Genomic DNA, 57,671 nt, shown 5'->3' with positions numbered 1-57,671 from the left:
TTATAATCGCTTGCATTTGAGCAAGAGTGCTTCTTAGAAAAAATATCTCGAATTCAGAGAAGGGAGCTTTTGGCTTTTATAAATTGTTTAAGCATGCATTCTATCTGGTAAGAAAATGGGACAAATCTCTGTAAAGAAATCACAGTTAGCCGGCGAAATTCTCATTCCTCCGTCTAAATCCCACACTCTCCGCGCTATCTTATTTGGAGCGATGGGTAAAGGAAAATCCCTTATTAAAAATTGCCCTCCTTTTGACGGCACTTTGTCAATGATTGAAGCTTGCCGCAATTTTGGCGCGCTTATTTCTCCTTATGAAGATTATATTGAAATTGAGGGAATAGGGGGAAAAGTCACTCAAACGGAAAATATCATTGATGCGGGCAATTCCGGGATAATCCTGCGCTTTTGTACCGCTTTAAGCGCTTTAGGGGCAAAATATGCGGTCATTACTGGGGATGATTCCATTAGGAGCCAGCGGCCCATTAAACCATTGGTGGATGCTTTACAGCAGCTAGGGGTCACCATCTCCACGATGAGAGAAGATGAGTATGCTCCGGTTATTGTCAAAGGACCGATTAAAAGCGGAAAAACAGTTGTAGAAGGTTCCGACTCTCAACCTGTGTCTGCTTTATTGATAGCCTCAGCCTTTGCCGAAGGCCCTATTGAAATTTTTGTTAAAAATCCAGGGGAGAAGCCTTGGGTTGATTTGACTTTGAATTGGTTTGATTTTTTAGGGATTCCTTATACAAATCATTCTTATGAATATTATTCCGTACCAGGCAAAGCCTCCTTTAATGGTTTTACCTATCATGTTCCAGGAGATTTTAGCTCTGCTGCCTTTCCTATTGCAGCTGCTTTAGTGACAAATTCGGAACTTGTATTAAAAAATGTAAATATGAAGGATTGCCAAGGGGATAAAGAGCTGATTTATGCCCTGCAGAATATGGGGGCAAATATTGAAATTCATGAACATGACCAAACTCTCCGAGTAAGAAAAGGGGGAACCCTAAAAGGGAAAGTCATCGATATCAATAATTTCATCGATGCTGTCACAACGTTAGCTGTTTTGGGGTGTTTTGCAGAGGGAGAAACGAAGATTATTAATGCAGGCATAGCTAGAAGCAAAGAATGCGACCGCTTACATTGCATTTATAAGGAATTAAAGAAAATGGGCGCTGATATTGAAGAGCGAGAAGAAGGGTTGATTATCCGACCTTCCAAACTCAAGGGCGCTCATGTAAAAGGTTATAAAGACCATCGCATGGTCATGTCTTTGGCTGTTGCGGGTTTAGGGGCAGAAGAAGGGGAAACGTGGATTGATTCATCAGAATCCATTCAAAAAACATTTCCCACTTTTATCAAAGATTTTAGATGTTTAGGCGCGCATATCCAAGAGCATCCCTGATTCTTGTCAGAGGATTATTACAAATCGGCTAGAAAGGCAAACACGATGAGCGCTAATTCTTTTGGAAATATTTTTAAAATCACTACTTGGGGAGAATCCCACGGAAAGGCTATAGGCGTTGTTATTGACGGCTGTCCGGCTGGAATAGAGATTAGTGAGGCGGAGATCAACCAGGCGCTGGCTTTGCGTGCGCCAGGAAAAAATCCCCATACCTCGCCTAGGAAAGAATCCGATCAAGGCGAAATCTTATCCGGAGTATTTGAAGGCCGTACAACAGGGGCGCCTATTTGCATTTGCATCCGCAACCATGATGCAGACTCAAGCAAATATGAATCGATTAAAGAGCTTTTGCGGCCAGGGCATGCTAATTTCACCTACTTGGAGAAATATGGCCTGTTTGACTATAGAGGAGGAGGGCGTTCCTCGGCCAGAGAAACGGCAGCTCGTGTGGCTGCGGGTGCAGTTGCCTCAAAATTCTTAAAGTATTTTGGAATTGAGCTATACGCTTACATTAAGCAAATTCATTCAGTCAAAGCAAATATTGATTATGAAGAGAGGCATGGATTCCATTGCCGCATTTATGAAAACCCTCTTTTTTGTCCCGATGCAGAGGCTGCAAAAACCATGGTTGATTTAATTGAAAAAGCGAAAGCAGAGGGCGATTCGCTAGGGGGGGTTGTTGAGTTTTTGGCGATAGGATTGCCTACTGGACTGGGAGATCCTGTCTATCAAAAGCTTGAGGCTAACTTGGCTTACGCTATGATGAGCTTGCCTGCTACAAAGGGATTTGAAATGGGATCAGGATTTAAATCAGCAGGCATGAAAGGATCGGAACATAATGACCTTTTTATTGAAGTGGAAGGAAAAATTCAAACTAAAACAAATCATGCAGGAGGGACATTGGGAGGGATCTCAACAGGCATGCCCCTCATTGGAAGAGTGGCTTTTAAACCCACCTCTAGCATCGCTATGAAGCAAGAAACCTTGACTGCTTCCGGCAAGCCAGCGAATTTTACGCTCCCTATTGGATCCCGGCATGATCCCTGTGTTGCTATCCGAGCCGTCCCTGTCGTATCAGCTATGTTGGCGCTTGTTCTGGCAGATGCCGTATTATTAAATCGTTGCGTACGCTTATGACACTTCTATTGGAATGCAGCATTGAAGGCTCCTCTCATGCCTATCCTATTGAAATCAAAGAAGGAATGCTAAAAGAATCCACTCTTGCTCAGCGTTTGGTGAAGTGGGGAGAGCGTTTTGCCATCATTGCAGATAGTGTGGTTGCCTCTCTTTTTGGCAAACAAATGCAAGCTCTTCTTCTTGCGCAAGGGTTGGAAGCCTTTCTTTTTTCATTTCCCGCCGGTGAAAGTTCGAAATCTCGTGAAATAAAAGAGCAATTAGAAAATCAGATGTTTGAGCAGGGATTAGGAAAAGATACTTGCTTGATTGCTTTAGGAGGCGGAGTTTCCCTGGATTTGGGAGGATATCTTGCAGCCACATATTGCCGAGGCATTCCCTTGGTTATGATTCCCACCTCCTTATTAGCCATGGTGGATGCTAGCATTGGAGGGAAAAATGGAGTCAATGTGCCTTATGGGAAAAATTTAATCGGTTGCTTTAAACAACCTGAAATGGTTTGTATCGATCCCATAGTTCTGAAGACATTGCCGCAAAAAGAATTTAGAAATGGCATTGTCGAAATGATCAAGCATGGTTTCATTGCAGATGCAGCCCATATCGATTATTTAACAAAGCACGCCCAAGCATTTCAATCCTTGAGTCTTGAAATAGTAAAAAAGGCCATTTGGGATAGCTGCCGGATCAAACAGGAAATTGTCGAGCAGGATCCTCACGAAAAAGGGAAAAGACGCCTTCTAAACTTCGGCCATACAGTCGGCCATGCGCTTGAATTATTGACTGGTTTTTCTCTCCCGCATGGGGAAGCCGTTGCCATTGGAATGCTAACTGAGAGCTATGTTGCTGTTGAATTAGGCTATCTTGATAGGAAAGTCCTTGAGTTGATGCATGCGTTGCTAAAGGCTTTTTCGCTTCCCTTTATCTTGCCAACGCCTATTTATCCACAGGATATGATGCGAGCAATGGAGCTAGATAAAAAATCGCAAAAAAAATTACCACGAATTGTCCTGCTGCAAGACATCGGAGTTCCCCTCTCTTGCCATTCGGAGTATTGCGCCGCTGTAGATGAAAAAATATTCATGAATGCCTTACACTGGATGAATGATGCTTTGTGTTGTCATTAAAGGGCCTACTTACGCTGATATCAGCCGACAAATTCAGAACATTCCGCCAGGAGTGGAATTAATTGAACTGCGCATAGATTGCTTTCAGAACTGGGATGAAGAGGCTTTGAAGCGCTTGATGAGCCGGTATTCAATTCCCATGATTTTTACATTAAGAAAACCTGGCCAGGGTGGATTTTTTGCAGGCGATGAACAAGCTCGATTGGACACTATTCGCCGTCTAGCTAAGCTAAATCCGCACTACTTGGACTTGGAAAGCGATGTTGAGCCTTCTTTTGCAAAAGAAATTCGCGCTCAGCATCCGGATATAAAGCTTATCGTCTCTTACCATAACTTTAATGAAACCCCGGAAGATTTGAATTCCATTTATGAAGCAATGCGGGCAATTCCTGCCAATATGTATAAAATTGCGGCCAAGGCAAATACGCAAATTGATGCCATGCGATTGCTTGAATTGGCAAAAAAAGGAAATCAATGCATTAATACCATGAGTATGGGTAATGAAGAAGAGCCTAGCCGAATCTTAGGCCCTATTTTGGGATGCCCCATTACTTATGCCAGCCTCGATCGAGATTCAAAGACGGCGAAAGGACAGTTTTCGGCTAAAACGCTGCTAGATGTTTATCATTTTTCCAATTTGAACAAAGAAACCAAAATATTTGGCCTAATAGGCGATCCGGTCAGCCTGAGCATTGGCCATTATACCCATAATGATTTGTTTGTAAAATTGGGGATCGATGCCGTTTATGTGAAAATTCCTGTTCAGGCGGGCCAGCTGGATGGCTTTTTAAAATATGCCCATCAATTGGGATTTAGCGGGCTCAGCGTGACAATGCCGCTAAAAGAGGACGTGTTAGCCTCGATCGATCACTTAGATGCCGATGCCAATAAAATTGGAGCGGTCAATACCCTCTCCTTTGCTAATGGAGCGATTTCAGGATATAACACAGATGGCATAGGCGCTTTAAACGCCATTGAAGAGATTATGTCCGTTAAGGATAAAAGAATTATCCTATTAGGGGCAGGCGGGGCCGCCAAGGCTATCGCCTTCGAGGCTTGCCGCAGAGGAGGAAAGGTTGTCTTATTAAATAGGACTTTGCAAAGGGCCCTTGATCTATCTAGGAGGTTTGCTGATTATCCGCATGAATGCAAAGCTCTAGGGCAGATGCAAGCCTGCTATGAAGAAGGATATGATGTCCTTATCAATTGCACGTCCCATCACATGCCTATCAGTTCCGACTTCATCCTTCCCCATGCTGCGGTGATGGACATCCACACGCGCCCAAAAGAAACAGAATTCCTGCAGGAGGCGAAGCGGCGAGGCTGTCCGGTTATCTATGGGTACAAAATGTTCATCGAGCAAGCATTAGGCCAATTTGCGATATGGTTTAAAGGACAAATAGATATTCCTTATGCAAAAAGGAAACTGGAAGAGAAAATCGCGAAATTGAATTTGGCGTTGGAATAGGTCGCATAATCGGTGGTTTTTAAGAGATATCTCTAATCGACGTCAGCATGACGCTTATTGAAAATTTGGCTGGTCGGCCTTTATTTAACTGAATGTTGAGTAGATAGTCGAATCGGAAAAAGCTTTTAGGATTTTTTCCGATTCGACTAAAATTCGTAAGGGCACGTCTAATGATTAAAGAAATGCCTTCATGATTTCTTGGGCAGCAATCAGGGAGCGGGATCGAAAGACCGGCAATCCCTCATTAAAAATTTCTTTTGCGACTCTCACCCCTTCTTCCGATTTAACAAGTTCACTCAAAAAGCTTTGAACAATGTAAGGTTTTTGTATTTCGAGAACAAATGTCTTAACTTCAGGATATACATCTGAATAGCCGCAAATAAGGGCATTCGTCAGCCACTGCTCCCGAATATGCCATCTAGGATCCGCCTTAAAATTAAATTTGTTGTCTAGCTGCCTGAGCTGCTCTACAGAAGCGAAACGCAATTTTTGAATAAAATAGATCCATTGCTGAGGAATAAAGGCTTTTGTCTTTTCATAAAGAGAGTCCATATCTTTACTTTGATTCCATTGAGAAAATATGTCATCTGTTTCGGCAATTAATTTAGATTCAATAGACGGACAATTAGAAGGAAGGCCAGGGTGGTATAGCCATTCTTTCACTTTAAGCTGATCAAAAAGCGCGTGGTCTTTATGGAATAAATGAAGGAATAAATACCCTTCAAATTTCTCTGTCGTCATACTTTGAAATTTAAAATCGGCAAAATATTTTCTTAAAAATTTTAATAGTTCGTCCCGCGTGAAATGGGTTTCTAATGCTTTAAGAAAAAAATATCCTTTATAATAAGGAATGGAGGTAAAGCTTGCCCGGGGATCGCGTCCTGCCAATTCCATTTTCAATTGCGTATCTTTGGGAGGCGTTTTGCTTATGGAGCTTGTCAATTGATTCAGATAGGTTTTGGCTATCATGGACGCATAATCTTGTCCTACCAATGTTTCAGCCAAGAGAAGTTCAATCCATGTTGTCATTCCTTCATTTAACCACAGATCTTCCCATGTGCCAGCGGTGACCAGATTGCCAGAGTATGAATGAGCTAATTCATGATAGACAATATTGAAACGAGATCTATCTTTTGTTAAGGCCATTTTTGAGAAAAAGCTGAGCAAAGGATTTTCCGTCGCGGTAGCCGGAAAAGTGAGGGGGAGAAACAAAATATCATAACGCTCCCATAAATAAGGTCCTAAAATAGTTTCGATTTTCTCTACCGTCTCCTCTAATTGATTAAATTCCTCGTAAGCCTCTTCAATGACTGCCGGATGAGCATAAATTCCGGTTCTTGGGCCAACGGGTTTATAGTGGAGAGAGCCGGCACAAAAGGCCATCAGGTAAGAAGGAATGGCAAAAGGCATGTTCAATTGATAATCTCCCTGCGCATTTTTTTCCTGGGGATTATTATTCGCACTCATGACAACGCGATAGCGAGGATCTATTTGGAAATGGGCTGTATAAGTGGCGCGAACTTGCGGTGTATCTTGGCAAGGCAGCCAGCTTCTTGTGTAATTGGGTTGAGAATGAGAATACAAAAGTAAATCATCCTTGTCATTGGTATACCAATGCAAGCCGCGCGCATCGGGGGATGTTTCATACTCAATGCAAATTCTTTTGGTATTTTTTGAAATAGCAACAGTTAAATCCTGCCCTAAATAGTCCTGGGCTTCTCCTAGCGTAAAGCGAAGGGGTGCGCCATTTTCATCAGTCACATGGAGAATGGCTAGTTTTTCCGTATCAAAATGGATTGTATCTGTACCGACGAGATTCTCGATTTCAAGGAAAACTTTTCCCTTAATTTGCCTGCGGTCGAAATCAATTTTAAAATGCAAGTCCATATGTCTGACAATGGCTTCTGAAGGGCGGGAAAAAGTGTGGGGATCTTTAAATTGAACAGAAGAAAGGTTGGTTGGATTGCTTGGGGATAGCTTGTCCATGGCCATGCGGATGCTATCAGAAATTTTTAAACTTTCCATATTTGGTAAAGGACCAGAAGAGGGTGGTTGTTCACTGGGATTAAACGCAGAGTCTTTTTTTTCTGTTTCCTCTAAAGAATGATGTGTTCCAGCGAGGGATTTGTCCTGTGGGGAAGGAAAAATTAAACTCGGGTTGGGAAGGCCTATATTTCTTGTATACATCTTACCTCTTAATAAAAATGTTATTTAAAACGGGCACAATTGTCTTGATGCATTGCCTAATTTGCAGAAAGAATTGATCGCTGAAAATTGCCTATTGAAATGGGGATGGTTTAACTATAGACGGTTTTTGAATGCGCGAGAGCGAAATTTGGGGCATATCAATTGCAGAGCGCAATATAGGAGTTTTTTGATTAAGGATAAATTAAAAATTTAATTTTTAAATATTTACCAAGGAAGGCTTTTAGCTTGATGAACGGCAAAGAGCGTAAAATGCAGCTCATGCCTAATTGGCGATACGCCCTAGCATCTATGTAACGCTGTTTTTAAAAGCCCTTTCCTGTTAAGCGAAAGGGCCTTGAAGGATCAAATTGATTTAGAAGCAGAGATAGATGAACTTGAATCCATTTGCTTGTCTTTTGTTAAAAGAGAAACCGCATAAATGGCGATCATGCTGCAAATAAACCCGGGAATCATGGGAAGGAGCTCATATTTGGTCAAAAGGGGATTGAGAGTTGGCCATATCATGACAACGGTTGTACCGACCACGATGCCAGCCAAAGCTCCGTAGCGATTGATGCGCTCAGAATACAATGTCATTAAAACAAGAGGACCGAAAGCGCTTCCCAATCCAGACCAAGAATAGAGGACGGTATCTAAAATAGTTGAGCTTTTATTAAAGGCAAGCAGCAGGGCGATGAGGGAGATAATGACAACGCTTAGTTTAGAGATCCACAGAACTTTGCGATCGGATGGCAGGTGTTTATGAAAGTGCTTATATAAGTCTTCACTTAAAATAGATGCGCACACAAGAATTTGCGAATCCATTGTTGACATATTGGCTGCAATGACTGCGCATAGAATAAAGCCTGCTATGAAGGGATTGAAAAGGTCTTTGACCATTTCGACAAATATCATTTCGGGCTTTTCTAAGCCTTCGGGAAAATACGCAATACCGATTAAGCCGATGCAGGCAGCCGCTCCAAGAGCAATAAGTTGCCAAGACATGCCTAGCCATTTGGACTTATGCATTTCAGAGACGTCTCTAATCCCCATGAACTTTGTGATGATATGCGGCATGCCAAAATAACCCAAACCCCATCCTAGAGCAAGAGAGAAGATTGCTATAAAAGAATCCAAGCTGTTGTCGCTAATTAACGTTAAAGAGATTTCTCTTTGCTGGGCAATTTGTGTGATTTCATGCCAGCCTCCGATTTTGGCCAGCGCCATTAGAGGAACCAAAATAATCATGATCAAAAGGAAAATGCCCTGAAATAAATCTGTCCAAGCAACGGTTGTAAAACCGCCCAAAAAGGTATAGACGACGACGACCAACATGGCGACCGAAAGGCCGAAAAAATAATTGAGGCCAAATAAGGATTCCAACAGATATCCCATGGCGATTAGGCCGGCGGAAAGATAGTGGGTCAAGAAAATGACCATGACAATGGCGCTAAGCAAACGGATAGAGCCTGAGCGGTCTTGAAATCGCTTTTCAAAAAAAGAAGATAATGTATAGCAATCATATTTCTCGGTCATTGCTCTAAGCTTTGGAGCCACGAATTGCCAATTTAAAAACATTCCCAATAAAAGGCCCATTGCAATCCAAATATGGGGGAGCCCTAGTACAAAAATTGTCATAGGGAAAGCCATGAAAAGCCAGGCGCTCATATCGCTTGCGTGAGCGGAGAGGGCTACAAGCCAAAAACTCAGCGAACGATTTCCCATAATAAAATCGGAAGAAGATGTCTGTCTCTTATGAAAGATGAGCCCTATAACAAGCAAGAGAGTAAAATAAGCGATGAAGGCAGCGATGACTTGAATATGCATAAATGTACTCTAAAGTAAAATCTCCGGAATTTTTATTTGCAAGACAATTATCTGGCAGTTTCTTTTTAATAAATGCTTTTTGGCTAAAAAGTTAAGCTCATTTGTCAGCATGGTATGAATAATGTCTAATCCATCTTCTGAAAAATGCTTCAATACCTTTGTAAGCCAAGAAATGATTTTTTCTTCTGTTTCAAATTGCTCGATTAAGCCGCTATTGTATAGAAACACCATATCCTGGTTTTGAAGCGGTATTTCTTGCTGGGATCCTCTTATAAACTGTTGGGATTTTATAGACCAGACTAGAGGAGAAAATAATTTTTGCAAATGATAGCGCAGCAGGGAATAATCCTTTAAGAAGTGGCATTCCATGAATCTAGCATTAGGCTGTTGATCTAATGGCAAAAAGGCCTCTTGATTGAGCTCGAATAGGCTTGAAAAGCTAGGATCCTTTGCTTCTATCAATGTCAAGGAAAGATCGCTTCCGGGTATTTTTTCCGTCTTTAATAAGAGTCCCTTCTGATTATTGGCCAAACCGACTGAAATTAAGCGCATGCGCATATGCGGATTTTTAAAATCCTCTACGACTTTTTGAAGCATATAATGTTGGAGAAGCAAAGCGCATTCATATTCTCCATACATTCTTTCTCTAATCAAAGAGCTCTCGCGCAGGCGGCTGATATTCTCGACTAGGCACTCGCTCATAATATTCAACGTATTTGCCAGCTCAACAATCTCTTTTGGCCCTTTGACTTGGATATTGGCATCATAATCTCCTGCAGCAATTTCCAATGCAGCTTGATTTAATGTTCGCACGGGTTGGCTAATGTGCTCGGCGATTAGGAAAACGGTTAGGACGACTAAAAATAAAGTGACCAAATCTCCGCTAATAATCATGAATAAAGCATTGTGAAGCTTATTATCGATCGCTTCCATACCAACGTCTGCACCTAGCAGGGCGAGCACTTCGCCTTCTTTATTCAAAATAGGCGCATAGGCAGACATGAAGCGTTCATTTGTGCGGCGTGCTAGGTAAATGGGAGTGACAAATGCTTTTTTAGTGAAATAAACAAGATGCTCGTCTGTCTCGCTGAAATCATAATCTCCTGGGGCATTGACGGGCGATTGCTTAGAGTCGCTTGCATCAAGCAGGAAGATTTGCCTATACGCATTTTGAGGATCTTGACTTGTATGAATTTGATTTAAGGGATTTTCTGGTTCATTTAATAAGATGAGTTCGCCTTCTTGTACCGGCTCAATTTGGACAATATATAAATTTGCGATGGGCAGCTTCTGCTTTAACGCAACAAATTCTTGGCGATAAGATAGATAACGAGGATTGTCTTTGAGATCGGGATCTTTAAGATGCTCATCCATCCATTCAATTTCTGTCCTACTGATCGATTGGGCGGTGGCTACAACAATTGATTGAAGACGGGACTTGAAGCTGTCTAAGATTTCTCTGGACCAATTAAAGTAAAAGAATAAGGAAATTAAGATCAAAAAAGCTGTTAGAGGCGGCAAGAGTAAAAGCAACAGCCTTGAGCGGATAGTCATTTGTCAGTCTCTGCTTGTTTTAAAGGTCTAAATTGCATAGCGGAAGTATAGACTTGCAAAAAGCCGATAGCAACCGAGGGGCATTCCGAAATAATTGTATAGAGATTAGTGCGCGAAAGCGTCAATACATATGTCTCAACTGGTGTGAAAGCTCCATAAGCGCGAGGCTTGCCGTTAAAAAGAGACTCTTCCCCAAAGAAATCCCCGGGTTTTAAATGGCAGACCAGTTGCCCGTCCGTCAGCCGTATATCGACCTCTCCATCAATAATAAAGTACATGCGATTAGCTTCTTCTCCGGCAACAAAGACATAATCATTTGCATCAAAAACAACAATTCCTAATTTATCGGCAATTGTCAGCAAAAGATCTAAATCCAATGTACTAAATAGCGGTGTCCGCTTAAGAAGAAAGGCTTTATCTATTAAAGTTAAATGTTTCATGATTCAAGCAACTCGTAAGCAAAGTGGTGAAAAATTTCATCTTGACTCGACATTTGCTGTCTTAGAGATTCTCTCCAATTAGGCAAGTTTAAATGGTATTTCATTGTCGCTGCAATAATTTGATCAATTTTAGCGGAAGAATCGCCCATCTTATTTAATAACTCTGTTAAGCTCAAAGGGGTATGTCTAGACTTAATATAGGCGCGAATTTTCTCCTCATAAGGAATATCATCGACTAACGGCTGCAATAAACGGAAAATGGCGGTTTCGCAGGTCTTTTCCAGCGTTTCTACCACTTGACTGCGCACCTTAGGATTGTGGCTGCGCAAAGAGCGGGAGAGAAGTTCGACATCTTCCACCTCGCCAGCTACGCCGAGCAATTGAATAATAAAATCTAAAACAGAATGATAATCTGTGATTAAAACATCTCTTAAAATGCTAAGATCCAAATCCGGATAGTGGGACTGAATTGTATGATAGTGATAAAAGTAAAAATACGCTCTCTCTATTTCTTGCCGTATCACATCGGATAAATTCGCCCTTAGCTGGGGAAGGGATAGGCGGCCTAAAATGCGACCGGCTAGAACGCGGCAGCGATCCGGCATTTGCGTATCTTTTGTCAATGAAAGGAGGGTGGGAACAGTTCTGAGTCCCATTTTATAAATGATTTCTTCTGTTAAACGCCTTTCATTCGGCCTAAAATGCAAACTTGTTTGAATAATATCATGCACAAGGCTGGAATCGTTAACTTTACCTAATGCATGCATGCAGTTCAGTCTGACTTCATTGTCGCTAATCTGATTCAAGTGCGCAAGCAGGCGTGGAGCTTGTCGGATAGAATCAATGGCAGGAGCTAAGGCAATGGATTTAGAAGCAGCACGGGAAATCGCCAGAGAAGAATGATTTAAATAAGAAATCAAAATATCGACATCATGCGCATCTCCATCAATGCCTAGAATTTGCAATCCCATGCATAATTCTTCTTCATGATGGGAATCCAATAGCAATTTCAAATGCTGGGCAGCTAAAGTGCGGTTATAAGCGGCTGTCGTTGGTGGAAGATAGGCAAGCGATTTCTTAAGGGCCACAATGGCGGCTCCCTGAAGATGGATGTCAGGACTCTTCAGGTCGCTAAGCACTTTTTCCGGATGAAGAAGGCCTTGGCGTGCTAAATAAAGATGAACAGCGCTTTTTAATTGAATATCGAAATCTTGCTGAATCCAATTTTGCAGAGTATCTAGCACTAGGCTGTTCTTGGCAAATAAACTTTGTTCGAGCAGATGAATCAGCTTGATTTTAGCCGAGATCTGCATATGAGTCCCTTCGCTTAAGAGCTTCTTGAGGATTGCCGGATCTTCAAAGGCGAGCAGCCCCTCACAAGCAAATAATTGAGCTTCTTCATCGCCTTTGCTCAAGATGGCCAATAAGCGATTCTCCGCCGCCCTTTGCTGCTTGTCCGTCATTTTTCCAAGCCAATCTTTCACAGTTCTGCGGAACTGAACCGCATTCTGAGATAAATTAAAAAATAAGGCCTTTAAATAGCGGGATCGCAAAGCCAAAGCGATGCATAACAAGCTGGCAGCTAAAATTAAACCTAGCAATTTACTATGATTTTGAAAAAAGGACAGGAGAATAGCGCTTGTCAACATGCCCACCGGTTCAAAAAATGACTCAATCATTACCCTGATTTTGTACTTGAGCTTAGCTGGGACGGCATTCAGTAATAGGTTAAAATTACTGTCATCAATGACGTATAGCGTTCCTTCCACCACAAAAAAACCAATTAACGGGAATACGAGGCTAGCGCTAATGGACCAGCCTGTGAAGGAAATAATCAGCAAAATCGGTGTAATCATAAGCAGGCTGCTGATGCCGAAACGTCTGACTAAGCGGCTATAGAGGAAAAGTCCAAAAAAGAGATTGCTGACGCTCACAGTCGCGAGCCACTGACCTAAAAATAAAGTCAAGTGAGCTTCCGTTCCCCCTCCTAAATTGTTGTCATGCTGCGAAGCAAAATGGTTCTCAAAAGTAAACATGTAATTATATTCAGTAATGACAAGCAAAAGATAAATAATAAAATTGCTCGTCATTAATAAGAGCGTAAACGGAGAGCCTAAAATAGATTTGATCAAAAATTTAAAGGAGCTGCCTTCTTCATAAAACTGGCCTTCTGTCTCCATATCTTCATGAGCGACTAAAGGAATAATCCGAGAAATCTTCCTAACCAAAAAATAGGTCAGCGTTAACAGGACAATAATCAATAGTAAAAGGTGGTTTAAATCAAACAACCCTGAATTCATGAGAAGGCCTGTACTAGCCGCTCCTAAGAAAATAGTCGAGCTAAATAGGCTGTATAGGCGTTTGGCATCCTGAAGATGATGATATTGATCAATAAAAGTCCAATAACAAGTCATCAGAACGGCAAACAAGAAGAAGCCCGCCAATTTTAAGGCATACCAAAACCAATGAGAATTTTCTCCTATGCCGGCTAACCGGCATATAAAAACAAAGAGATAGAAACTAATGCCTAGCAAGAGAGTGGTCAAGTAGATGGGATAAGAAGAGAATTTATGAAAGGCATAGAGCAGAATGAAAGCAATAACGAACATTCCACAGGAAGCAAGCGTATAAGCTTGCGGAAGATGTTCCGCTCCTACATGAAGCAGAAATAAGGCGTCAGCAAACTTTAATCCACATGTTACTCCAAAAGCCCATAGAAATCCTAAAAATGCAAATAGAAGCGCATTGCGCTCCTCGCCAGGATAAATATGGAAAACCCTTTGTAGAATTCCCCTTGGTGTCATCATCTTTTAATTTAATTCCTCTTAACCTAAAGAAAGTAAACTCCAATTGTTAGAAACTATCGTCAAATTCATTAGCGGTTTTAAAGTATGCTATAAATTGCTAAGGATTCAGATTCAATTCTTTCTGTTAGGAGGCAATTTAGAGTAGCAGGGCTTTTCTCTCATTATTGCCCTGCTGCTTTAGATGCCTCCTATGAAGAAACAAGCTCGCCTCTCATTTTAATTTTGTAAACATACTCGCGATAAAAAATATTTTTTTATCTTTTTTGGCGCCAATATCGCAACAATTATGACAGTTAAAAGTAATTTGTTCAATAGAATATCTCGAAAATATGAAAAAAATATTGAATAAAAAGAGTTTGTTTTTTTATGAATTAAATTATTTGATAATTGAGATTATAATAGTTTGGTTGCTTAGAGAGTGTCCAGGATCTGAAATAGGATGGATTGTCTGCCAAATTGGTTGCAAGCGTAAAAAAAAATCGTTATATTAAAAAATATAGCTAAAAATTTTTCGTGCTTCTAACAAGATTGAGTGGCAAAGCAGACTTATTTGAAAGCGCGCCCGGCCTCCTCTAAGATGGATGATCAAGCGACAAGGGAACGATGCGAAGGATAGAAGTACTCGACAACGTCCATTCCAATTTTAGCTATGCAATTGCCAGCCGCTATGCCGGCCAAAGCTGGAATTAAAGTGACAGCCAAGGAATTGGTCGTAAACACTGTTCCTAATGCTAAAGCATGAGCTCCGCCGATTGCTCCCAGCGTATAATCCATCGCGCTAATATAGTGCGGCCCAAATTTGGGATTCGGAAAATAAGGATTATGGTTGTCCTTAATAAATTCATTCATTAATTCTTTAAATTCGACTCGTAAAATAATCGCGATTACAGCGGCTGGGAAAAAAACTTGAGGCGTAAAATAAGCCGCTGCACACGTGCACGCAATAAAGAAGATCTTTCCACTATGTTCAGAAACAAAAGCATGAATGGCTTCTGCCGTTTGCCTGCATTTCCTCGAAACAGCTAGCCCGGTAGAATAAAGATTCTCTCCAGCTACATGCACGCAATTTCCCACGAAATGAGAAGTATGCGTATAAGTATTATTAATAGTAGATGAAAAAGAACTCATTTTGACCTTAATAAAATTATTATAATTTCGTTAGTAATATTATTATTTATTAATTAATTAGTCAATGGAAATTGTAATAATTATTTATTAGTTTTATATTAAAAAATAATTAAGATGAATAAGCTTGAATTTTTGCTTGTCAGAAGATAAACTAGAGGTTTTATTTAAATAAAATTTTACTGGCCAAATGGGAGATCAAACTCCGGATAAGCGAATGCTTATGTCATGAAGCGATTGAAAGAAGCTGGCCGGTGAAGTAAATGATATTGAAGTGAGTCCAAAATTGGTTTTTTGATAAGCTGAAGCTTAAGCGGGAACATCGCTTTAGAGACATGCCCTCGGGCAAGTATTGACTGGATTATAGTCTTTAAAGCGACGTGCTCAACCGCAAGGGCATTCGCGTTGTCCAACCATCAATTTTTTGAGCTTACTGCGATATGAAATGCAAACGAAGGTTTAAAGATGGAAAAGGTTAAATTAGTAATTATTGGATCAGGACCTGCAGGCTATACAGCGGCTATTTATGCTGCCCGTGCCAATTTGAATCCAGTCTTATTTGAGGGATTTTTTGTTGGACCGGCAGGTGGTCAGTTGATGACAACAACAGAAGTGGAGAATTTTCCAGGCTTTCCAGAAGGCATAACAGGACCGGAGCTTGCCGAACGTTTTCGCAGCCAAGCCATCCGTTTTGGAACAAAGGTCATTAGCGAGGATGTCGAAGATGTTGACCTTGGGCGGCATCCTTTTATTGTGAAGGGAAGAAAAACGCATTATGAAACGGATGCAATCATTATAGCAACCGGGGCGATGGCAAAGCGGTTGGATATTCCAGGAGCGGGAGATGGAGAGTTTTGGCAAAAAGGAGTAACCGCTTGCGCGGTTTGCGACGGGGCGGCCCCTATTTTCCGCAATCGTCCTTTATTTGTTATTGGAGGGGGGGACTCCGCCATTGAAGAGGCGACTTTCTTGACGAAATTCGGTAGTCGCGTCTATATCGTGCACAGAAGAGATAAGCTAAGAGCCTCCAAAATTATGCAAGAAAGGGCTTTAAAAAATCCCAAAATTGAAGTGCTATGGGATTCTCAGATTATTTCTATTGAAGGGGATCAGATAGTCCGTTCTGTGCTTGTGAAGAATGCCAAAACAGGACATGAAGTAAAGTATGAGGCAGGCGGCGTTTTCTTCGCCATTGGGCATCAGCCTAATACGGCCTTTTTAAAAGGACAGCTCGACGTGCATCCAAACGGATATATTAAAGTTTTCAAAGGCACACATACGAGTGTAGAAGGCGTATTTGCGGCTGGCGATGTACAAGATTTTGAATATCGCCAAGCGATCACAGCGGCTGGAAGCGGATGTATGGCTGCTTTAGATGCTGAGAGATGGCTGTCTGAAAAAGGACTGGAATCTTGAGAATTGGTTTAGGGGGAAATTAAAAGTCATAGTCGCCTATATTTGAGATTATTTTTCTCCCTAAGAGGAAACTTGAGCAAGGCAGCCATATTAAAGCCAATATAGCTGTCTTACTCGAACGTCGCCCTAGGAAGAACTCGAATTTAGGGCAGTAGGGGTTTTAAGATACCCTCTTAGAGTGTTTACAAATCATTATGGATTATATTTGCGATTACCCCTATTTTACGGGAAGAGCGCGGACCTAAGTTATGAGCAATTTGTAAATAGTCTTAAGTTTTAAGCCCACTTGCGAAATAGTAAACCCGGGATCCGAAAATGCCTTCTAATCTAAAAGAGGAAGCCTGCAGAAAGAAATCTTTGTTAAGGCAAGAGACTCCAATTTTAGAACAGAAAGCCTCAATTCTTCTTTTAAATTTATTTGCAAGCACTGCTTTTGCCAAAAGAATTTTAATTGGCATGAGCTTTTTTCTCTTTTTAGGACCGCTTTGGGGAACAGAGTACCAACCTTGGTTGGGCACTTATTTGGAGTTTGAATGGCGCAACTCTTTACGCTACCAAACTTACCGCTACTTATCTTCCCATTCACACTTGACAAGATATGCCTCTGACGATTTCTTTTTGACGAGCAGCCTTAGTTTGACTGCCAAGCCTCAATTTGCCCTTGAAGTGGAAGCGACAGCTGCACGCACGCGCCGGCAAAGTGGAGGGATAGATCACTTAAGGGTCAATGGGCGTTATGCATGGATGGACGATATTGCTGGAGATCCTGTGACTTTTACAACTGGATTAAGCTTCATTCAATCTTTTGTGGAAAGCTTAAAAGATCCCAGTTCTTTTCATCATGGCCGCAGCGAAGCTGAGCTTTTTGCTTCGATAGGAAAGGAAACAGCTCAAGAGGATAAGTGGATTTCCCGCTGGTGGGCGATGGGAGGGATAGGAATTGCGGAAAGAGGGTCCCCGTGGCTTCGCTTTGATCTCTCTTATAGCAAACGATTAAAAGAGAAGCATGAATTGGAGCTTTTTGCCTGCACCTTATGGGGGCTTGGACATAAAGCTCTTCATCGGACGTCCTTTCATGGGTATGGCTCTATCCAGCATCAATCCATTGATTTAGGATGGCGCTATACTTACCTGATTGATTTTTTAGGCAGCGCCTCCTTGGCTTATACGACACGTATTTACGCGCGTAACTTTCCCGTTCATACCCAGCAAATCGTCTTGCAGTTGCTTTATACATTCGGCTTATAGAAAGAAAGTGCCTTAACAGGGAATAAAATTAGATCAATGAATAAACACGCTCATTTTCATCTCTAAACCTTACCTGCGATGACTCCTTCTCTTTATATCCAATTCCTCGCGAACCTATCCTCTTCCTGGCTGATTAGGGTAGTCTAGTTAAAAAGGGATAAGACATTCCATGCGTTTTGTAGAGGGAAGTGGCTAATGACCACTAGGCTTTTCAATATAAGCGGACGTTGAGAGGGCCTATGTAGAATAAAGGGATTATCTTTTCCCTTTTGTTTGGGCCACTTGACGACAATACGTCGATTGCTTGCCCATTAAACAATTTGGTTATTATACAGCTTCTTTTACCCAAATGGCAAAGGCAGTTGCATAAGTGTGGCAATGGCTGATGGAGATGTGCAGGAAAGGTAGGCAGCCAAAGAGATCTGCCAGGTGTGGCGAGATAATGGCGCAGGGTTTGCCATTGCTGTCATTTTTGATTTCGATATCTAGCCAGGTGATTCCCTGGCTAAATCCTGTTCCAAGGGCTTTTACAATCGCTTCTTTAGCCGCGAAGCGACCGGCAAAATGCAGAGCAGGCTCTTTGCGGCTTAAGCAATATTCCTGCTCTTGGGGAGTGAAGACGCGATCGATAAAGCGTTGTTTATAGCGCTCCAAATTAGCTTTAATTCGAGCGACTTCAATAATATCATTGCCTATTCCCAAAATCATGCGAATGTTACAAGGCTAGATAATTTTTATGGGTATTATCTAGATCGGATAAAGATTGGGCCAAGTCTTGTTCAGTCATTAAGCAGCCATCTTCCGAAGCATTGCAGAAAATCATCCTGCCAGAAGAGGTGTGCTTGACGGATAGAACATGGGCTTTTATTGTTTCTCCAATAAATTCAGCGCCTCCATTGACTACAACCATTGTGCCGTCGTCTAGGTAGCCCACGCCTTGTCTTGCTTCTTTTCCATAACGTTGAATTTTAATGTTAATGGTTTCGCCTGCTTGCGTAATTGGTTTCAAGGCATTTGACAGCATGTGAATATTAATAATGCGCACGCCTTCGATTGAGGATTGTTGGATACGGTTGATATCAGACGTGATAATGTTCGTATCCATAAAACGGGCGAGTCGAATGAGTTTCGTCATGGGATCTTTAATTTCGGCAAAATCAGTGTCGACGTAGCGTAAGTCTAAGGAAGGCAAACTCTCTAATTTCTTGATGACTTCCAAAGAGCGACGTGCTTTAGCTTTGCCAGCCTCATCGCCGCTTTCTGCTTGTGCATAAAGTTCTTTGATTGCAAAGCGGGGAAGAATAAGGTGATGATCCAACAGACCAGAAGAGGCTAAATCAATAATACGAGGATCCATCAAAACAGATACATCGACGAGAATATCTTTTTTCTTATGGCTTACAGCTTTAAATTCTATAAAAGGAATGCTGACGTGAATTTCTTCCGCCGCGCGCGCTGTCATGACCATGCCTAAATAAGCACAGAAAAGATAGACAAAGAAACGGATTGGCATGAATAGAGGAACTGAGGAAGCCTCTAAACCGATAATCCCTTCAAAAATAAATAAAATCGCTTGCGCCATCAGGTAGCCGAAAAATAATCCTAAAATAGCGGTATTGAAAGAGCGCAAATTAAAGCGCTTGAAAGCAAAATCAGACCCGATTAGGAATCCAGCAATCGCTAAGCCTCCTAATAAGCCAACAATTGCATTGATTAAGTTAAAGCCGCCTTCAAAATTTTGAGTTGTAAAGCTAACCGAAAATAAGATGCATATGATAAGGAATAAAACTCGCATAAATGAGAGAGAAATACTCATTTTAATTCTGTCCTCAGTGTACTTAAGGTGGTTAAGATAATCTGTTAAGGATTAATTTTACGTTTCCACCATCTTTGGGTCTGTTTGTAAAAACGCTTGTTTAATCTTAACCAAATCTTCATTTTTTGTATATAAATTAAAAAAACTTAATTTGTTAGCACTGCAAGTGCCGGCAAAAAAATGAGAGAAGGCTTGGCAATAACCTAGGGTTAAGCTACACTTTCTTTGATTATAGAAGGAGGATCATATGTTAAAAGTGAGTCATACCACTCTAGTTGTGCTGTCGGGATTAATCTGGCTTGCGATAGGCTGCTTTCTTTTACCCTTGGGACTTAATTTTATTGTCGCCTCTATTTTAAAAGAAAATTTGGCAACAATGCAACGGCCGCTTTTGGATAATTTAGTGAATCTAGCAGGGGGCTGGGATCAAGCCGCTTTAATTGTCATTGCCATTGCCTTGTGGCTGGGCTTCATGAAAGGCCGCTATGTTTTTTCAAAAACTGTTGAGAAAAGTGTTGAACGAATTTTAACCCTGCCCAATCCAGCTCCTTTGAGTCGGCTTTATACAAAAAAATATTTTATCTTGCTCGGCGTCATGGTGCTCTTAGGGTTTGTTGTCCGTTTCGCTCCTCTTGATGTACGAGGTGGAGTAGACGTGATCATCGGTACAGCGCTTATTCAAGGAGCTATGCTCTATTTTCGACGAGCCTTTTCTATTCGCAATCGCTCAAAAATTATAACTTCTGCAGAGCTTCCTGATAAAAATTAACAGTTGGATCGACTTTCGCTGGTAAGAAAACAAAGCGGATTTCATCAAAGGCCTTCGGATGCTGCTTGATAAATTCTGCAACAGCTTCCAAGGCCGCTTCCGCCGCCTCCTTTAGAGGATAGCAATAAATTCCTGTGCTGATCGATGGAAAAGCAATCGTGCGGTAAGAGTGAACATCGATTTCACTGCTGACGGATGCAGGATGGGAGACCGGATCTGCACATAAAGTTAAAGCATTGCGGTAGACTCTTTGTAGTAATTCCTTTCTTCGTTGATTTTCTTGTCCGTTGCGGCAATCTGGTCCGACGGCATGGACAATCGCCTTAATCCTATTTTCTAAATAGCCAGAGGATGTAAGGACAGCATCTCCACAGGAGAGTGGATATTTTTTCAAATTAGCCAGGATTTCCTGGCATTCATAAAGAACGGGAGAGCCTGCCTTTCCATGAATGGCTCCACAAACCCCATTTCCAGCTATAAGATAAGCATTTGCTGCATTAACAATGACGTCTGCAGATTCATTGGTAATATCGCCAGTCATCAAGGCAATTTTAGTTTGTCCAATTAATTTTTCTGCTATGCAAACATTCCTGGTTGAAGGAAGAGCATGAAGGGAAGAGGTTGTCTCCCCGGTTTGCCTCATGAACACAGGCGGAATGCGCGGCGATGGCTGACTTTGAATTTTTAAATGCTTAAGATTCAACTTGTAAATAAGTTTAAAAGGAAGCGCTAAGCAAGGCAATATAAAAAAAGATAGGACGAAGGAAGAAACTTTTAGAATATTCGATACCAAAGAGGGCTTTATTTTAACATCTGCAGTGACCGTTTGGTCAAATGGATAAAACTTGCGACTATGCAAGGAAACTTCTTGGTCTCCTAAATAAAGATAGTGGTCTGCTAAATAGCCAATTTCAAAAAATAAATGAAATAAACTGGGAGAAGCAGGTATGCTCACCTTAACAGGCGCCCAAAAAGAAACAGAAGGAGGAAAAGGAGAAGATTCAATCATAATATTAATTTAATAAATAAGTGATAATAACATCTGTTCGAATTAAATACTATAAATAAATAGTTTTGTTTGTCTCTGTATTGTTTATTTAAATTTTGATAATTTTTATGATGGATTTTAAAATTTTAAATGCTAAATTATCTCCATAGAAAGTTTTATGGGTCTAGCCTTAAACTCATAAGAGTTTAGAAATTCTCTTCTCCCTGTTCAAAAAGAAACAAATCTAGGTCATAGCGGGTTTAATATACCTTAAGAGGATTTATTGTCTCGTCTTTGATCTAGCGGATCTTTTAATGGCAAAGGTTTGTTGAAAGTTTTCAAGATGCGTTGATAGAAAAACGTATACGTTATGTTCTTATGAATTTGTCTTGTCAGGCAATCATGCAACTGAAATTTGGAGGGCGCTCGATCCTCTATTTGAGAGAAAAGCACATCAAATGGACCTTTTGAGCTGGCAATGGTTTTGCGTAGCCGATCGCTTCGCTATATTCCGGATTTGATGGATGCTTATCGCAAGTAGATTTGAAAATTCGGTTGCGTTTTCACTAGGTGCCCATCGTTTAAAATTGAACAATCTTTAGACACCGTGAATCTATCCTATTCAATGATGAGCAAATGCTAGTTGCCTGTTAAGGTTGCAAGGCTAAAGGCAAATAGGGAAAAATTATTTATGATATTGGCTGCCTTTATTAATTTCAGTGGCGCGATAAATTTGTTCGATGAGGACCAATCGTGTGATCTGGTGTGTAAAAGTCAGCGGGGAGAGGCTGATTAATTGCCCTTGCTGCTTAAGTTCAGTAGGAAGTCCTTCCGCTCCTCCGATGACAAGTGTGAGGCGGGAGCCGCTTTTTTGCCAGCTGCTTTCCAAAAAAGCGGCAAATTGTTCGCTTGTCAATAATTTTCCAGCGGGATCAAGGCAAATGAGGTGAGCTTCTTTTTGGGCCCATTCAAGTAGTTGGGCGGAGTCTTTAGCCCATTGGCATTCCACCTGTATGATCGGCCGGAGACGTTTGACATATTCATCAAAAGCGTCTTCCAGCCATTTTTCCTTTGTCTTTCCGACTGAAAGAATTTTTAACTTCAGCATAAATCTCGATTAGCGATGAGGGATTAAATTAGTAATGCTGTTTAAGCGCTTGCTGCATCCGGCGCTTTTCATCTTTTTCTTTGATATCAGCCCTCTTATCTATCGCTTTCTTTCCCTTTGCTATTGCAATACGAACTTTAACCCGTCCTTGCTTGAGATAAAGAGCTAAGGGAATGATTGTCAGTCCTTTTTCTTGGATGGCGACTTTGAGGCGTTTAATCTCTCTTTTGTGCAGGAGAAGCTTGCGGTCGCGTTTTTCTTCATGATTATGAATATTGCCAAAGCGGTAAGGAGCGATGCTGCTGCCGATCAGCCAGGTTTCGCCTTCGAGTACTTTCACATACGCATCTTGCAAAGTTGCGCCATGATCGCGGATAGATTTAATCTCGGTTCCTTGCAAAACAATGCCGGCTTCAAGGGTTTCGAGGATTTCATAATCATGGGTCGCTCGTCTATTAGAAACAAGGTCTGCCGATTTATCATTCATATTAATTAGGAAGTTTGAAAGTTAAAGGTGAATCGAATTATAAGCTTGCTTTAATTTTAACGCATGTAAGACTAAGTCGCAAGGTGATATGCGCTCAATCTTCCCTGCAGAATGACTTGTTAAGAATTCGCTACGGATTTTGGGGCCAAGGAAGGGAAAAGATCTTTTTAAGGCCAGAGAAAGCTTGAATAAGATTTTCATCTGTCGTGCTTAGAAAGACTTGCCCCAAGCCCTCAATCTGCTTAAGCAAGCGCGTTTTTCTATTTTCGTCCAGGCTCATGCCGACATCGTCGATAAGTAGAAGAGGAGTGGCTTCTCCTATTCGTTTGAGCCGTTGCCATTCAGCAAAATGAAGGGCTGTTACGCAGCTCCGCTGTTGCCCTTCGCTCGCGTAGTAGCGCGCATCGCGCTTAGAGATGGCAATGAGCAAATCATCTTTGTGCGGCCCAATCAGCGTATGCCCCATTCCAATTTCTCTTTGCCGGTTCTTGTGAAACTGTCGGATATAATAATCCTTGCTCTCTTCCAAAGATCGATGAGGAGCCTCAGGCGCTCGATAAGTCAAGTCCAAAGATTCTGTTTCACCTGTCAAGGCTTCATAGAATTGTTTCGCATGCCTGCTTAAATCTTCGATGGCTTTAAGGCGTTGCTGAACAATATAAGCGGCTGATTGGGCCATCTCTTGCTCCCAGCTTTCAATGGTCACCAGCTGATTGATCTTTAAAAGATGATTGCGATGCCGCATGGCTCTTACGTACCGAGTCAAATGGTGGACATAAAGGGGATCAATTTGGGCAAGCTGGATATCCAAAAATTGCCGGCGGAGAAGGGGGGAGCCTTTAATAAGATTGACATCGTCTGGAGTCGTAACCACGCCTGGAATAATCCCTAGCAGGCTTGATTGGTTTGGCAGCTGGGTGTGATTATAGATAATCTTCCGCTCTCCATTTTCAAAATAAATCCGTAGCTTTTGGTCAATGCCATGCTTGATAAAAGCCGCTTCCAGATAAAAAGAGGTATGGCCAGCCTGAACGATGTCTTGATAGTGATGGGAACGAAAAGAGCGGCCGACCATTAAATAATAGATCGCTTCCAATATGCTTGTTTTACCTACCGCATTGGGACCGCAAATAAAATTGAGGGAAGGGCTGAATTCAAAGCTGGCTTCCTCGTAATTGCGGAAATGATGCAAATAGAGTGTGCGTAAGTACATGGCTATTCTAAGAGGGTGTATTTAAATCCATCATAACCTCAAATATAGGTTATGAGGGGTTTAAATACACTCTCTAAGAGCTTGTCTTCAAATTCATACTGCCTATATTCAAGATTATTTCTAAACTGGTTAGAAAGAGCGGGAATCCAAATTCAGGTTATTAGCCATTTTGATGACAAGCCAACTCTTAATCTTTTTTATTGGATTTAGATAGTTTTATCGCTCAAAATAGCCTTTAATCTTCAGAAAGCCGCATGGGCATAATGACGAATAAAGGAGAAATCTGCAGCGGATGGGTTAAATGCTCGCCGTCTGTAATAATGCCGGGATTGTAAGCATCCGTCAGCCCCATTGTAACGGTCTCTCCCTTGCAATGGCGTAAAATATCGATGAAAAATCCCGGATTGAAAGCTATTTCCAGCTTGGGGCCGGAATAATTGGCTGCCATGGAGACTGTCCCTTCCCCGATATCCATTGTATTGGCAGTTAATTTGAGCTCGCCATTTGTAAAGGTAAAGCGGACAGAGTGATTATGATCAGCGGTAAAAAGCGAAATTTGGCGCAATAAAGAGGCCAATTCTTCGCGATGCAAATTGACAATGAGTTCGGACTGTTCTGGAATGACACGGTTAATATCAGGATAATCGCCAGATAAAAGCTTGGTCAAAATTCTTGTTTGATTGGCTTCCACGGCAATTTTATCTGACATTAAAGAAATTTTAGCATCGCCTTCATCTGTTAAATTCTTTAAAATTTCATCCACCGCTTTTAATGGAATAATAGACTGACTCGTAAAAGAAGGGCTAATTTCAATCGGTGCATGCGCGCGAGCCAGGCGCTTTCCGTCTGTTCCAACGAAAGTGGCCAGTCCATTGGCAATGTGCATTAAAACACCCGTTAAAACATAGCGGTTATCTTCCTTTGAAACGGCAAAGGAGGTGCGGTAGAACAAGTCTTTTAATTCGCTTTGCTTGACATGGAAAGAATGGACTTGTGATAAATCAGGTAGGGAAGGATAGTCGGTCTTACCCATTCCGTTAAGCTTAAAGCGTGAGGTGCCGGCAACAATTGTCGTGACTTCATTTGCATTCGAAGAAATTTCAACGTTAACGGCTGTTAATTCCTTAATGAGCTGGGCAAAACGCTTGGCCGGTAAAGTAGTGGCTCCTTCTTCAAGGATTTTGGCCTCTGTATGACAGCGAATGCCGACTGTCAAATCCGTAGCTGTTAAGATCAGTTCATCATTATAAGCTTCAATGAGAAAATTAGATAAAATAGGAATAGTCGGCTTCTGTGCAACGACGTTTTGAATTTTACTAATGAGGTAGTTGAGTTCCTGCGTTGAGATAACAAATTTCATAGCCTCAAATTCCTTTCCTATATTCTATATTGGTGTTCGAACATACGCGATTCAATACGTTCTGTCAAGGTAAAAACGGCTGACAGTTAAACTTAGATGTATTTAGAGGTATTATAGAGATTGGCAAATTAAATGGGGTAATCAAATCCTCTTAGCGGTTTTAAGGGATTTCCTTTTTATTTATCTCAAAATGACTCATTTATCCAAGCGAGCATGATGATTAAAAAAATCAATAGACAAATTGGTTCCCGACTGAAGTAAGACAAAAACAGGGCTTGCCCTGGTGGCTTCCAAGGGAAATAACGCCAAGCTCAAATAATCGCTCAGTAATGACAAATCGAATAAAATTTAATTCGTCTTCTTGATAAACGGGGAAAACGTATCTCCACTTCTTTCCTCGATTTTTAAGGCCAATGGGATCGCGGTCTCCTAAAGGAGCGGTAAAACCTTTTATAAAATCTTCCACATAGATCCACTCCGAAACGGCAAAGCGCCTTAGGCTTTTCTCGATTAACCGCAAATTGCGCAGATTCCACAGCGGCGATTCAATGTAAAGAGTGGGCCGGTTTAAAGAGTCCATGGCTAGGTGGGACATTTGCTCTGCAATGGGCTTTTTTAACCATAGGAGTCCTTTTTCCGTAATGCTCAAAGATAGATTGTCTTTTTTGGCTAATCCAATTTGAACCAACTTGGCTATCACTTGGGTTAGATCAGACAAATAAAGGGGTTTAAACTCTTCGATTTGTTTACCTTTGCGCTGGCAAGCAGTTAATACCGCTGCCATTTCTTTAATAAAGCCTTGCTCAACTTCACATGTTTTCTCAATTCTAGCCGCTTCTTTAATCGATTTCGGCTTCATAGACGCTTCAAGCTGCAAATACTCTTTCAATTCATGAAAAGGGGTAACCACTTCCTCCCATCGATCATTCACTTTCTCATAGCTTAGGCAGCAAGCAAAGTGATACTCTAATTGCAAAAGGCATTCTTCGAAACATTCTGGAGAAAGGGCATATTTGGCCATTATTTGAGACGCTGTTAACTTAAAGCCCGGAGCTTGGTAAACATCCTGCATGATGCTTTGAAGAATGGGGTCTTCAAATTGTAGCTCCTCCAAATATTGAAGATAGATTTTGGGTGTCTGAAAAAATTTCTCGACGATAGAATCAAAGATATTATCCGATGTGCGCGGAATGATATACCAGACCGGTAAAACATGCAGGGGCACTCTATTAAGCAAATTTTGCAGGAATTCCATGTCTGGCTGGAAATCCTCGTCAAATTTCTCCATTTGAAATTCATAATATTTTCTGACTTCTTTATCTACCACGAGAGTCAAATAATCTCGCTTAAATAATTTTGTCGCACTTAACTTGTCTAAAATGGGAATTAAATTCTCCGCACTGATATCTAAATAGTCTGCTAGCTGCTCGACAGAGATCTTAAGCGATAAATGAAGGATTTCTTTTAGAACATCTACTTCAAATACGCTTAAGTGAGAGATCAAAAGGCGATTGTCAATATCACGGCGATAAGGATAATCCGATAATGTAATCTTAGTTTTGCGTAATAAAGCAGAATTCATATAGAACCTATTTCAGGATTTTATCAATGGAAAAACAAATTAATAAAAACTTCCTAAGAAATTATCTAAAATTTCTAATAAACTGGATTTGAGATTATTTTCTTCTTAAGGGAAAAACTCAAGTTTAGGTCATTAGCGGTTTTAGAATAGCTTCTAAGAGAAAGAAGAGCTTGCGGAATCGATATGAAATGAGTCAGTAGGGATCAAATTTAATTAAAAGCAGTTTCATTGTAATTTATTTAATTGATTTTAATCAATTTTAAACAAAGATGATGAATATTCAAAAAAATGATTACAAAAAATAATTTGTTGTTTTCTTGGTATTGTCTATAATAGAAATAAAAGGAGAGAAATATGAGCAAAAGACCAAAAGATCGAGATGATGCCTGGGATCCTCTATCGACGGATGATCAAGCCTCAGAAGACCATTCCATCGAAGAGGCGGCAGATATGGTGCTAGAAAGCCTACAAGAGGGCTATCAAGCTGAATGGGAGCCTTTTGAGGGATATACGCATAAGTTGCGATCGCATATTCATGCGGATGAGCAGGCCTTTCGCCAAAAATTTGCAAAAGGATATGAATCGCTTTTGGAAGTGCTTGATAATTCCCGCAAATCTGTTTAGAGGATTTCTTAAATTGCGAATGACTTAGTTCAATTTTTAGGAAGCCATCTATAGGAAGGAGCTATATTGAATAAAATATGGCTCTCTTATCCGCTTATAAAAAAAACATCTCAAACATAGATCTTGATAAGTTTTAGGACACCCTCTTAGAGGCCGTCCACTATCTCAAATAATTCAGCATATAAATCAGACTATTTCAGATCGGGGACAGGCTCTTGGCGTGTAATGATCCAGCAGGATAAATGGGGAATAGTCTGTTGGATCTGCTCAAGCCAAGCTTGAGCTTCTTCTGCTGAGTCGAATAGCATAAGGACTTTTGCTAATCCATCGGCAATCAAGCAGTCGTCAGCGATTAAGCTGGCGCTGGCAATAGATCCGGGTTTTACAATCAGGGGAGAGAGGGTTTTAGGGTTGAAAATATGGCAGTAAGTCCGTAGCTCTCCCGTAGGCATTGTAATCGTCCAATATTGAAAATAATCTCCGCTTGTTGCAATGGCTTGATTGGTCAAGCGTAAATAAGCGATGGCATGCGCAGGGTCGGTATCTCCCAGGCGGCTAATATAAATATTCCACGGACGCTGGCTGGGATGAAGGCCTGAAGTGCGTATTTCTCCTCCCCATTCCACATAAACATTCGCAAATCCGGCTGAATTTAATCTTTCTACTAATAAATCGACGCAATATCCCTTTGCAATCCCTCCTAAATCGAGCTGGGTCTGGTCATGGTCTTTAAGAAATTGTCCATTTGCAAAGTGAATTTTATCCCAGCCTATACAAGCTTTGATAGTATTGATTTCCTGTAGGGATGGTTCTACGCCCCTTTCTAACCGGCTTTTCCAAAGCTGCTCTAATGGTTCAACGGTTGGATCAAATCTTCCCTCAGATAAGTGGACCAAGGCATCAATCCGTTCTAAAAATTGTAATAGTTGCGGAGATAAAGGAACGGTTTCATGGGCTTTTAAGGCGTTTAGCCGAGATACTTCGGAGTGGGCATTCCATTTATTATAAATGGCATCGACCTCGGCAAAGGTGGCGTGGATGATTTGTTGGATCTGGAGTTTTTGCTGCACAGTGAGAGGACCGCCAATTAAGATGCGGTAGTCAATAGTCATGGCATTTTGCGAAAAGACAGTCAAATCAGCCTTTGACTTTGGTGGCGGGGATTGGCATCCTCCTAGCAGAACAAAGAAAAGGAAAAGCAGCTTAAACGATTTCATTCTAGCTGATCAGGCCCTGCTTTAGCTTTAATTGATAACTTAACAGCGTATTGTGCAGCAACATGGCAATTGTCATGGGACCGACTCCACCGGGAACAGGCGTAATATATGAACATTTAGGGGCGACATTTTCAAAATCGACATCGCCCACGATCTGATAGCCGCTTTTCTTGGTAGCATCTTCTATTTTATTGATTCCTACGTCAATGACAATAGCGCCTTCTTTGACCATATCCGCTTTGAGAAATTTGGGTTGTCCAATGGCAATAATAATAATATCTGCCAAACGGCATAGCGTAGGCAGATCAATAGAATAACGATGCGCAATAGTGACAGTCGCATTGCCTCCTGGCATGCCCTGCATGAGTAAAGCTGCCATTGGTTTGCCAACAATATTGCTTCTGCCTATGACAAGTGCATGCTTCCCCGTGATATCAATGGCCGAGCGCTCCATCAGCACTTTAATTCCCAACGGCGTACAGGGTAGAAATCCGTCCATTTCCCCAATTAGCATTTTACCCACGTTAAAGGGATGAAAGCCATCGACATCTTTATTAGGATTAATGTGATAGGTAATACGATTGGGATTGATATGGGGAGGAAGGGGAAGTTGAACTAAAATGCCATCAATTTGCGGATCGTTATTCAATATTTCTATTTCAGCCAAAAGCTCTTCTTCAGTCATATTGGCTGGAAGTAGCTTTTTGATAGAGCGAATTCCCACTGCTGCGCAAGCTTGCGTTTTACGATTAACGTAAATTTGTGAAGGAGGATGTTCGCCTACTAAGACAACAGCTAAGCAAGGAGGGCGAGTTGAATAGGATTGAATGCGGGCTTTAATTTCTTGTTGGATATCCTCAGCAATTTTTTTTCCGTCAATAATCATGTCGCCTCCTCTATTTTTCCCTATATGCCGGTAGTCCGAATAGGCTTATTTCTGAGATAAATCAATAATGCTTTGATTCTCAATATGCAGATGCCCGTTAGAATAGGTGTTCTAGTTGAAATTCAAGTGATTCTAGAGAGAATCAGCATACTCAAATAAGAGAATTCTTTCTATGAATTAAATAGGCAAAAATTCGTACTTTTTAAAGCGTTAAGTTGTTCATTTAACTATCAACCATTTGCGGAATGCGAGTTTTTAATGAAAAAAAACTGAAAATTCGATTAGGCTACAATAAAGGGTTATTATTTTTGAAATAAAGCTCAATTTAGACTGGCTATTGAGCAAAATTATTAAAATTTAGGACAAAGGGATTTAATATGAGACAAGTATTTTTCAATCTATACTGTACAACAGTCATGATTTTAGCTTGTTCAACAACAATGGCTGCGCAGGACAAAGCAGATATATCTTCAGATTCCCTTTCTTGTTCCAAAACGGAACTCATGACCTATTTTCCAAAACCCCTTGTCAAAAACATTTTAATCAAAGCAGACCTATCTCAGAATCAAGCAGATAGTATTTCAGAAGAATTAGCTCATAAAAGCCAGGAATTAGAGAAAATCGTATCCGAAAAAGCAGCAAAATTAGATCCCAATCCTTTCAAAGATCTGAGTCAACGCGATATAGCCATTAAGATTTATCGCGAAACCCTTTATGAAGTTTTTGCTAAAGTTTTAAAGGCCCACGGCATTACAGATGACGACCGCATTCAGACTCTTTTAGATCAGGTGCAAATAGCAAAAAGCAAGATGTTTATTGATTGCATCCGCAAAGAACAAGGCTCTTTTAAAGATCCTTCCCCTCCGTCTTCTTAAGTCCTTTATCCTTTCTCTTCCACATTTGTTTTCCGGTCTCGCAAACGTTGAAAATAATCTAAACGTTTTTTGAGCTCGCGCTCAAACCCCCTTTCTACAGGCCGATAGAAAGTTTGCCTAGGCAGCGAGCCGGGAAAATAATTCTGTCCTGAAAATGCATCTGGCAAATCATGATCATATTGATAGCCTTTGCCATATCCCATTTTTTTCATCAATGAAGTAGGGGCATTTAAAATAATGGCAGGAGGGTCTACATAGCCTGTCTGTGCAGCCGTTTCCCGGGCTTCATTGAAAGCTTGGTAAACAGACGCGCTTTTAGGAGCTAAGGCTAGATAAACCACCACTTCCGCTAAGGCCAGTTCTCCTTCGGGTGAGCCAAGCATTTCATACGCTTCTTTAGCCGCTATCGCTAAAGGCAAGGCCTGCGGATCTGCCAGGCCAATATCTTCGACGGCCATGCGAATAAGGCGCCGAGCTAAATATAAGGGTTCTTCGCCCCCTTCCAGCATGCGGCAGAACCAGTAAATAGAGGCATCGGGATCCGATCCTCTTACAGATTTATGCAAGGCCGAAATGAGGTTATAATGCTGATCGCCTCCTTTGTCGAATAGAGCGGATTTTTTTTGTAGAATTTGATGCAAGGCCTGCTCATCTATTAAAGAGTCTGTTTGAACAAGATGGCGTAGGTTCTCGATCAGATTATAAAGATACCGCCCATCTCCTTGAGACCATAAAATCAGCAGACTGCGAGCTTCCGGCGTGAGAGGCAAAGGCGCAAAACGTTTTTCATAGCGCTGAATGAGGCGCTCTAATCCTGACGCATCTAAAGGATAGAGCGGCAAGACCCGCAGCCTGGAAAGCAGGGCGGCGTTGAGGTAAAAGGACGGATTCTCGGCCGTGGCCCCAACTAGTACCAAAGTCCCATTTTCAACAAAGGGAAGGAAAGCGTCTTGCTGCGCTTTATTAAAGCGATGAATTTCATCGACAAATAAGAGAGTCCTCTTATGTAAGAGGGGCATCTCTTGAGCTTCTTTGACAATTTTTTTTAAATCCGCTACACCGCTAAAAATCGCACTCATAGAGACAAAGCGCATATCAAACGCTTGGGCATAAAGGCGGGCGATGGATGTCTTTCCACAGCCTGGGGGTCCCCAAAGAATGATGGAGAGAGGTGTTTGATTCGCAATAGCCCTGGTGATCAAGCCATTTTCTCCTAGCAAATGATCTTGTCCCACGATTTCAGCTAAAGAATGCGGACGAAGCTCTTCTGCAAGCGGAAGCGTCTTTTTCATTACTGATTCTCCTTCACGAGTAAAAGATTGGCTTTTCTTCGAGGGCGGTAAGAAGGTAAAAGCAAAGAAGGAAAGCTGAAGGCCAAGCCTGCAAACAGGGCATCTTGGAGAGGCATCCAAAACAAGTCGTTTTTAGCCCACTGCCAAGATAGAATTAACCCTTGTCCGAATATATAGAGGAGAACTGTTTGCAGCAGAGTTGCAAGAATGGCAAAGAAAAATGTCATAAGCGGAATCGTACTTAGGCTATCTTCAAAAAAGTGGCGCTTAGACGAATAAAGGAGCTCTACAGTTAAGCAATAGGTAAGGGCATAAAATCCGATTCGCGTTTGCGTAGAAAATAAATCCAGGACAAATCCGCAAAGAATAGCCAGCCATAAGCAGTTTATTTTATGTTGGCGATAGAAAGAAATAATTAAGAAGGGAGCGAAAAATGTCAGTCTCAAAGAAGGAAATAAGGGAAAAAGAACAAAAGCCAGGAGAAAAGTATAAATAAATAAAATCAGAAGCCGCATGAATTGATCCTTTTAATAAAGGAAAGAACTTGCCTTATGGCAGAGAAATTTCTCAAAAAAGGTAAAGGATTCCTTATTTTCTGGCAATTTCTTAGAGGAGATATTAAAACGCTCAAGGCTTAGATTCGATAGTATCCCTTTCTAAGGGAGAAAACTCAAATCTAGCCTATCATGAATTTAGAGATATACCCTAGCAGATAAGCCGCTCGCAGGCTTTCGTCAGTTTTAATAGTTCTCCGGAGCGTCTGAGGGCCTAAAATGGCCGGTATAGTGGGACCGAGTGTCCGCTTCAGCTTAAATAGGTGCCACTTTGCATAAGGCTGTTAATACGCTCCTCTAGAAAATAGCATAGCTGGAATGGTTTTAAAAATAAGCTTTAAGTCCAGAAAAAAAGAACGATTGTCGACATACTGCTCATCTAATTGAATGCGCTTCTGATAACAATTAATATCACTCCTTCCAGATACCTGCCAAAGCCCTGTCAAACCAGGGCGGATTGATAGGATTTTATAAGCTTTTGGACCTAAATATTTTTCTACCTCGGCTTTAACTACTGGGCGAGGGCCTACAATGCTTAGGTCTCCTTTGAGGACATTCCAAAATTGGGGAAGCTCGTCCAAAGAGGTTTTGCGTAGAAAGGCGCCGAATGGGGTAATACGGGGATCGTTTTTAAGTTTGAAGGAGCGTTCCCATTCTTCCCGTAATTGAGGATTAGAGGCTAGAATCTCTTTTAAGCGCTTATCTGCATCGCTATACATAGAGCGAAATTTATAGCATCGAAAAGGTTTTCCCCCGCGGCCAATTCGCTCATGGGAATAAATGATCTTGCCGGGTGAAGTGCAAAAAATGAACAAGCCGATCAATAAGAAGACAGGAGCTCCTAGAATCAAGCAAGCTAAACTGAAAGCAATATCAAATGCCCTTTTGACTGGAATATGTTTGATTGGGTATTCCAACAATTGAGAAAAGGGGGCAACAGCGGTTTGCATAGATGAGGAATTGATCTCTTTCATACTTAATATTTGGCTAAGGTTTATCTGTAAAATTCTATATAATATTAATAGAAAAATTTCCAGTAAAACTAAAGGGAACGGATGGATTGTCTTCTTTTCAAATTTTGGAATAAGGATAAATTGCCCCAAGCTTCCTATAAATCTCAGGATGAGGTTTAGAGGCTAGGAGGGAGAATGAGAATCGAGGGGCATGAGCGGTTTTAATACATTCTTAGAGATTTCCCGTTATTGATGGCAGAGAAAAGCTTTCAACGCGTAGATTAATAAAATCCTGCCCTGCCATTTAAGGGATTAGGCAGGTTTATGAAGAAAAAGGAAAGGCCTCATGAGAAGTCAGTGCTGCCTTTTCAAAATAAAATCCGAAATATTAATGAGTAAAGAAGTATCAAAAGGCAAGGGTTTTAGGGCTTGAAGCGCTTGTTGATAAAAGTTTAAAGCACAGGCTTGTGCTTGTTCCAATCCCATTAAGGAGACATAAGTCGATTTTTCGTTTAAAACATCAGAGGCGATCGAGCGGCCATGTTTTGTTTGGCTGGAAGTCACATCTAAAATATCATCGATAACTTGAAAAGCAAGTCCAATATTTTCGCCAAAATGCCGCAAACAGTTTAATTGCGCATCGGTAGCATCTGCAATAATGCCGCCGAATTCGACAGCGGCTGTAAGGAGGGCTGCTGTTTTATTGCGATGCAAGAGGCGTAAAGAATCCAAACTGATTTTTTTACCTTCAAAAGAGAGATCCATGACTTGTCCGCCAATCATTCCCTCTCCGCCGCTTTGCCTGGCTAAAGTGGAAATGAGCTTGATTTTTTTTTCGGGCGTCAGGTGAGGCGCTGTAGATAGCACTTCAAAAGCATAAGTGAGCAAGAAGTCGCCGGTTAAAACGGCATGGCCTTCTGAGTACTTTCGATGGACAGTCAATTTCCCTCTTCGATAATCATCATCATCCATGCAGGGGAGGTCATCATGGATCATAGAATAAGTATGAATCAGTTCAAGGGTGCAAGCTGGAATAAGAGCGGCGGAGGAGCTACCGCCTAGCATTTGATTTGTTGCCAAAGTTAGAATTGGACGAAGCCGCTTCCCACTTCCTAAAAGAGCATAACGAGCCGCTTCGAATAGATGCTGATAGGGACCATGGCTAACAGGAATAAGCTGGTCTAATTGCTGCTCAACTAGCTGGCTTTGCGATTTTAAATAATTGGCAATATCCATCATTTATGCACACTCATTTTTAAATCTGAGGAATGGGAAGAATATCCTTCCTGTCCCTGATAATCACTTGCCCAAGCCGGATCTCTGCCAATGCTAAAATAATTAAATCCTTTGCGTGCCATTTCTTCCGGAAGATATTGATTTCTACCATCAAAGAACGCATTGCCCTTCATCTGGGTCAAAAGGGCTTGGAAATTGAGAAAGCGGAATTGCTTCCACTCGGTCATTAAAATCAAGGCATCGGTTTGTTCTGCAGCTTCTAATTCGGACTGACACCAAGTTATGGCCGGATGTTGGCCCAATATAAGCTGGGCTTTAGGCATGGCAATGGGATCAAATACTCTCAAGGAAGCTCCTTGTTCCAACAAATCCTGGATGAGAACAAGAGAAGAGGCTTCGCGCATATCATCTGTATCCGGTTTAAAGGAAAGACCTAAAATGCCAAAAGTCTTGCCTTTGATTCCTCCCTGATTGGAGTAATAATTTTGGACTTTTTGGCTGATGACGTGCTTCTGTCTTTGATTGATATCATGCACGGCTTGCAAAAGCGAGAGCGGGCAATCAATGCTATAAGATTGAGCTAATAGGGCTCGCACGTCTTTAGGCAAGCATGAGCCGCCATATCCAGCTCCCGGATAGAGAAATTTATTGCCGATGCGCTCATCTGCTCCAATAGCCTTTCTTACCCAGTTAATATTGGCTCCTAGCCCTTCGCAAAGCTGAGCCATTTCATTCATAAAAGAAATGCGCGTTGCCAACATAGCATTAGCGGCATACTTGGCCAGCTCGGCAGAAGCGATATCCATAACCAATAGACGTTCATGGTTAAGCATAAAAGGAGAATAAATCTCTTTCATGATGGAAGCTGCTTCTGCGCTATCGACGCCGATAATGACTCGATCAGGCTTCATGAAGTCTTGAATGGCATTTCCCTCTTTCAAGAACTCGGGATTGGACACAACATCAAAATCGATCTTGCTATTTCGCTGCTCTAGTGCTTGCCGGATAATCGCCTCTACCCGATGAGTGGTTCCAATAGGTACCGTGGATTTTGTGACAATGACGCAATAGCGATTTAAATAGCGTCCAATGCTTGCCGCCACTTGCTCGACTTGGCCGGTGTCGGCAGATCCATCCGCTTTAGCAGGCGTGTCAACGGCTATAAAGCAAACATCCGCTTTAGGGACGCTGGAGTTATAGTCGGTAGTAAACTCCAAGCGCTGGGCTTTGATATTGCGCTTAACCATTTCTTCAAGCCCAGGCTCATAAATGGGAATACTCCCTTCTTTAAGATTCTCTATTTTTTCTTTATTAATATCTAAGCAGGTGACATGGTGCCCCATCTCTGAAAAGCACGTTCCAGTTACAAGCCCAACATAGCCAATTCCAATAATAAGAATATTCATAGCATTACTCGTTATCTAAGACCAAGATCTAAAAAAATTGAATCAATCATCATAGCGCATCTTCCTATTTGCTGCATATATAAAGTCGAATGAGTAAGCAGGCAAGCATTGAAAGTCCAGTAAAAAATAATTAAAAAATATTGATCAAATCTAGCTAAACTATTTACATAGTTAGAAGCGAATTTGATATTTAGGTTATATTTTAATGGGGCATATATGCTGAAAAAACCAATGAAAAGAAAATCGGTAAAAGAATTGAGCAATGGATTTGTTTGCCTTTTGCTGTCGCTGTCTGTTCTCTCTCAAAGCCATCTGTCTTCACAACCTATCATAAATGATTGTGAACAAGAATGTGAAGCGCCCTGTGCAAGACGCAACCTTTTATGGGGGGCAGCTGCCGCAGGAATAGCAGTAGGTGGTGTAATAGCTGCCTCATCGAGCCGGCATGGAAGAAAAGGAGAAAGCGGTTCGTCGGGATCAAGGGGAAGCCCAGGCCCAGCAGGTGTTCCGGGTACTCCAGGAGCAACCGGTCCTGCCGGTCCTACAGGCCCTGCTGGAGCTCCTTTTGTTTTCCCTACAGGGCCGGCCAGCCTGGGTTTTACCTTCACTAATCAAGCAGTTGCATTCGCAGGGCCTATTTTACGAGGACCTGTTCCTTTTGGGCCGAGCTATATTCCTTTAATTGTCATGCCTGATCAGACTATCATTACAGGGGTGCTTATGCCTGCAAATGCGCCTCCGCAGGTATTGACTATTCCAGCTCCTGCTCAAATAGGAAATTACCAAATTGTCCTGTACTTAGACTCAAATGCTCCTGCCGACGAACTTCAAACACAGCCTTTTGTTAATGTGACAAATAGTTTGAATCCAGCAGAAGTGGCTACTTTTTCTACTACCTTTGGCTTTGGTAGTCCTGTGGGAGAACAAGTGACATTTGAGTTTACCTATTCACCTGCTGTGATTCCTTGAACCTGAAAAGAAGTTTATCAATTTTTTAATTAAGATCGTCTAGAGGAAATTATGCTAAAAATTACATCAAACCAGTCTTTTTTTGCTCGACTGGGCCGGCAAGCTTGCTATTTGCTTTTGATTGGAGCAATGCCGGCGCCTTCTTGTGGATATGCGCAATGTTATGAGAATATTTGCGAAGAGCAAGACCCTTGCTGCGACAGCGGCTATAGCAAGACTGCCGTATTCGGCATCGCTGCTGCTAGTGCAGTAGCGGGAGGTTTAATCGGTGCAGCTTGCAACCATCATCGCAGAGGTAGAAAAGGCGATCCCGGACATTCCGGTTCGTCAGGTTTACCAGGAGCACCGGGGCTTCCGGGTGCACCGGGGGCAACCGGACCTGCAGGGCCTGCCGGAGCGGCTGGCACAGGTCTCGTCGTTCCTACAGGGCCTGCCAGCCTGATTTTTACTTTTACAAATACAGGATCTGCTTTAGGGGCAATTCCTGTGGGCGCTAGCTATATTCCTTTGGTGGTGACACCTAGCCAGACCGTCTTGTCCGGTACCCTTTTGCCTGTTGGAGGGCCAGCTCAAACCATTATCATTCCCTCTCCTGCCGAAATAGGCACTTACCGCATTGTTATGTATGTGGAAGCTAATACGGGTACTGTTTCTTTTTCAAACGGCACTGTCGTTGTAACTAATAGCTTAAATCCTTCGGAATCGACTGCCTTCACAGTAGTAATGAATACCTTTACGGCTGTTGGCACCGAATTTACTTTTGATTTTACCTATTCTCCAAGCATCATCCCCTAAAGGCATGAGCCCTTATTTCTGGTTTGCCAGAAAGTAAGGGCTTCCCTTTCCATTTAGAGATCGACCTAATCATAGCAAAATGATTTCCGCTCGCTGTAATTCTCATCTGGACGCTTTAGTCCAACATTCACGTACATGACTAAGCGATTATCGTTTTCTTGGTGCTGAAAGGACAGCTTAAGATGCCAGGCTGTTTGGAGAGTGGTAAGCAAATCAATTTCATACTCTAAATAGCTGGGCTCTCTCCAGCGGTTCCAACCTTGGCGTGAGGAGAATTCGCAGGCCCAATTTGGATGAAAACGATAGAAAAAATGGACTAAAAGAGTGTCCCGCCGATCGGATAGGGGAGAATGGCGCAGTACGCCTTCTTTGCGATAGACATCCAGGAAAAAGTTTTCAGGATCGACCTTGCGCCAGCTATAAGCGCTGCGGTGCCGATACTCTGCAGCCAAGGCAAAGTCTGCGCTTAAAGTCCACTCCGAGCGGAAATTAAAATAATCTAGCTGATGATGTTCAATATTCCATGCCATATTGAGCGTGTGCTTCACTGTCGGAAGCGAAGAAAAGATGAATTGGCTATAGACGCGCGGAATGCTTTGGCGGAAAGTCTTTTCATCAAAAAAGGCATGGGCATAAATATTGGAGAAAAATACCCGGGATGCACAGGAATCCGCTTTCTTTGCATATAGAGAATTTTTCACTCCAAAAGTTAACATATTTAGACGCGTCCAGCCATCGCTGATATCAAAAATATAATGCTCCTTAGGAGAGGAGGTGGGAGAAGAGTAATAGCGATAGGAACTATACGGTTCAATGACGTGCTTAATGTTTTTATAGTAGCGATAAAGCTGGGTTCGGGCATTGCAGCCAATCATTCCAAGAGCAAGCCATTGTGACTGATGGCAGGGACTATTGCCGTAGAAAATACTGACGGCTCCGACCTCTGGAGTAAACGTCATAGGACCAATTGGAAAGGGGCGGTACAAGGTGGGTTGGTATTCAATTCGCGTAGAATCATAATCATGCACATCGATTAAATGCTTTGAATATTTAAAATTCAAATACGAGACATTTGCCCAATTCTCAAAAATAATTCCCGTCTGCGGAATGTCTAAGGGTTTTAAGCTTAAATTTAAGGTTGGCAGCTCTTGTTTGACTGTTTGGAAACCATTCACGCGGACGCGTGAATAAAAGCTGCCTATCCAATGCTCTTCTTGATGCCGGATTAAAAGCTGAGTGCGCTCCGAAGTGTCAAAATCAAAATCCCGGTCGTAATAGCTGCTTGGCATATCGCGGTCGCTAATCTTGTCGTAAGTCAAAAGGACATTCGTTTTATCATTGTCAAAACGGGTCTTGAACATTCCTTCGAAGCGAAAACGACATTTTTCATGAGTGTCTAAAAGAGAAGAATCTTTGGCCAGGTAGTTAATGCTTTGAAATTCGGTTTTATGGTCTAAAGAACGGTAGCGGGTTTCAATTCCTCCTCCCGGCCCTCTTGTTAGGCGATAATCAAAACGCACAAATGTTTTCCAGCGCTCCCATGAAAAAATTTCGTAAGTCAATCCAAAGCGCGGCCCTTGTCTTCCTCCCCATCTGAAGCGGTACTTGATTGGCGAATCAAAAATGGAGTCGAGATTGGCTGTCAGAGAGGGAATCCATAAAATGGGATACCGATGAAGGCGTATTTGCACTTGATTGGCTTTTAAATATTTTTCTTTTTCCACCAACACGCGGTGAGAGTAAATGCCCCATTCGGGAATATCTTTTTCGGAAGTCGTTACATAGCCTTCATAGATGAGATAGCTGCCATCCGGATGCAATTCTATTTTCTCTCCTCCAAAAAACCAAGGCTCGGCTGCTGTTCGTCCCTCAAAGATCACTCCTTCTTTCTTTTGAAAGTCGTAAAAGAGCTTCTTACCTACAAAAACATAGTCTCCGAATTCCAAAATCAGCTGATCTTCAGCTTCAATTGTTAAAACAGGCTGATTGTCGACCACTTTACGGGTATAACGGAGATTTAAAGCTTGAATGCGCAAATGTGGGGCCGTAATGACGCCTCCCTTCTCGGTTGTCAATACTCCATCGGAATAAAGCGGCTCTCTTAAATCAACAGTAATACCTTCTGCAAAGCCCTCTTCCATTAATTTGGCAATTTCTTGAGCGGAGCAAAGAGCATGAAATAAGGTAAATAGAATAATTCCTAAACTAATCAGAAGAGAATAAAAGGAAGGAAGGAAATGTTTTTTTGTCATGTATCAGTCTTGGTCTGCATTGAATCAATGCGGGGATTATAATGCACAAGCATTTATCTCTAAAGATGAGAAAAACTTTTAATTAAAATAGCCTCCGACTTGGATTGGATTTATTAAAATAATCTATAAGTTATTTAGTTTGAATATCTATTTGGTCATAGGAATAGGATGCGCTTATGGACTTTATCGTTTGTAACAACCTCTCAAAAATTTGTAGATCAGATCCAAAAACAATGGGAGTAGAAAGCTTGTAGAAAAAGCGCGTATTTGATCTCTCCTGTAGTTTTATATCAGTTTACCATCACTTTTTCATCCAACTTTGAAGTGGATTGCTTAACGGTCCGGAATAAATTTAAGTAATCTGATAAAAATTAAATTGGTTGCCTCTAAATATTTAAAAATATAAAAAATATTTTTTAATCAAACTGTCCTTCAGTCATTGCAAACCAAACAGAACTAACAGGCACGGAGGAGAATCTTTTCTGTGAAGCCAGTTCTTGTATTTGAAATATGCTGGGAGTTCAAATGGAATTAGCGCGTCTTAAATTATTTAAAATCTTTAGCCACTTATTTTTGAGCCTGTTTTTTCTTTGTTATAGTTATTTGCCCGCTGTTTGCGATCCTGCTGTCATTGCTATAGCAGGTGGAGGGGATCATTCTCTTACTTTGAAGAGTGATGGGACCGTATGGGCATGTGGACTCAATGGCTATGGTCAGTTAGGCAATGGAACGAATACGGATTCAACCCTTCCGTTGCAAGTAGGAGGGGGAACACCATTTACAGATGTAGTTAGCATAGCGGGAGGTGGTTTTCATTCTCTTGCCCTGAAAAGCGATGGAACGGTATGGGCGTGGGGACTTAATAACGGGGGTCAGCTAGGCAATGGGACGAATGCGAATTCTAATCTTCCATTGCAAGTAGGAGGAGGAACGCCATTTACAGATGTAGTTAGTATAGCGGGAGGAGGGGCTCATTCTCTTGCTTTGAAAAGCGATGGGACGGTATGGGCGTGGGGAATCAATAACTTTGGTCAGCTAGGCAATGGAACGAATACGAGTTCTAATCTTCCGGTGCAGGTCGGAGGAGGAACACCGTTAACAGATATTATTGCCATAGCTGGTGGAGGATCTTATTCTCTTGCTGTGAGAAGCGATGGAACGGTATGGATGTGGGGAGCCAATACCTTGGGTCAGCTAGGCAATGGAACGAATACGAGTTCTAACCTTCCGGTGCAGGTAGGAGGGGGAACACCGCTGACGGATGTGATTGCTATAGCCGGCGGATATACTCAGTCTCTTGCTGTGAGAAGCGATGGGACGGTATGGGCGTGGGGAGGCAATAGCAATGGCCAGCTAGGCAATGGGACGAATACGGATTCTAATCTTCCCGTGCAAGTAGGAGGGGGAACACCGCTGACGGATGTGATTGCCATAGCAGGAGGGAATGAACATTCTCTTGCTTTGAGGAGTGATGGAACGGTATGGGCGTGGGGAGGCAATAACTTGGGGCAGCTAGGGAATGGAACGAATGCGAATTCTAATCTTCCCTTGGAGGTTGGAGGGGGAACCCCGCTGACGAATGTGATTGCCATAGCAGCCGGAATAAATTATTCTCTAGCCCTGCAAAGCGATGAAACAGTATGGGCGTGGGGAGAGAATACCAATGGTCAGCTAGGCAATGGGACGATTACCAATTCTAACCTTCCTGTGCAAACAGTTGATTTGGTAGGGATTGAGGGATTAAAAGCAATAGCCAGTGGATCTTATCATTCCCTTGCCTTGAGAAGTGATGGAACGGTATGGGCGTGGGGATTTAATGGCTATGGTGAACTGGGAAATGGAACAAATACTGATTCCTCTCTTCCTGTACAGGTGGGAGGAGGGGTGCCGCTTACAAATGTGGTTGCCATAGCAGCGGGAAGGGAACAATCTTTAGCTTTGAAAAGTGATGGGACAGTATGGGCGTGGGGAGGCAATGCTAATGGTCAGCTAGGCAATGGAACAACTACTGATTCTTCCGTTCCTGTGCAGGTAGGAGGGGGGACGCCGCTTACAAATGTGAGCGCCATTGAAGCAGGAGGAAATTTCTCTCTTGCTTTGAAAGCGGATGGAACGGCATGGGCGTGGGGAGATAACACATTCGGTCAATTAGGCAATGGAACAAATATTAATTCTTCCATTCCCATACAGGTAGGAGGAGGAACCCCGCTTACAAATGTGAGCGCCATTGAAGCAGGAGGAAATTTCTCTCTTGCTTTGAAAGCGGATGGAACGGCATGGGCGTGGGGAGATAACACATTCGGTCAATTAGGCAATGGAACAAATAATCCTTCTAATATTCCCGTGCAGGTTGGCGGAGTAGGTCCTTTGACAAATATCATTGCCTTATCAGGCGGATCTTATCATTCTCTTGCTTTAAGGGAAGATGGGACGGTATGGGCATGGGGAGATAATGCCGATGGCCAGCTAGGTAATGGAACGAATGCTATTTCTTATATTCCCGTGCAGGTTGGTGGGATAACGCCGCTTACAAATGCGATTGCTATATCAGCGGGCGGATATTACTCTTTGGCTTTAATCGATGATGGCACGGTGCAGGCTTGGGGGTATAATAGCTTTGGTCAATTAGGTAATGGGACGAATATAAGTGCTAACCTTCCGGTACAGGTAGGAGGAGGAACGCCATTTACAACTATAAAAAATATTGCAGCTAGAGAGAGCCATGTGTTGGCTTTAAAAAGCGATGGCAGTGTGTGGGCGTGGGGAGATAACAACTACGGCCAGTTAGGGAATGGAACAACTACTTTTAGCTCTTCTATTCCTGTGGAAACAATATTCACGCCTGTTGTGATAGCTACGCCGGCAAACCAAACGATTGTTAGCGGAGAGACGACATCCATCCTTCTTGGTTCAAATATAAGTGGAACAACATTTAGCTGGACGGTGAGTCAAAATAACGTCTCTGGAGCTGCGAATGGTGCAGGGACAACTATCAGCCAAACATTAATCACAACAGCTAATGCACCCGGTACGGCCACTTATACAATCACTCCTATTAGTCCACAAGGATGCATCGGAACGCCTATGCAAGTCGTTGTGACGGTCGAGCCTGTCGCTCAATTGCTGGCTATTACCTCCTCTAATGCAGCCAATTTTGTCGTAGGGCAGCCTTCGAGTTTTACTGTGACAACGGCTGGATCTCCTATTCCTTCCCTGATTGTAATAGGACAGTTACCTATAGGCCTGGCCTTTATAGATAACGGGAATGGAACGGCGACGCTTTTTGGGACTCCGGTAAATGGGACCCAAGGGGTTTATTCCTTAACTATTGTTGCCAGTAATGGCGTTGCCCCTAATGCCGTGCAAAACTTTACCCTTATTATATCCGATAATGGAGGAGGAGGGGGAAGCGTAAATCCGCCTAGGCATGTGAGAGGCTCGCAAGGGATTAACTTGTGTAATGGGCAAGCAGACTTTGTCAATACCTTGACATGGAACGCCCCTTCTGGAGGAAATCCGGTTGTCGCTTATTACATCTATCGCAATAGCCTTAATCATTTGGTTAAAGTCGTGCCAGCCGGGCAGCCCCTGCAATTTAAAGACCGCCACCGCCAAATTGGAAGGGTGTATACGTATTTTATCGTTGCAGTTGATGCCTCTGGCAATGTGTCTGAGCCGATTAACCTAGTCGTCCGTCCACGTCCTAAAAAGATAACCTTTTGTCGATTAAAATTTAATCCCCTGCTGTTTCCAGAGTTTACTGAATAAGCAAGAGGGGACTTAATAAGTTTTAAGGCCGTTTGTTTACCCGATTTTATTGAAAAACTAGTCAAGCCACTGCATGAAAAAAAGGGCGGGCAGTTTTTCAATAAAATAGACAGGGAAGCTTCCCTATTGCCCTTACTAATTTTAAAAAAATGTATGTGATCCCTGCAGCTTTATCTCAGTTTATCATCACTTTTCATCTGACTTGTAAGTAGATTGTTTAGCGGCCTGGAATAATTTAAAGAATAACTTCACATGATAACTAAGAAAAAGAAGGAATTTAAGATCTGCAGTCGCTCTTCAACTGCACAAGTCGCGTGGCCTGTTTAGCCAAGCAGGCTTTTTTCTTATCTATGCCATTCGCATTTGAGTTTTAAGAGATCGTCTAAGAGGCTTTCTGTCTCTCGGTAATGGATTCGGATTGCCGGGTATCAATGAAGATCTGATAAAAATTAAATTGGTTGCCCCTAAATATAAAAAATATTTTAATCAAACTGTCATTCAGTCATTGCAAACCAAACGGAACTAACAGGCACGGAAGAGAATTCTTCGGTGGGGAGTAGGTTCTTTTATTTCAAATATTTTGGGAGTTCAAATGGAATTAGCGCGACTTAAATTATTTAAAATCTTTAGCCACTTATTTTTGAGCCTGTTTTTTCTTTGTTATAGTTATTTGCCCGCTGTTTGCGATCCTGCTGTCGTCGCTATATCAAGTGGGGCTTTCCATTCTCTTGCTTTGAGAGGTGACGGGACCGTGTGGGCGTGGGGAGATAATATTTTTGGGCAAGTAGGAGATGGAACATTTACCAATTCAGACATCCCTATTCCGGTGGGAGGAGGAACTCCATTTACAGATGCTGTTGGTATAGCGGGAGGAGGGTTTCATTCTCTTGCTTTGAAAAGCGATGGGACGGTATGGGCGTGGGGATATAACGGGTTAGGTGAGCTAGGCAATGGGACGAATGCAGATTCTAATCTTCCGGTACAGGTCGGAGGTGGAACGCCGCTGACGAATATTGCCGCCATAGCGGCAGGAAATGCGCATTCCCTCGCTTTGAGAAGCGATGGAACGGTATGGGCTTGGGGAGCCAATAGCAGCGGCCAGTTAGGCAATGGGACGAATGTAGATTCTAATCTTCCGGTGCAGGTCGGAGGAGGAACGCCGCTGACGGATGTGATTGCCATAGCAGGAGGGAATGGACATTCTCTTGCATTGAAAAGCGATGGGACGATATGGGCGTGGGGAGCCAATAGCAGTGGTCAGCTAGGCAATGGAACGAATAGCCCTTCTAATGTTCCCGTGCAGGTTGGAGGAGGGACGCCGTTTTTAAATGCCATTGCCATAGCATGCGGCAGCAATCATTCTCTTGCTTTGCGAAGTGATGGAACGGTATGGTCCTGGGGAGCCAACAACAGTGGTCAGCTAGGCAATGGGACGAATACGAACTCAACCCTTCCTTTACAGGTCGGAGGAGGAACACCACTGACGGATGTAATAGCCATAGCAGGTGGAGATATTCATTCTCTTGCTTTGAGAACTGATGGAATGGTATGGGCGTGGGGAGGCAATGCTAGTGGTCAGCTAGGTGATGGAACGAATGCGGAATCTGATGTTCCGGTGTTAGTAGGGGGAGGAACTCCTTTTATAAATGCCATTGCCATAGCAGCCGGAACAAATCATTCTCTAGCTTTGAGGGGCGATGGGATCGTATGGGCATGGGGGGATAATTCGCTAGGCGCTTTAGGCAATGGAACGACTACCAGTTCTAACCTTCCCGTGCAAACAGTTAATTTGTTAGGAAGTGAGGAGATAAAAGCAATAGCCAGTGGATCTTCTCATTCTCTTGCATTGAAAAGCGATGGGACGGTATGGGCCTGGGGATTAAATGCCTTTGGTGAACTGGGAAATGGAACAAATACTGACTCTTCCGTTCCTGTACAGGTAGGAGGAGGGACACCGCTGACGGATATCATTGCTATAGTAGCAAGAAGAGACCATTCTCTTGCATTGAGAAGTGATGGGACGGTATGGGCCTGGGGATCCAATGCTGATGGCCAGCTAGGCGATGGAACGAATACGGATTCCAATATTCCCGTGCAGGTAGGAGGAGGGACACCGCTGACAGATATCATTGCCATAGCAGCTGGATATTCGCATTCTCTTGCATTGAGAAGTGATGGGACAGTATGGGCCTGGGGATCTAATGTTAATGGTCAGCTAGGCGATGGAACGAATACGGATTCCAATATTCCGGTGCAGGTCGGGGGAGGCACACCGCTTACAAATGTGAGCGCCATTGGAGCAGGGGGATATTTCTCTCTTGCTTTGAAAGCGGATGGGACGGCATGGGCGTGGGGAGATAACACATTCGGTCAATTAGGCAATGGAACGAATAGTCCTTCTAATATTCCCGTGCAGGTTGGAGGAGGAGTACCATTGACAGCTGTCGTTGCCTTATCAGGCGGATCTTATCATTCTCTTGCATTGAGAAGTGATGGGACGGTATGGGCCTGGGGAAATAACCTCGATGGCCAGCTAGGCAATGGAACGACTGCTATTTCTTATACTCCGGTACAGGTCGGGGGAGGAATACCGCTTACAAATGCGATTGCTATATCAGCGGGCGGGTATTACTCTTTGGCTTTAATCGATGATGGCACGATGCAGGCTTGGGGGTTTAATAGCTTTGGTCAATTAGGTAATGGAACAACAACTAGTTCTGAACTCCCTGTGGTAGTAGGAGGAGGAACGCCATTTACAACTATAAAAAATATTGCAGGTGGAGAGAGTTATGCGATGGCTTTAAAAAGCGATGGCAGTGTGTGGGCCTGGGGAAATAACTTCTATGGCCAGTTAGGAAATGGAACAAATACTAATTCTTCTATTCCTGTGGAAACAATATTCACGCCTATTGTGATAGCCACGCCGGCAAACCAAACGATTGCTAGCGGAGAAACGACATCCATCCTTCTTGGTTCAAATATAAGTGGAACAACATTTAGCTGGACGGTGAGTCAAAATAACGTCTCTGGAGCTGCGAATGGTGCAGGGACAACTATCAGCCAAACATTAATCACAACAGCTAATGCACCCGGTACGGCCACTTATACAATCACTCCTATTAGTCCACAAGGATGCATCGGAACGCCTATGCAAGTCGTTGTGACGGTCGAGCCTGTCGCTCAATTGCTGGCTATTACCTCCTCTAATGCAGCCAATTTTGTCGTAGGGCAGCCTTCGAGTTTTACTGTGACAACGGCTGGATCTCCTATTCCTTCCCTGATTGTAATAGGACAGTTACCTATAGGCCTGGCCTTTATAGATAACGGGAATGGAACGGCGACGCTTTTTGGGACTCCGGTAAATGGGACCCAAGGGGTTTATTCCTTAACTATTGTTGCCAGTAATGGCGTTGCCCCTAATGCCGTGCAAAACTTTACCCTTATTATATCCGATAATGGAGGAGGAGGGGGAAGCGTAAATCCGCCTAGGCATGTGAGAGGCTCGCAAGGGATTAACTTGTGTAATGGGCAAGCAGACTTTGTCAATACCTTGACATGGAACGCCCCTTCTGGAGGAAATCCGGTTGTTGCTTATTACATCTATCGCAATAGCCTTAATCATTTGGTTAAAGTCGTGCCAGCCGGGCAGCCCCTGCAATTTAAAGACCGCCACCGCCAAATTGGAAGGGTGTATACGTATTTTATCGTTGCAGTTGACGCCTCTGGCAATGTGTCTGAGCCGATTAACCTAGTCGTCCGTCCGCGTCCTAAAAAAATAACCTTTTGTCGATTAAAATTTAATCCCCTGCTATTTCCAGGGGCTACAGAATAAATTGAATGATTTAATAAATTCCGAATTAATTTAACTGTCGGAATTTTATTGACAAGATCTTTAGAAAAGCTGGCTAAGCCTTCCATGTAAAGGCTTAGCTGGTTTTTTAATTAAAATGGATGGGAATTTTTGCTCATTTATCGGCTAGCAGTACATTTAAAAAAAACTCTAAAGCAGTTGTAGAAGATATTAAATCCAGGAAGCAATCTTAACGATTTTAATACGCCTCTAACAGTCTTTAATTAAATGATTTTTTTATTTTCACGGATTTTTGAAGTTTTAAATGGAATTAGGGAAATGAAATCGTTTAAGATTTTAGCCATTTATTTTTGATCTTATTTTTTCTTTGCTGGAATTGTTTACAAGCTGCTTGTGATTTAACTTTCATCGCTACAGCGGCTGGAGGAAGTCATTCTCTTGCTTTGAGAAATGATGGGACAGTGTGGGCTTGGGGAAGGAATTTTAATGGCCAGTTAGGAGATGGAACGACTCTAGATTCTAGCCTTCCGGTGCAAGTTGGGGGAGGAACCCCGCTGACAGGCGTCATTGCCATAGCTGGCGGAGGAAGCCATTCTCTTGCCTTGAAAAATGACGGCACGGTATGGGCGTGGGGAAATAATGGCAATGGCGAACTTGGCGATGGAACGTCTATTGATTCTCCTATTCCCGTGCAAGTGGGTGGTGGGGGGCCATTTACAAATGCGATTGACATAGCGGCCGGAAATTTCCATTCACTGGCTTTAAGAAGTGACGGCAGTGTATGGGCATGGGGAGATAATGGTGGCGGCGCGCTAGGCAATGGAACATTTATTGATTCTTCTATTCCGGTAGAAACAATCTTTACCCCCGTTGCGATAGCCACACCGGCAAATCAAACGATTGTTAGCGGAGGAACGACATCCATCGCGCTTAGCACGAATCTACCTGGAACAATTTTTAGCTGGGAAGTGAATCAAATCGGTACGCTCGGAACGGCTAATGGAATAGGAACAACGATCAATCAAACATTAGTTACCACAGGAAATACGCCTGGAACAGCCACTTATACGGTCACTCCTATTACCTCACAAGGATGCATAGGCACTCCTATTCAAGTCGTTGTGACGGTCGAGCCTTTACCACCCTCTCTGGTTATCACATCGCTCCATACAGCTAACTTTGCAGTAGGGCAGCCTTCCAGTTTTATCGTGACAGCGATCGGATCGCCGACTCCCTCCATTGTTGCCATAGGAAAGTTGCCTGCAGGCCTGATCTTTGTGGATAATGGGAATGGAACAGCGACGCTTTTTGGGACTCCGGTAAATGGAACACAAGGAATTTATTCTTTAACTATTATAGCTAGTAACGGCATTGCTCCTAATGCCATGCAAAATTTCACCCTTATAATATTATCGGGCGGAGGCGTAAAACCGCCTAGGCATGTCAAGGGCTTTCAAGAGATTAGCCTATGTAAAAAGCACGCGGATTTTGTCAATATCTTGACATGGAAGGCCTCTGCAGGGAGCGGTGCTGCCGCTTATTACATCTATCGCAATAGCCTTAATCACTTAGTTAAGATAGTGCCAAGCGGAGAGCCTCTGCAATTTGAAGACCCCCATCGCAAGCCTGGAAGAACATATACGTATTTTATTGTCGCTGCCGATGGGGGTGGCAATATATCTGAGCCGATTAGGCTAGTTGTCCGTCCCCTAGGAGAATAACGACATGTTGGACACACTTTAATGCCTCTCTACTTTTGGGTATGGAATAAACCGGATTAAGTTTTAAAGGTATTTGCTTGCTCGATTTATTGAAAACTAGCCAAGCCATTGCATGAAAAAGGGTGGCGGTTTTTCAATAAAATAGAAATGAAAGCCTTTAGATTGCCCTTACTAAATTTAAGCCAGCGCTTATTCTTATTGCGTCGCGCGCAATAAAAGTCCTGCCAAAGCATATTTGTTTTTGGAATGCCCGGAAGCGATAGCTTCTATTAAGGCTTCAATTCCCGGGATATCTTGATTGGTAGCTAAGGACTCATAGGCCTTGATGAGAAGCTGAGAGGTTTCTTCAGGAGTTAAAACATATCCTTGGCTATTCCATTTCCATGGGATAAAAGGCTGAAACCGAATAAATTCCGTTTGACTTTGATTTTTGACCCACTGACGCAACTGGTCATCATATGGGCCAGGCTCTTGCAGGCGGTATAGTGTTAAATTGCAATAATGGCGGACAAGAGGAGCGCCTAGCTTTTGCTGGTAGGTCTTTAAGCAATTAATTGCTTCTAAGGAGCCAATATCTTCTAAAAGCTCTGCAGTTAAGGGGACGAGATCATTTTGCTGGGCTGCAAAAATTTGATGGGCAATGCGAATGAAATCCGCTTCTGATTGTTCTCTAATCATTTCCAGGATAGATTCTTTCAATTCCAGATGATCTTCGTAAGCGCTTATATCGTCTTGCAAGATTTGATTAGCGGAAGGAATGATTTTCCAGGCTTTAAAAACTTTTCCAGGAGAATGGGTAGGACTGAAGGCTAGATCGCGTTTATCGCGGATCAAGATTTCTTTTATATGCTCAAAAGCTTGAGGATGCCGTTGATGAAGCAAGGCAATAATGGCATTGAAACGAATCTGCATATCCGGGTGTTGCAGAAGAGGAAGCAAGGCTTTTGCATGATCAAGCATCTCCCCTAAGGCTGCAATGGCAAAAATGTCTCCTTTTTGAGCCGCTGATTCAATGGCTTGCAATGCCTCTTCTTGCCCTAATCGATAAAGCGCTTGCCGGGCAGCTAAGGCGACTGTCGGATATTGCGAAGAAGCGAGCTTGTTTAATTTGGTAAGCGATTGTTCATCCTTAAATAGTCCAAGCGCATAGGCGCAAGCTTCTTGCTGGCTAAAATGAGAATGAAGCGCTAACTGCCTAATTTGGGGCAGCAGATCATCCCTTTGATATTTGGCCAAACTTAAAATCGTGGCGAGGCGGACATCTTCCGAAGAATGAAGAAGAAATTTACGCAAGATGCGCATGGCTTGGGGAGTGCCTGCTGCAGCTAATAAAGGGGGATAGAGAGGCAGCACAGCTTTAGGGGTCTTATACATAAGCGATTCAGTTTGATTGACCGCTTGAGGATGCTTCTTTAAGCACAGTTGATGGGCAGCTTCAAAGCGTACAAGCAATTGATCAGACCCCATCGCTCGTAAAAGAGCCTGATCGGCTTGATCATGCTGGAGTTGAGCCAAAGCTTTGAGGGCAACAACCTGAATTTGAGGGTAACGGCTCTTTAGGCCTTCTTCCAGAATGTAATAGGCATCCTCATGAACGGAGACGCTTGCTCCAAAAAGAGCGAGCAATTGAATTTCTGGATCAGACTGGCGAGCGCCATAATCTAAAAGAGCCAAGCCTATTTTATGCAGAAGCTCAAAATCGTGCCTGCCCGTTTGCTTAGCGGCAGCTTGATATAAATTTAAAGCTTGCTGATGCTCTCCTTGCTGAATAAGAAATAAAATGCGTCCCTCTTCCGGTGAAAAAGAAGCGTGAGCCCAGATAGGAGAAATAAAGAGGAAAAGAGAGCAAATAAATTCAATACAGCCCTTCATATGCATGACTAGCGATCAGCCTTTTAAATGTTTCCAAAGATCAATGCCGACTTTTTTTAAAAGATTTTCCAACGCATTTAGAGGAAGTCCCATTACATTGTAATAACACCCCTCAATGCGCTTGGCAATCAAGCCGCCTGGCCCTTGAATCATATAGCCCCCCGCTTTATCCGCACAATGCAAAGTTTGTTGATAAAGCCGGATTTGTTGATCCGTTATTTCATTAAACAAAACTTTTGTTTCTTCAATTTGCTCAAAGAGCTGATCTTTATAAGATAAAGATAGGCCAGTAAAAACACTATGCCAATGACCCGCTAGCGTTTTCAAATATTCAAAAGCCTCTTGCTCATCACGTGGTTTCCCAAAAATTCTTTCATCTTTATAGACAATGGTATCGGCTGTCAGAATAAGGGCATCGGGATATTGCTTGCGAAGAAGCTCGGCTTTTCCCCTCGAGAGAATAAGAACATATTCCATAGGATTATTCTTAAAAGGAATGGCGTCTTCGTCAAAGGAAGAAGCAACTTGGGTAAAAGGCAAGTTAAAATAACTCAATATTTCTCGTCGCCTGGGAGATTGAGAACCTAGAATAAAGTGCATATTGTCTCTTAGGATATGAACGTTTGAGGAAAAAGATAGGGAGTATGGCTATCTAAGTTAAGTTTAGGACAATAAAGTTGCAACTGTGTTTTGAGCTCCTGCTCTTTTTTTCTTAATTGATTGTAAGTCAACCCCTCTTCAATAAAAAAGCCTATATAAGGCTTTTCTTGGCAATAAGCTTCAACCAAATCATTTTCTTTCTGCCATTTGCCTTCTTTCCATCGAGAACTTTGATTAAGATGCATTTTTATTTCGCCATTAAGCAGATAACCAAGGAAAATGCGGGTCTCGATTTTATTTGTCATAAAGACGTTTTCTTTATAAAAATTTAACAAAAAATTTATTATTTAATTAGGTAAATACTTTAAATTAGAATTAGCTAGATGATCCAACTAGGGTGGATAATTATGTTTAATGAAGCCCTCTCTCGCTGGAATCCCTTTAATGTCTTTGGGTCAGAGATTGAGATAGAGGATATCATACGCCATCCACTTCAACATAATGAAACGCTCATGCAAGACAGCCGCGGTCGTTTTCATCGTATCACTGCTCCTGCCAGCCAAGCCTCTTTTTGGGATAAATTGATTTTTTGGATTCAGACACACCTTAATCAAAAGGGCCATTTGGATGCAATTGATAACATTATTTTATCTTTTCAGGAAAGAGTTTTACAACAGCCTATTTTAGCCGCAGAGGAATTGAAAGCAATCAAAGCTAAAATGGAGAGCTTGAAATCCCTAAAGAATGATTATTGCTTTACCCATTTACATTTAGGGGATCCGTTAAGTATTGATTTGCGATTAAAAGCCATTGAAGATCAGGCTTATTCTATTTTTGAGAAAAGCATCCAACAAATGGCTAAAGAGCAAGAGGATGTCCGTAGGAAGCAATTTGTGATTTTTACACAAGCCATGCAAATCGCCTTGGCGCGCTTAAATAAGGAATATTTAATAAGCTTGAAACAATTGCGCTTTCTCGTCGTTTCCTTTCCGCCTCAATTGACAATTCTTTTTCAAGACAGGATCGAGAATATTCGCTCTCGTCTTTTCCTTATTCAGCAATTGAATGATCAAATTGTTATTATGAAAAAAGACCACCAAGGCAAATTTACCATTTCCGGCGTGGATGCGTATTTAGAACAAATTCGCTCTCAATTGCGTTTGGAAATTGAAAAAATCAAAGTGGAAATAGATGTTTTAATTGAGAACTTGAAGATTAATCACCATATTAACCCATTGAAAGAACAAATAGCAGAGTTTCTAGTTTCCATCGGAATTCACTTAGACGAAGAAAAGGAAATAAAAGAGAAAAAGTTGCCTTCCCCTATTCAATGTTTGCTAGAAGAAATCGAACAAATTAAGCGGGCATTGATTTAATGACCTGAAATTTGGTAGTGCTAAACTGGTAAGAAAGAGAATGGCTATACAAGATATGAAAAGCAAAATTTTCGCTGCTTAGAATGCAGCAATAAGAAAAAATGATCAATGGTTATGGCTTATCTTATAAGAAAAGTCGGCAAGTTCTTACAAGGCAAGTCGGGCCTCGTGATAAAAAGACAACCGAACTTCTTTTTGCAAAATTGCCCGAATCATTAAAAAAGCCATATTTCACAGATAAGTTTAATGTCTACTATGAGACCATTCTTTGGAGTCAACACCATCCAGTTAGCAAATAATCTGGTCAGACGAGCGACATTGAAAGATTTAATTGTACACTCAGACAGAGATGTTCACGGCTTGTAAGAAAAATTCTCTCTTTTTTCTAAGAAGTTAGCCAATCATATTGGATTAATAAAGTATTTTATTTGTGACTATAATAGGCAATTAAGAGCCTTACCTGTTTAGAGACTGTCGTCGAATTAAACTTTTAGCTATATTATAGACCTAAAAGGGTCTAAAAATGACATATAAACCTTATCCAACAGATCTGACAGATAAAGAATGGGAAGTCATCGAATCCTTATTACCACAAGCAAGAAGAGGGGCGGGTAAAAAGCCCAAATACTCAAGAAGGCGAATGTTCGATGCAATATTTTATGTACTAAAAACAGGGTGTACATGGAGGGATTTACCTCATGATTTTCCTCCTTGGAAAGCGGTCGACTCGCAATACAGGAGATGGAAAGAAAAAAACGTTTTTGAAAGCATCCATCATCATTTAAGGAGAAGTCTTAGACAACTGCTAGGGAAAAATAGGGAAGCTAGTGTAGCAATTGCTGATAGTCAAAGCGTTAAAACAACAGAAAAAAAGGGCTATGCGGATTTGACGGGGGCAAGAAGGTTAAGGGTCGGAAAAGACATCTATTGGTTGATCACTTTGGATTAGTCATAGAAGTTGCTATATCGGCTGCTAATTGCAATGATAGAGATGGCTTGAGAGTCAAGATGTCTAAAATAAAATTAAATAATAGGCAGCCCCCCCTCTCTTATTTACCTGGATGCAGGCTATATAAGTGAGAATCTAGAAGAAGAGATAAAAGAATTTGGCTGTCGAATTGAGATTGTTAAGCGAAATGATAAAAGTTTTAAAGCCTTGCCAAAGAGATGGATAATTGAGAGAACTTTTGCATGGCTGGGTAAATTTAGACGTTTAAGCCAGGATTTTGAGCAATACGCCACAACTATCGAAAATATGATTTATCTTGCTATGACCAGACTTATGCTTAAACAAATAAGTAAATTAATTTAATTCGACGACAGTCTCTTAGCATTACCTAAGATTTGATAAACTTACATTATTTTTTTCTTTGCATTAGTAGTTATTAAGGTTCTCGGTTTGGTTTATTAAAATAATGTCATATTTGCTTGAAATTAAAAAAATTGAGAGCGTATTGAGCAACTTTTTGATGAGAATGAAAAGAGGTGATAAGCTCTTGATTTTGATTAAAAGTTTTTTCTGGTTTTTCTTTGATTTGGTCGGAAGTGATAGAAAGAGTATCTGCGATTTTTTGTATTTTTTGTTCATAGTCGGAAAGTAAAAGCAGTACTTGTGAGACCCGATAAGCGGGCATCTCGCTAGGTCTTTTTCCACTTTTAAATTGATACTGGATTGCTTGAATATCTAGGGTTGAAAAAATATTTTGATCAAATAAAAACTCAACGATCGCTGATTTCTTATAGACAATTGAGGAAAATAAAAGAGTTTGTTTAATAGAGTCAAAGCGTGGATCTTGATTCATTTTTTCATAAAGAAATTTAAAAATCGGTAAGAAATCATAATATGGTCTTTTTTCTGAAAGAATTGATTGAATCGGCAATTCTTGTTTTTGATTGATTGTTGAATAAAGACAAAGCTCTGGATATTGATCCATTAAAAATTCCACTCCTGAAAAAGAGCTTTCAGAAACAGCTTTAAACAAAAAATCAGATTTTAGTCCATCTATTTGTTCGGACCAATTTATATAGGTCTGATTCCAAACATACAAAATGAGCTCTCGATCATCTTTTGTAAAAACAAGATTTAAAATATTCAACGCTTGGTCGATTCGCGATAAATCATTTGCTCCTTGGCTAATAAGAAATTTAACCATGGGAAGTATATTTTTTTTTGAACAACAGAAGGCTGTTTGAAGAGGGGTCAAGCCGCTTTTATCGACTTCATTTACATTAAATTTATATTTTGCAATTATGAAACTGATAAAAGGAATATCTTGGCTTTTAATAAATGAATTTAAAACTCCTTGGGTTTCTATTTTTCCTAGCAAGTAATCGATAACTTCTAAAGATCTGGCTTGAATCGCAATATCGATCGGATACCTATCGATAATTTTCAAATTTAAATTTTCATGAGTACAATCGACCCATTTCTTTACTTGTTCCAATACTCCTGCTTGAATAAGAAAATCAAAATATAACTTTCGGGCCTCTGACCTTGGATATTGATTATTTATAAGTTCTAGCGAAGGTAAAATATGGTGATCAAAACGAAGAGGAAAACCAAAAACCGACCGTAAAGAATTTTCCGTAAAAAAAATATGTTCTTGTAAAGTACCATTTTCTTCCAGTCTAGTTATTTCTTCAAAATTTATTTCTTCAAAATTCGAGTTGAAAGGAGAGATCAAATGCGTTGTAATTGTCTCTTCTTCTTCCAAATTATGAAAACGTGAGTTTTGGAGAGGTTCTGCGTTCACATAAGCGGAAAAAAGGAGAGGATTTTGTATGTAATGAAGCGCATGAATGAGTTCATGTCCTAAAGTAATAAAGCTGGTGCTAACAAGAGGTTGAAGCTCTCCAGTCGTGGGAGAACGCATAATGGAATGGGGATCGTTTTCATTTATTTCTATGGTGGGTGTTGTATCTCGATATAAAAATCGCGATCCAGAATCCGATGTCAATTTTATTACTAGATTTTTGTTTTCATTTTTATAGCTTGGAATAATTTGGTCGATTAATGCCCGACCGAGTTTTCTTGTCATTAATAATTTTAACATTTCCCCTATTTCTTTCTTATTTGAAGTCTCTATGAGGCAGGGCGTTTGCTGTTGAATAATCTGTTGGTGAAGCAAAACGATTCGGTGTAATTCGTTTTCTTTAATTCCGTTTAACGGCATGAGTCCTTTATATTCATTTTTAAAAACAATTAAATCAGTACCAAAAAAAAGATGGGAAGGGTCTTGGATGGATTTAAAAACGATCTCTTGCAATTGATTTTTACCAGCTTTCATTTGATCGTTGTTGTCAGTATTAGAAACCGGTTGTTCAGTTGCTCCTAACTTTTGAATCCTATCTTTTTTCAAAGAATTAGAAGTGCGATCAAAAGAGGAAAAAAGCTGACTACCTAAGTTTTCTGCTTTTATCTTTTCAGAAAAGTTGTCCTCTTTATTAAGAGGTTCTAATCCATAAAAATGATGCTTTAAATCAGTATTATTAGATAAAGGATTCATGTTTTTATCATTGTTTATTGATTCTTTTATTAAATTTATTTTAATGCTAAAATGTTAATTTATTATAAAAATAAATTAAATTATTTTATTTAATCGATTTTGAGGATGTTAAATAGGTGAAATTATTCAATAAAATGATAGTTAAATAAGTTTGTTGTTATAATTTAATGAAAAAGAGTAATGAAATGCTAATACTGTAGATCAGATTTGGTAAAAAAGAATAGTTAAGATATAAAAAGCAAAATTTTCGCTGTCGGGAATGCGGCAAGCAATTTAGCAAAAACAGAGAAGATAAAATCATTAATGAACAAATAAGAAAGTTTGTAAGAAAAGCACTTTTAGAAAGAGTTTCTCTTATTTGTCGAATTTTTGATGATAGTATGCGATTGGATTTTATTGACTTCATAATAGGGAATTTACCAGAAGATTTAAACATAAAGTAATTGTAAATGAGGAGAATGAGCTTTGGAGTTATGGAGGTAAAAAATGATCAATGGTTATGGCTTGTTCTACATAAAAAGAGTCGGCAAGTTCTTACAAGGCAAGTCGGGCCTCGTGATAAAAAGACAACCGAACTTCTTTTTGCAAAATTGCCCGAATCATTAAAAAAGCCATATTTCACAGATAAGTTTAATGTCTACTATGAGACCATTCTTTGGAGTCAACACCATCCAGTTAGCAAACAATCTGGTCAGACGAGCGACATTGAAAGATTTAATTGTACACTCAGACAGAGATGTTCACGGCTTGTAAGAAAGACTCTCTCTTTTCTAAGAGCCTGTTAAAAAACTTGGTTTGTCAAACGTTTTAGCATTAATTTAGACATTGCCAAATAGATAAAAGCTTCAGAAGTTGAGGGATAATATTCATAGTCTTTACTCAATCTTCGATACCTTCCAA

At 41.5% G+C, this 57,671-nt stretch carries 44 protein-coding genes and 2 pseudogenes; 20 read left to right on the top strand and 26 right to left on the bottom strand.

The window, feature by feature from the left end:
- Window positions 1–115 precede the first annotated feature (115 nt).
- From aroA to aroE, 4 genes are read left to right on the top strand one after another with little or no spacing between them, the layout of a single operon-like run.
- Window positions 116–1,405, top strand: a complete 1,290-nt coding sequence (gene aroA, locus BN3769_RS05605) for a 3-phosphoshikimate 1-carboxyvinyltransferase (protein ID WP_068468459.1) — start codon at window positions 116–118, stop codon at window positions 1,403–1,405.
- Between the two features lie 45 nt (window positions 1,406–1,450).
- On the top strand, window positions 1,451–2,542 hold the full coding sequence (gene aroC, locus BN3769_RS05600; protein WP_068468457.1) for a chorismate synthase: 1,092 nt from the start codon (window positions 1,451–1,453) through the stop codon (window positions 2,540–2,542).
- Window positions 2,539–3,663 carry a 3-dehydroquinate synthase gene (gene aroB / locus BN3769_RS05595; RefSeq protein WP_068468455.1) on the top strand — a complete coding sequence of 375 codons (1,125 nt, stop codon included), beginning with the start codon at window positions 2,539–2,541 and terminating at the stop codon, window positions 3,661–3,663. The genes aroC and aroB overlap by 4 nt, the downstream gene beginning before the upstream one ends.
- A complete protein-coding gene (gene aroE, locus BN3769_RS05590; protein WP_079989420.1) occupies window positions 3,641–5,131 on the top strand; it encodes a shikimate dehydrogenase in 1,491 nt (496 codons plus the stop codon). Before aroB ends, aroE begins: the two co-directional genes overlap by 23 nt.
- Before the next feature lie 174 nt (window positions 5,132–5,305).
- Here the strand turns inward: aroE and BN3769_RS05585 are convergent, their stop codons facing one another.
- The 6 genes from BN3769_RS05585 to BN3769_RS05560 form a co-directional block, all read right to left on the bottom strand.
- Window positions 5,306–7,318: a hydrolase/aminopeptidase gene (locus BN3769_RS05585; RefSeq protein WP_068468451.1), complete on the bottom strand. Its 2,013-nt coding sequence runs from the start codon at window positions 7,316–7,318 to the stop codon at window positions 5,306–5,308.
- Between the two features lie 363 nt (window positions 7,319–7,681).
- The gene (gene putP / locus BN3769_RS05580) at window positions 7,682–9,145 is read right to left on the bottom strand and encodes a sodium/proline symporter PutP (RefSeq protein ID WP_068468449.1); all 1,464 of its coding nucleotides are present in this window, start codon (window positions 9,143–9,145) and stop codon (window positions 7,682–7,684) included.
- Window positions 9,146–9,154: 9 nt separating this feature from the next.
- The gene (locus BN3769_RS05575) at window positions 9,155–10,699 is read right to left on the bottom strand and encodes a methyl-accepting chemotaxis protein (protein WP_068468447.1); all 1,545 of its coding nucleotides are present in this window, start codon (window positions 10,697–10,699) and stop codon (window positions 9,155–9,157) included.
- Entirely contained in the window at window positions 10,696–11,139 is a 444-nt protein-coding gene (locus BN3769_RS05570; RefSeq protein WP_068468445.1) for a cyclic nucleotide-binding domain-containing protein, read from the bottom strand. The genes BN3769_RS05575 and BN3769_RS05570 overlap by 4 nt, the downstream gene beginning before the upstream one ends.
- Window positions 11,136–13,946, bottom strand: coding sequence for a hypothetical protein (locus tag BN3769_RS05565; protein ID WP_068468443.1), 2,811 nt, complete (start codon window positions 13,944–13,946; stop codon window positions 11,136–11,138). The genes BN3769_RS05570 and BN3769_RS05565 overlap by 4 nt, the downstream gene beginning before the upstream one ends.
- A gap of 585 nt (window positions 13,947–14,531) precedes the next feature.
- Window positions 14,532–15,074, bottom strand: a complete 543-nt coding sequence (locus BN3769_RS05560) for a hypothetical protein (RefSeq protein WP_068468441.1) — start codon at window positions 15,072–15,074, stop codon at window positions 14,532–14,534.
- A gap of 462 nt (window positions 15,075–15,536) precedes the next feature.
- On the opposite strand from BN3769_RS05560, the gene trxB reads away from it, so the two are divergent.
- Window positions 15,537–16,487 (top strand): thioredoxin-disulfide reductase, encoded by a 951-nt coding sequence (trxB, locus tag BN3769_RS05555; RefSeq protein ID WP_068468439.1) that lies wholly within the window; start codon window positions 15,537–15,539, stop codon window positions 16,485–16,487.
- Between the two features lie 315 nt (window positions 16,488–16,802).
- A complete protein-coding gene (locus BN3769_RS05550) occupies window positions 16,803–17,735 on the top strand; it encodes a hypothetical protein (protein ID WP_068468436.1) in 933 nt (310 codons plus the stop codon).
- Between the two features lie 327 nt (window positions 17,736–18,062).
- On the opposite strand, the gene acpS is transcribed toward BN3769_RS05550, so the two are convergent.
- Together acpS and BN3769_RS05540 are read right to left on the bottom strand one after the other, a co-directional pair.
- Window positions 18,063–18,443: a holo-ACP synthase gene (gene acpS, locus BN3769_RS05545; RefSeq protein ID WP_068468434.1), complete on the bottom strand. Its 381-nt coding sequence runs from the start codon at window positions 18,441–18,443 to the stop codon at window positions 18,063–18,065.
- 7 nt (window positions 18,444–18,450) lie between these two features.
- Window positions 18,451–19,551 (bottom strand): PIN/TRAM domain-containing protein, encoded by a 1,101-nt coding sequence (locus BN3769_RS05540; protein ID WP_068468433.1) that lies wholly within the window; start codon window positions 19,549–19,551, stop codon window positions 18,451–18,453.
- 247 nt (window positions 19,552–19,798) lie between these two features.
- Here BN3769_RS05540 and BN3769_RS05535 point away from each other — a divergent pair, with 247 nt between their 5' ends.
- Window positions 19,799–20,320 carry a hypothetical protein gene (locus tag BN3769_RS05535; protein ID WP_068468431.1) on the top strand — a complete coding sequence of 174 codons (522 nt, stop codon included), beginning with the start codon at window positions 19,799–19,801 and terminating at the stop codon, window positions 20,318–20,320.
- On the opposite strand, the gene BN3769_RS05530 is transcribed toward BN3769_RS05535, so the two are convergent.
- The 6 genes from BN3769_RS05530 to BN3769_RS05505 all read right to left on the bottom strand — a co-directional run bounded on the left by BN3769_RS05530 (window position 20,286) and on the right by BN3769_RS05505 (window position 27,058).
- On the bottom strand, window positions 20,286–21,329 hold the full coding sequence (locus tag BN3769_RS05530; RefSeq protein ID WP_068468429.1) for a macro domain-containing protein: 1,044 nt from the start codon (window positions 21,327–21,329) through the stop codon (window positions 20,286–20,288). The two genes, BN3769_RS05535 and BN3769_RS05530, sit on opposite strands and share 35 nt — an antisense overlap.
- Window positions 21,330–21,993: 664 nt before the next feature.
- Window positions 21,994–22,416, bottom strand: coding sequence for a 23S rRNA (pseudouridine(1915)-N(3))-methyltransferase RlmH (locus BN3769_RS05525; protein WP_068468427.1), 423 nt, complete (start codon window positions 22,414–22,416; stop codon window positions 21,994–21,996).
- 28 nt (window positions 22,417–22,444) lie between these two features.
- Window positions 22,445–22,903 (bottom strand): SsrA-binding protein SmpB, encoded by a 459-nt coding sequence (gene smpB, locus BN3769_RS05520; RefSeq protein ID WP_068468425.1) that lies wholly within the window; start codon window positions 22,901–22,903, stop codon window positions 22,445–22,447.
- A gap of 130 nt (window positions 22,904–23,033) precedes the next feature.
- Complete coding sequence (gene recF, locus BN3769_RS05515) at window positions 23,034–24,116, bottom strand: DNA replication/repair protein RecF (RefSeq protein WP_068468423.1); 1,083 nt, start codon at window positions 24,114–24,116, stop codon at window positions 23,034–23,036.
- 235 nt (window positions 24,117–24,351) lie between these two features.
- A complete protein-coding gene (gene dnaN, locus BN3769_RS05510) occupies window positions 24,352–25,476 on the bottom strand; it encodes a DNA polymerase III subunit beta (protein WP_068468421.1) in 1,125 nt (374 codons plus the stop codon).
- A gap of 229 nt (window positions 25,477–25,705) precedes the next feature.
- Window positions 25,706–27,058: a hypothetical protein gene (locus BN3769_RS05505; RefSeq protein WP_068468419.1), complete on the bottom strand. Its 1,353-nt coding sequence runs from the start codon at window positions 27,056–27,058 to the stop codon at window positions 25,706–25,708.
- 354 nt (window positions 27,059–27,412) lie between these two features.
- Between BN3769_RS05505 and BN3769_RS05500 the strand changes: the two genes are divergently transcribed.
- Complete coding sequence (locus tag BN3769_RS05500) at window positions 27,413–27,682, top strand: hypothetical protein (RefSeq protein WP_068468417.1); 270 nt, start codon at window positions 27,413–27,415, stop codon at window positions 27,680–27,682.
- 191 nt (window positions 27,683–27,873) lie between these two features.
- Here the strand turns inward: BN3769_RS05500 and BN3769_RS05495 are convergent, their stop codons facing one another.
- Both BN3769_RS05495 and folD read right to left on the bottom strand, forming a co-directional pair.
- Window positions 27,874–28,899: an FAD:protein FMN transferase gene (locus BN3769_RS05495; RefSeq protein ID WP_079989419.1), complete on the bottom strand. Its 1,026-nt coding sequence runs from the start codon at window positions 28,897–28,899 to the stop codon at window positions 27,874–27,876.
- Between the two features lies 1 nt (window position 28,900).
- A complete protein-coding gene (gene folD / locus BN3769_RS05490) occupies window positions 28,901–29,785 on the bottom strand; it encodes a bifunctional methylenetetrahydrofolate dehydrogenase/methenyltetrahydrofolate cyclohydrolase FolD (protein ID WP_068468414.1) in 885 nt (294 codons plus the stop codon).
- 377 nt (window positions 29,786–30,162) lie between these two features.
- On the opposite strand from folD, the gene BN3769_RS05485 reads away from it, so the two are divergent.
- Window positions 30,163–30,660: a hypothetical protein gene (locus tag BN3769_RS05485; protein ID WP_154017832.1), complete on the top strand. Its 498-nt coding sequence runs from the start codon at window positions 30,163–30,165 to the stop codon at window positions 30,658–30,660.
- 5 nt (window positions 30,661–30,665) lie between these two features.
- On the opposite strand, the gene BN3769_RS05480 is transcribed toward BN3769_RS05485, so the two are convergent.
- The 5 genes from BN3769_RS05480 to BN3769_RS05460 all read right to left on the bottom strand — a co-directional run bounded on the left by BN3769_RS05480 (window position 30,666) and on the right by BN3769_RS05460 (window position 36,101).
- Complete coding sequence (locus tag BN3769_RS05480) at window positions 30,666–31,952, bottom strand: replication-associated recombination protein A (protein ID WP_068468410.1); 1,287 nt, start codon at window positions 31,950–31,952, stop codon at window positions 30,666–30,668.
- Window positions 31,952–32,467 (bottom strand): rod shape-determining protein MreD, encoded by a 516-nt coding sequence (gene mreD / locus BN3769_RS05475; RefSeq protein WP_068468408.1) that lies wholly within the window; start codon window positions 32,465–32,467, stop codon window positions 31,952–31,954. The genes BN3769_RS05480 and mreD overlap by 1 nt, the downstream gene beginning before the upstream one ends.
- 323 nt (window positions 32,468–32,790) lie before the next feature.
- The gene (locus BN3769_RS05470) at window positions 32,791–33,456 is read right to left on the bottom strand and encodes a sugar transferase (RefSeq protein WP_068468406.1); all 666 of its coding nucleotides are present in this window, start codon (window positions 33,454–33,456) and stop codon (window positions 32,791–32,793) included.
- Between the two features lie 357 nt (window positions 33,457–33,813).
- Window positions 33,814–34,698: a polyprenyl synthetase family protein gene (locus BN3769_RS05465; protein WP_068468404.1), complete on the bottom strand. Its 885-nt coding sequence runs from the start codon at window positions 34,696–34,698 to the stop codon at window positions 33,814–33,816.
- Complete coding sequence (locus BN3769_RS05460) at window positions 34,695–36,101, bottom strand: UDP-glucose dehydrogenase family protein (protein ID WP_068468402.1); 1,407 nt, start codon at window positions 36,099–36,101, stop codon at window positions 34,695–34,697. Before BN3769_RS05460 ends, BN3769_RS05465 begins: the two co-directional genes overlap by 4 nt.
- 216 nt (window positions 36,102–36,317) lie before the next feature.
- On the opposite strand from BN3769_RS05460, the gene BN3769_RS05455 reads away from it, so the two are divergent.
- Together BN3769_RS05455 and BN3769_RS15185 are read left to right on the top strand one after the other, a co-directional pair.
- Entirely contained in the window at window positions 36,318–37,070 is a 753-nt protein-coding gene (locus BN3769_RS05455) for a hypothetical protein (protein WP_068468400.1), read from the top strand.
- A gap of 51 nt (window positions 37,071–37,121) precedes the next feature.
- Window positions 37,122–37,865 (top strand): hypothetical protein, encoded by a 744-nt coding sequence (locus tag BN3769_RS15185; RefSeq protein ID WP_068468398.1) that lies wholly within the window; start codon window positions 37,122–37,124, stop codon window positions 37,863–37,865.
- A gap of 65 nt (window positions 37,866–37,930) precedes the next feature.
- Here BN3769_RS15185 and BN3769_RS05445 read toward each other — a convergent pair whose 3' ends face one another.
- Complete coding sequence (locus tag BN3769_RS05445) at window positions 37,931–40,117, bottom strand: LPS-assembly protein LptD (protein WP_068468397.1); 2,187 nt, start codon at window positions 40,115–40,117, stop codon at window positions 37,931–37,933.
- Window positions 40,118–40,642: 525 nt separating this feature from the next.
- Between BN3769_RS05445 and BN3769_RS05440 the strand changes: the two genes are divergently transcribed.
- The 3 genes from BN3769_RS05440 to BN3769_RS05430 all read left to right on the top strand — a co-directional run bounded on the left by BN3769_RS05440 (window position 40,643) and on the right by BN3769_RS05430 (window position 49,417).
- Entirely contained in the window at window positions 40,643–43,885 is a 3,243-nt protein-coding gene (locus tag BN3769_RS05440; RefSeq protein WP_068468395.1) for an RCC1 domain-containing protein, read from the top strand.
- A gap of 592 nt (window positions 43,886–44,477) precedes the next feature.
- Window positions 44,478–47,717, top strand: coding sequence for an RCC1 domain-containing protein (locus tag BN3769_RS05435; RefSeq protein WP_154017830.1), 3,240 nt, complete (start codon window positions 44,478–44,480; stop codon window positions 47,715–47,717).
- Window positions 47,718–48,046: 329 nt separating this feature from the next.
- Window positions 48,047–49,417, top strand: coding sequence for a PKD-like domain-containing protein (locus BN3769_RS05430; protein ID WP_068468393.1), 1,371 nt, complete (start codon window positions 48,047–48,049; stop codon window positions 49,415–49,417).
- A gap of 195 nt (window positions 49,418–49,612) precedes the next feature.
- Here BN3769_RS05430 and BN3769_RS05425 read toward each other — a convergent pair whose 3' ends face one another.
- Genes BN3769_RS05425 through BN3769_RS05415 form a run of 3 tightly spaced genes read right to left on the bottom strand, consistent with a single transcriptional unit; the run spans window position 49,613 to window position 52,194 of the window.
- A complete protein-coding gene (locus BN3769_RS05425; protein ID WP_068468391.1) occupies window positions 49,613–51,295 on the bottom strand; it encodes a HEAT repeat domain-containing protein in 1,683 nt (560 codons plus the stop codon).
- 9 nt (window positions 51,296–51,304) lie between these two features.
- Window positions 51,305–51,889 (bottom strand): Maf family protein, encoded by a 585-nt coding sequence (locus BN3769_RS05420; RefSeq protein WP_068468389.1) that lies wholly within the window; start codon window positions 51,887–51,889, stop codon window positions 51,305–51,307.
- A gap of 8 nt (window positions 51,890–51,897) precedes the next feature.
- A complete protein-coding gene (locus BN3769_RS05415) occupies window positions 51,898–52,194 on the bottom strand; it encodes a hypothetical protein (RefSeq protein WP_068468387.1) in 297 nt (98 codons plus the stop codon).
- A 102-nt stretch (window positions 52,195–52,296) separates the two neighbouring features.
- On the opposite strand from BN3769_RS05415, the gene BN3769_RS05410 reads away from it, so the two are divergent.
- From BN3769_RS05410 to BN3769_RS15225, 5 genes and pseudogenes are all read left to right on the top strand, one after another.
- The gene (locus BN3769_RS05410; protein ID WP_068468386.1) at window positions 52,297–53,265 is read left to right on the top strand and encodes a hypothetical protein; all 969 of its coding nucleotides are present in this window, start codon (window positions 52,297–52,299) and stop codon (window positions 53,263–53,265) included.
- A gap of 94 nt (window positions 53,266–53,359) precedes the next feature.
- Window positions 53,360–53,733 (top strand): annotated as a pseudogene (locus tag BN3769_RS14405) (IS1 family transposase); the annotation flags it as partial.
- A gap of 55 nt (window positions 53,734–53,788) precedes the next feature.
- Window positions 53,789–54,214: an IS5 family transposase gene (locus BN3769_RS05400; protein WP_068468382.1), complete on the top strand. Its 426-nt coding sequence runs from the start codon at window positions 53,789–53,791 to the stop codon at window positions 54,212–54,214.
- Window positions 54,193–54,345, top strand: a complete 153-nt coding sequence (locus BN3769_RS15230; RefSeq protein WP_154017829.1) for a hypothetical protein — start codon at window positions 54,193–54,195, stop codon at window positions 54,343–54,345. Before BN3769_RS05400 ends, BN3769_RS15230 begins: the two co-directional genes overlap by 22 nt.
- Window positions 54,293–54,577: a transposase gene (locus BN3769_RS15225; RefSeq protein WP_079989418.1), complete on the top strand. Its 285-nt coding sequence runs from the start codon at window positions 54,293–54,295 to the stop codon at window positions 54,575–54,577. Before BN3769_RS15230 ends, BN3769_RS15225 begins: the two co-directional genes overlap by 53 nt.
- Before the next feature lie 106 nt (window positions 54,578–54,683).
- Here the strand turns inward: BN3769_RS15225 and BN3769_RS05395 are convergent, their stop codons facing one another.
- On the bottom strand, window positions 54,684–56,771 hold the full coding sequence (locus BN3769_RS05395) for a M91 family zinc metallopeptidase (protein ID WP_068468380.1): 2,088 nt from the start codon (window positions 56,769–56,771) through the stop codon (window positions 54,684–54,686).
- A 207-nt stretch (window positions 56,772–56,978) separates the two neighbouring features.
- Here BN3769_RS05395 and BN3769_RS14395 point away from each other — a divergent pair.
- Window positions 56,979–57,541, top strand: a pseudogene (locus BN3769_RS14395) (IS1 family transposase); the annotation flags it as partial.
- Window positions 57,542–57,671: the final 130 nt, after the last annotated feature.

The sequence above is a fragment of the Candidatus Protochlamydia phocaeensis genome (assembly GCF_001545115.1).
GTDB lineage: Bacteria > Chlamydiota > Chlamydiia > Chlamydiales > Parachlamydiaceae > Protochlamydia_A > Protochlamydia_A phocaeensis.
The sequence above is the reverse complement of the archived record's forward strand: the minus strand, read 5'-3'. Positions and strand labels throughout refer to the sequence as shown.

Excerpts from the sequence above, each read along its gene's own strand:
- aroA (WP_068468459.1), top strand. The coding sequence starts at position 116 with ATGGGACAAATCTCTGTAAAGAAATCACAGTTAGCCGGCGAAATTCTC.
- aroC (WP_068468457.1), top strand. The coding sequence starts at position 1,451 with ATGAGCGCTAATTCTTTTGGAAATATTTTTAAAATCACTACTTGGGGA.
- aroB (WP_068468455.1), top strand. The coding sequence starts at position 2,539 with ATGACACTTCTATTGGAATGCAGCATTGAAGGCTCCTCTCATGCCTAT.
- aroE (WP_079989420.1), top strand. The coding sequence starts at position 3,641 with ATGATGCTTTGTGTTGTCATTAAAGGGCCTACTTACGCTGATATCAGC.
- BN3769_RS05585 (WP_068468451.1), bottom strand. The coding sequence starts at position 7,318 with ATGTATACAAGAAATATAGGCCTTCCCAACCCGAGTTTAATTTTTCCT.
- putP (WP_068468449.1), bottom strand. The coding sequence starts at position 9,145 with ATGCATATTCAAGTCATCGCTGCCTTCATCGCTTATTTTACTCTCTTG.
- BN3769_RS05575 (WP_068468447.1), bottom strand. The coding sequence starts at position 10,699 with ATGACTATCCGCTCAAGGCTGTTGCTTTTACTCTTGCCGCCTCTAACA.
- BN3769_RS05570 (WP_068468445.1), bottom strand. The coding sequence starts at position 11,139 with ATGAAACATTTAACTTTAATAGATAAAGCCTTTCTTCTTAAGCGGACA.
- BN3769_RS05565 (WP_068468443.1), bottom strand. The coding sequence starts at position 13,946 with ATGATGACACCAAGGGGAATTCTACAAAGGGTTTTCCATATTTATCCT.
- BN3769_RS05560 (WP_068468441.1), bottom strand. The coding sequence starts at position 15,074 with ATGAGTTCTTTTTCATCTACTATTAATAATACTTATACGCATACTTCT.
- trxB (WP_068468439.1), top strand. The coding sequence starts at position 15,537 with ATGGAAAAGGTTAAATTAGTAATTATTGGATCAGGACCTGCAGGCTAT.
- BN3769_RS05550 (WP_068468436.1), top strand. The coding sequence starts at position 16,803 with ATGCCTTCTAATCTAAAAGAGGAAGCCTGCAGAAAGAAATCTTTGTTA.
- acpS (WP_068468434.1), bottom strand. The coding sequence starts at position 18,443 with ATGATTTTGGGAATAGGCAATGATATTATTGAAGTCGCTCGAATTAAA.
- BN3769_RS05540 (WP_068468433.1), bottom strand. The coding sequence starts at position 19,551 with ATGAGTATTTCTCTCTCATTTATGCGAGTTTTATTCCTTATCATATGC.
- BN3769_RS05535 (WP_068468431.1), top strand. The coding sequence starts at position 19,799 with ATGTTAAAAGTGAGTCATACCACTCTAGTTGTGCTGTCGGGATTAATC.
- BN3769_RS05530 (WP_068468429.1), bottom strand. The coding sequence starts at position 21,329 with ATGATTGAATCTTCTCCTTTTCCTCCTTCTGTTTCTTTTTGGGCGCCT.
- BN3769_RS05525 (WP_068468427.1), bottom strand. The coding sequence starts at position 22,416 with ATGCTGAAGTTAAAAATTCTTTCAGTCGGAAAGACAAAGGAAAAATGG.
- smpB (WP_068468425.1), bottom strand. The coding sequence starts at position 22,903 with ATGAATGATAAATCGGCAGACCTTGTTTCTAATAGACGAGCGACCCAT.
- recF (WP_068468423.1), bottom strand. The coding sequence starts at position 24,116 with ATGTACTTACGCACACTCTATTTGCATCATTTCCGCAATTACGAGGAA.
- dnaN (WP_068468421.1), bottom strand. The coding sequence starts at position 25,476 with ATGAAATTTGTTATCTCAACGCAGGAACTCAACTACCTCATTAGTAAA.
- BN3769_RS05505 (WP_068468419.1), bottom strand. The coding sequence starts at position 27,058 with ATGAATTCTGCTTTATTACGCAAAACTAAGATTACATTATCGGATTAT.
- BN3769_RS05500 (WP_068468417.1), top strand. The coding sequence starts at position 27,413 with ATGAGCAAAAGACCAAAAGATCGAGATGATGCCTGGGATCCTCTATCG.
- BN3769_RS05495 (WP_079989419.1), bottom strand. The coding sequence starts at position 28,899 with ATGAAATCGTTTAAGCTGCTTTTCCTTTTCTTTGTTCTGCTAGGAGGA.
- folD (WP_068468414.1), bottom strand. The coding sequence starts at position 29,785 with ATGATTATTGACGGAAAAAAAATTGCTGAGGATATCCAACAAGAAATT.
- BN3769_RS05485 (WP_154017832.1), top strand. The coding sequence starts at position 30,163 with ATGAGACAAGTATTTTTCAATCTATACTGTACAACAGTCATGATTTTA.
- BN3769_RS05480 (WP_068468410.1), bottom strand. The coding sequence starts at position 31,952 with ATGAAAAAGACGCTTCCGCTTGCAGAAGAGCTTCGTCCGCATTCTTTA.
- mreD (WP_068468408.1), bottom strand. The coding sequence starts at position 32,467 with ATGCGGCTTCTGATTTTATTTATTTATACTTTTCTCCTGGCTTTTGTT.
- BN3769_RS05470 (WP_068468406.1), bottom strand. The coding sequence starts at position 33,456 with ATGCAAACCGCTGTTGCCCCCTTTTCTCAATTGTTGGAATACCCAATC.
- BN3769_RS05465 (WP_068468404.1), bottom strand. The coding sequence starts at position 34,698 with ATGATGGATATTGCCAATTATTTAAAATCGCAAAGCCAGCTAGTTGAG.
- BN3769_RS05460 (WP_068468402.1), bottom strand. The coding sequence starts at position 36,101 with ATGAATATTCTTATTATTGGAATTGGCTATGTTGGGCTTGTAACTGGA.
- BN3769_RS05455 (WP_068468400.1), top strand. The coding sequence starts at position 36,318 with ATGCTGAAAAAACCAATGAAAAGAAAATCGGTAAAAGAATTGAGCAAT.
- BN3769_RS15185 (WP_068468398.1), top strand. The coding sequence starts at position 37,122 with ATGCTAAAAATTACATCAAACCAGTCTTTTTTTGCTCGACTGGGCCGG.
- BN3769_RS05445 (WP_068468397.1), bottom strand. The coding sequence starts at position 40,117 with ATGACAAAAAAACATTTCCTTCCTTCCTTTTATTCTCTTCTGATTAGT.
- BN3769_RS05440 (WP_068468395.1), top strand. The coding sequence starts at position 40,643 with ATGGAATTAGCGCGTCTTAAATTATTTAAAATCTTTAGCCACTTATTT.
- BN3769_RS05435 (WP_154017830.1), top strand. The coding sequence starts at position 44,478 with ATGGAATTAGCGCGACTTAAATTATTTAAAATCTTTAGCCACTTATTT.
- BN3769_RS05425 (WP_068468391.1), bottom strand. The coding sequence starts at position 51,295 with ATGCATATGAAGGGCTGTATTGAATTTATTTGCTCTCTTTTCCTCTTT.
- BN3769_RS05420 (WP_068468389.1), bottom strand. The coding sequence starts at position 51,889 with ATGCACTTTATTCTAGGTTCTCAATCTCCCAGGCGACGAGAAATATTG.
- BN3769_RS05415 (WP_068468387.1), bottom strand. The coding sequence starts at position 52,194 with ATGACAAATAAAATCGAGACCCGCATTTTCCTTGGTTATCTGCTTAAT.
- BN3769_RS05410 (WP_068468386.1), top strand. The coding sequence starts at position 52,297 with ATGTTTAATGAAGCCCTCTCTCGCTGGAATCCCTTTAATGTCTTTGGG.
- BN3769_RS05400 (WP_068468382.1), top strand. The coding sequence starts at position 53,789 with ATGACATATAAACCTTATCCAACAGATCTGACAGATAAAGAATGGGAA.
- BN3769_RS05395 (WP_068468380.1), bottom strand. The coding sequence starts at position 56,771 with ATGAATCCTTTATCTAATAATACTGATTTAAAGCATCATTTTTATGGA.